This window comes from Mesorhizobium sp. C277A (assembly GCF_040324395.1).
GTDB lineage: Bacteria > Pseudomonadota > Alphaproteobacteria > Rhizobiales > Rhizobiaceae > Mesorhizobium.
Window position 1 is genome coordinate 5679436 of sequence record NZ_JAMYVW010000002.1, and the last position, 56944, is coordinate 5736379.

Annotated in this window: 51 protein-coding genes (1 of these 51 cut by a window edge); 21 read left to right on the forward strand and 30 right to left on the reverse strand. The window is 63.7% G+C overall.

All coding sequences use genetic code 11. The features are described 5' to 3' along the window. Positions 1–2 precede the first annotated feature (2 nt). The 7 genes from NKK52_RS27985 to NKK52_RS28015 form a co-directional block, all read right to left on the reverse strand. Complete coding sequence (locus NKK52_RS27985) at positions 3–1016, reverse strand: ABC transporter ATP-binding protein (protein ID WP_023684205.1); 1014 nt, start codon at positions 1014–1016, stop codon at positions 3–5. Next, complete coding sequence (locus NKK52_RS27990) at positions 1009–2121, reverse strand: ABC transporter ATP-binding protein (protein ID WP_023684204.1); 1113 nt, start codon at positions 2119–2121, stop codon at positions 1009–1011. The genes NKK52_RS27985 and NKK52_RS27990 overlap by 8 nt, the downstream gene beginning before the upstream one ends. A gap of 2 nt (positions 2122–2123) precedes the next feature. Continuing rightward, a complete protein-coding gene (locus NKK52_RS27995; RefSeq protein WP_023684203.1) occupies positions 2124–2327 on the reverse strand; it encodes a hypothetical protein in 204 nt (67 codons plus the stop codon). Positions 2328–2535: 208 nt separating this feature from the next. Next, entirely contained in the window at positions 2536–3486 is a 951-nt protein-coding gene (locus tag NKK52_RS28000) for a carbohydrate ABC transporter permease (protein ID WP_023684202.1), read from the reverse strand. Continuing rightward, a complete protein-coding gene (locus NKK52_RS28005; protein ID WP_031198535.1) occupies positions 3483–4430 on the reverse strand; it encodes a carbohydrate ABC transporter permease in 948 nt (315 codons plus the stop codon). The genes NKK52_RS28000 and NKK52_RS28005 overlap by 4 nt, the downstream gene beginning before the upstream one ends. Before the next feature lie 229 nt (positions 4431–4659). Continuing rightward, on the reverse strand, positions 4660–5991 hold the full coding sequence (locus NKK52_RS28010) for an ABC transporter substrate-binding protein (RefSeq protein ID WP_023684201.1): 1332 nt from the start codon (positions 5989–5991) through the stop codon (positions 4660–4662). Between the two features lie 254 nt (positions 5992–6245). After that, positions 6246–6944 carry a PIG-L deacetylase family protein gene (locus NKK52_RS28015; protein ID WP_023684200.1) on the reverse strand — a complete coding sequence of 233 codons (699 nt, stop codon included), beginning with the start codon at positions 6942–6944 and terminating at the stop codon, positions 6246–6248. 26 nt (positions 6945–6970) lie between these two features. Between NKK52_RS28015 and NKK52_RS28020 the strand changes: the two genes are divergently transcribed. The 5 genes from NKK52_RS28020 (at position 6971) to nhaA (ending at position 13901) form a co-directional block, all read left to right on the forward strand. Further along, positions 6971–7861, forward strand: a complete 891-nt coding sequence (locus NKK52_RS28020; protein WP_023684199.1) for a DMT family transporter — start codon at positions 6971–6973, stop codon at positions 7859–7861. Positions 7862–7902: 41 nt separating this feature from the next. Continuing rightward, a complete protein-coding gene (gene hrpB, locus NKK52_RS28025) occupies positions 7903–10365 on the forward strand; it encodes an ATP-dependent helicase HrpB (protein WP_023745214.1) in 2463 nt (820 codons plus the stop codon). Between the two features lie 32 nt (positions 10366–10397). Beyond that, positions 10398–11723, forward strand: a complete 1326-nt coding sequence (locus NKK52_RS28030; protein ID WP_023685147.1) for an ActS/PrrB/RegB family redox-sensitive histidine kinase — start codon at positions 10398–10400, stop codon at positions 11721–11723. An 86-nt stretch (positions 11724–11809) separates the two neighbouring features. Continuing rightward, a complete protein-coding gene (locus NKK52_RS28035; protein WP_023672848.1) occupies positions 11810–12373 on the forward strand; it encodes an ActR/PrrA/RegA family redox response regulator transcription factor in 564 nt (187 codons plus the stop codon). 340 nt (positions 12374–12713) lie between these two features. Next, positions 12714–13901 carry a Na+/H+ antiporter NhaA gene (nhaA, locus tag NKK52_RS28040; protein WP_023732524.1) on the forward strand — a complete coding sequence of 396 codons (1188 nt, stop codon included), beginning with the start codon at positions 12714–12716 and terminating at the stop codon, positions 13899–13901. A 53-nt stretch (positions 13902–13954) separates the two neighbouring features. Here nhaA and NKK52_RS28045 read toward each other — a convergent pair whose 3' ends face one another. Beyond that, a complete protein-coding gene (locus NKK52_RS28045; protein ID WP_352518566.1) occupies positions 13955–14455 on the reverse strand; it encodes an MmcB family DNA repair protein in 501 nt (166 codons plus the stop codon). A 565-nt stretch (positions 14456–15020) separates the two neighbouring features. After that, positions 15021–15191, reverse strand: a complete 171-nt coding sequence (locus NKK52_RS28050; protein ID WP_023685143.1) for a hypothetical protein — start codon at positions 15189–15191, stop codon at positions 15021–15023. Positions 15192–15356: 165 nt separating this feature from the next. On the opposite strand from NKK52_RS28050, the gene NKK52_RS28055 reads away from it, so the two are divergent. Continuing rightward, positions 15357–15677 carry a hypothetical protein gene (locus NKK52_RS28055; RefSeq protein WP_023736191.1) on the forward strand — a complete coding sequence of 107 codons (321 nt, stop codon included), beginning with the start codon at positions 15357–15359 and terminating at the stop codon, positions 15675–15677. A 381-nt stretch (positions 15678–16058) separates the two neighbouring features. On the opposite strand, the gene cueR is transcribed toward NKK52_RS28055, so the two are convergent. After that, positions 16059–16475 carry a Cu(I)-responsive transcriptional regulator gene (cueR, locus tag NKK52_RS28060; protein ID WP_023672853.1) on the reverse strand — a complete coding sequence of 139 codons (417 nt, stop codon included), beginning with the start codon at positions 16473–16475 and terminating at the stop codon, positions 16059–16061. A 238-nt stretch (positions 16476–16713) separates the two neighbouring features. Between cueR and NKK52_RS28065 the strand changes: the two genes are divergently transcribed. Beyond that, positions 16714–17331 carry a L,D-transpeptidase gene (locus NKK52_RS28065; protein ID WP_023692663.1) on the forward strand — a complete coding sequence of 206 codons (618 nt, stop codon included), beginning with the start codon at positions 16714–16716 and terminating at the stop codon, positions 17329–17331. Positions 17332–17513: 182 nt separating this feature from the next. Here the strand turns inward: NKK52_RS28065 and NKK52_RS28070 are convergent, their stop codons facing one another. From NKK52_RS28070 to NKK52_RS28095, 6 genes are all read right to left on the reverse strand, one after another. Beyond that, positions 17514–18083: a NifU family protein gene (locus NKK52_RS28070; RefSeq protein ID WP_023685140.1), complete on the reverse strand. Its 570-nt coding sequence runs from the start codon at positions 18081–18083 to the stop codon at positions 17514–17516. A gap of 201 nt (positions 18084–18284) precedes the next feature. Beyond that, complete coding sequence (locus NKK52_RS28075) at positions 18285–18776, reverse strand: universal stress protein (RefSeq protein WP_023672856.1); 492 nt, start codon at positions 18774–18776, stop codon at positions 18285–18287. Between the two features lie 101 nt (positions 18777–18877). Next, positions 18878–19945, reverse strand: coding sequence for a tryptophan--tRNA ligase (gene trpS / locus NKK52_RS28080; RefSeq protein ID WP_023725837.1), 1068 nt, complete (start codon positions 19943–19945; stop codon positions 18878–18880). 172 nt (positions 19946–20117) lie between these two features. Continuing rightward, positions 20118–21725: a murein biosynthesis integral membrane protein MurJ gene (gene murJ / locus NKK52_RS28085; protein ID WP_023685138.1), complete on the reverse strand. Its 1608-nt coding sequence runs from the start codon at positions 21723–21725 to the stop codon at positions 20118–20120. A 58-nt stretch (positions 21726–21783) separates the two neighbouring features. Further along, positions 21784–24579, reverse strand: coding sequence for a [protein-PII] uridylyltransferase (locus tag NKK52_RS28090; protein WP_023685137.1), 2796 nt, complete (start codon positions 24577–24579; stop codon positions 21784–21786). Between the two features lie 33 nt (positions 24580–24612). Continuing rightward, positions 24613–25455 carry a glycosyltransferase family 25 protein gene (locus tag NKK52_RS28095; protein ID WP_023685136.1) on the reverse strand — a complete coding sequence of 281 codons (843 nt, stop codon included), beginning with the start codon at positions 25453–25455 and terminating at the stop codon, positions 24613–24615. A gap of 176 nt (positions 25456–25631) precedes the next feature. Here NKK52_RS28095 and NKK52_RS28100 point away from each other — a divergent pair, with 176 nt between their 5' ends. The 4 genes from NKK52_RS28100 to NKK52_RS28115 all read left to right on the forward strand — a co-directional run bounded on the left by NKK52_RS28100 (position 25632) and on the right by NKK52_RS28115 (position 30315). Continuing rightward, positions 25632–28139: a heavy metal translocating P-type ATPase gene (locus tag NKK52_RS28100; RefSeq protein ID WP_023685135.1), complete on the forward strand. Its 2508-nt coding sequence runs from the start codon at positions 25632–25634 to the stop codon at positions 28137–28139. A gap of 43 nt (positions 28140–28182) precedes the next feature. Then, positions 28183–28566 (forward strand): CopM family metallochaperone, encoded by a 384-nt coding sequence (gene copM, locus NKK52_RS28105; protein WP_023685134.1) that lies wholly within the window; start codon positions 28183–28185, stop codon positions 28564–28566. Between the two features lie 92 nt (positions 28567–28658). Beyond that, positions 28659–29504: an aldo/keto reductase gene (locus NKK52_RS28110; RefSeq protein ID WP_023685133.1), complete on the forward strand. Its 846-nt coding sequence runs from the start codon at positions 28659–28661 to the stop codon at positions 29502–29504. Positions 29505–29556: 52 nt separating this feature from the next. Next, on the forward strand, positions 29557–30315 hold the full coding sequence (locus tag NKK52_RS28115) for an MBL fold metallo-hydrolase (RefSeq protein ID WP_023685132.1): 759 nt from the start codon (positions 29557–29559) through the stop codon (positions 30313–30315). Positions 30316–30319: 4 nt separating this feature from the next. On the opposite strand, the gene NKK52_RS28120 is transcribed toward NKK52_RS28115, so the two are convergent. The 3 genes from NKK52_RS28120 to mutS form a co-directional block, all read right to left on the reverse strand. Next, positions 30320–30874, reverse strand: coding sequence for a TetR/AcrR family transcriptional regulator (locus NKK52_RS28120; protein WP_023685131.1), 555 nt, complete (start codon positions 30872–30874; stop codon positions 30320–30322). Between the two features lie 66 nt (positions 30875–30940). After that, complete coding sequence (locus NKK52_RS28125) at positions 30941–31405, reverse strand: nuclear transport factor 2 family protein (protein ID WP_023685130.1); 465 nt, start codon at positions 31403–31405, stop codon at positions 30941–30943. Between the two features lie 73 nt (positions 31406–31478). Next, on the reverse strand, positions 31479–34208 hold the full coding sequence (gene mutS, locus NKK52_RS28130) for a DNA mismatch repair protein MutS (RefSeq protein WP_023685129.1): 2730 nt from the start codon (positions 34206–34208) through the stop codon (positions 31479–31481). 165 nt (positions 34209–34373) lie between these two features. Between mutS and NKK52_RS28135 the strand changes: the two genes are divergently transcribed. The 3 genes from NKK52_RS28135 to NKK52_RS28145 all read left to right on the forward strand — a co-directional run bounded on the left by NKK52_RS28135 (position 34374) and on the right by NKK52_RS28145 (position 39183). Next, a complete protein-coding gene (locus NKK52_RS28135) occupies positions 34374–35555 on the forward strand; it encodes a glycosyltransferase family protein (RefSeq protein ID WP_031204317.1) in 1182 nt (393 codons plus the stop codon). A 144-nt stretch (positions 35556–35699) separates the two neighbouring features. Continuing rightward, positions 35700–37979 carry an NADP-dependent malic enzyme gene (locus NKK52_RS28140; protein ID WP_023685127.1) on the forward strand — a complete coding sequence of 760 codons (2280 nt, stop codon included), beginning with the start codon at positions 35700–35702 and terminating at the stop codon, positions 37977–37979. Between the two features lie 124 nt (positions 37980–38103). Continuing rightward, a complete protein-coding gene (locus tag NKK52_RS28145; protein ID WP_023685126.1) occupies positions 38104–39183 on the forward strand; it encodes a GGDEF domain-containing protein in 1080 nt (359 codons plus the stop codon). Positions 39184–39254: 71 nt separating this feature from the next. Here NKK52_RS28145 and NKK52_RS28150 read toward each other — a convergent pair whose 3' ends face one another. Next, positions 39255–40247, reverse strand: coding sequence for an adenosine kinase (locus NKK52_RS28150; RefSeq protein ID WP_023738127.1), 993 nt, complete (start codon positions 40245–40247; stop codon positions 39255–39257). A gap of 216 nt (positions 40248–40463) precedes the next feature. On the opposite strand from NKK52_RS28150, the gene NKK52_RS28155 reads away from it, so the two are divergent. Together NKK52_RS28155 and NKK52_RS28160 are read left to right on the forward strand one after the other, a co-directional pair. After that, positions 40464–41366 (forward strand): DMT family transporter, encoded by a 903-nt coding sequence (locus NKK52_RS28155; RefSeq protein WP_023685124.1) that lies wholly within the window; start codon positions 40464–40466, stop codon positions 41364–41366. Between the two features lie 196 nt (positions 41367–41562). Continuing rightward, on the forward strand, positions 41563–42264 hold the full coding sequence (locus tag NKK52_RS28160) for a sulfate transporter family protein (RefSeq protein WP_023685123.1): 702 nt from the start codon (positions 41563–41565) through the stop codon (positions 42262–42264). Between the two features lie 5 nt (positions 42265–42269). Here the strand turns inward: NKK52_RS28160 and NKK52_RS28165 are convergent, their stop codons facing one another. The 7 genes from NKK52_RS28165 to NKK52_RS28195 all read right to left on the reverse strand — a co-directional run bounded on the left by NKK52_RS28165 (position 42270) and on the right by NKK52_RS28195 (position 46853). Then, positions 42270–43265: a proline racemase family protein gene (locus tag NKK52_RS28165; protein WP_023685122.1), complete on the reverse strand. Its 996-nt coding sequence runs from the start codon at positions 43263–43265 to the stop codon at positions 42270–42272. Positions 43266–43277: 12 nt separating this feature from the next. Next, positions 43278–44081, reverse strand: a complete 804-nt coding sequence (locus tag NKK52_RS28170) for an isocitrate lyase/PEP mutase family protein (protein ID WP_023715577.1) — start codon at positions 44079–44081, stop codon at positions 43278–43280. Positions 44082–44157: 76 nt separating this feature from the next. Next, positions 44158–44976: a hypothetical protein gene (locus NKK52_RS28175; protein WP_023685120.1), complete on the reverse strand. Its 819-nt coding sequence runs from the start codon at positions 44974–44976 to the stop codon at positions 44158–44160. 176 nt (positions 44977–45152) lie between these two features. Continuing rightward, on the reverse strand, positions 45153–45812 hold the full coding sequence (locus NKK52_RS28180; RefSeq protein ID WP_023685119.1) for an HAD family hydrolase: 660 nt from the start codon (positions 45810–45812) through the stop codon (positions 45153–45155). Position 45813: 1 nt separating this feature from the next. Next, positions 45814–46299, reverse strand: a complete 486-nt coding sequence (dut, locus tag NKK52_RS28185) for a dUTP diphosphatase (protein ID WP_023672879.1) — start codon at positions 46297–46299, stop codon at positions 45814–45816. An 85-nt stretch (positions 46300–46384) separates the two neighbouring features. Further along, positions 46385–46693 carry an Lrp/AsnC family transcriptional regulator gene (locus tag NKK52_RS28190; protein WP_352630332.1) on the reverse strand — a complete coding sequence of 103 codons (309 nt, stop codon included), beginning with the start codon at positions 46691–46693 and terminating at the stop codon, positions 46385–46387. Further along, positions 46620–46853 (reverse strand): AsnC family transcriptional regulator, encoded by a 234-nt coding sequence (locus NKK52_RS28195; RefSeq protein WP_352630335.1) that lies wholly within the window; start codon positions 46851–46853, stop codon positions 46620–46622. The genes NKK52_RS28190 and NKK52_RS28195 overlap by 74 nt, the downstream gene beginning before the upstream one ends. 113 nt (positions 46854–46966) lie before the next feature. On the opposite strand from NKK52_RS28195, the gene NKK52_RS28200 reads away from it, so the two are divergent. From NKK52_RS28200 to NKK52_RS28210, 3 genes are all read left to right on the forward strand, one after another. Next, positions 46967–47221, forward strand: coding sequence for a DUF6356 family protein (locus tag NKK52_RS28200; RefSeq protein ID WP_023685117.1), 255 nt, complete (start codon positions 46967–46969; stop codon positions 47219–47221). 15 nt (positions 47222–47236) lie between these two features. Then, entirely contained in the window at positions 47237–48031 is a 795-nt protein-coding gene (locus tag NKK52_RS28205) for a class II glutamine amidotransferase (RefSeq protein WP_023685116.1), read from the forward strand. A gap of 301 nt (positions 48032–48332) precedes the next feature. Beyond that, on the forward strand, positions 48333–49706 hold the full coding sequence (locus NKK52_RS28210; RefSeq protein WP_023685115.1) for an amidase: 1374 nt from the start codon (positions 48333–48335) through the stop codon (positions 49704–49706). Here NKK52_RS28210 and NKK52_RS28215 read toward each other — a convergent pair. After that, on the reverse strand, positions 49700–50773 hold the full coding sequence (locus NKK52_RS28215; RefSeq protein ID WP_023715579.1) for an NAD(P)/FAD-dependent oxidoreductase: 1074 nt from the start codon (positions 50771–50773) through the stop codon (positions 49700–49702). The two genes, NKK52_RS28210 and NKK52_RS28215, sit on opposite strands and share 7 nt — an antisense overlap. Before the next feature lie 140 nt (positions 50774–50913). On the opposite strand from NKK52_RS28215, the gene NKK52_RS28220 reads away from it, so the two are divergent. Next, positions 50914–52506 (forward strand): peptide chain release factor 3, encoded by a 1593-nt coding sequence (locus tag NKK52_RS28220; protein WP_023685113.1) that lies wholly within the window; start codon positions 50914–50916, stop codon positions 52504–52506. A 177-nt stretch (positions 52507–52683) separates the two neighbouring features. On the opposite strand, the gene NKK52_RS28225 is transcribed toward NKK52_RS28220, so the two are convergent. Then, on the reverse strand, positions 52684–53154 hold the full coding sequence (locus tag NKK52_RS28225) for a VOC family protein (RefSeq protein ID WP_023685112.1): 471 nt from the start codon (positions 53152–53154) through the stop codon (positions 52684–52686). Positions 53155–53424: 270 nt separating this feature from the next. Here NKK52_RS28225 and ilvD point away from each other — a divergent pair, with 270 nt between their 5' ends. Then, positions 53425–55269, forward strand: a complete 1845-nt coding sequence (ilvD, locus tag NKK52_RS28230; RefSeq protein WP_023715582.1) for a dihydroxy-acid dehydratase — start codon at positions 53425–53427, stop codon at positions 55267–55269. A 67-nt stretch (positions 55270–55336) separates the two neighbouring features. Here ilvD and NKK52_RS28235 read toward each other — a convergent pair whose 3' ends face one another. Then, positions 55337–56944, reverse strand: the 3' portion of a protein-coding gene (locus tag NKK52_RS28235) for an ABC transporter ATP-binding protein (protein WP_023685110.1). It continues 150 nt past the right edge of the window; the window shows 1608 of its 1758 coding nt (coding positions 151–1758); its start codon lies beyond the right edge, outside the window — the gene reads right to left on this strand; its stop codon occupies positions 55337–55339.

Consider the following 56944-nt stretch of genomic DNA (forward strand, 5'->3'; position numbering starts at 1 on the left):
CCTCACATCAGTCTTTGTCCGTCGGCGCCGAAATAAAGTGGCGAGCGGTAGCGGATCACCACTTTGTCGCCCTCGGCCAGATCCGTATCGGGGTCGGTGAGCGTCACCAGTTTCTTCGGGCCGACCGTAACATGCAGATGGTTCTGGTCCCCGAGATGTTCGACCCAGTCGACGACGCCGTCGGCATGGCCGTTTGCGGTCTTCTCGATCGACAGATGCTCGGTGCGCGCGCCGATGGTCTTGGTTCCGGTCGGCGCCCCACCATCAGGCAGCAGTCCCGCTGGCAGCAGATTGATCGCCGGCTGGCCGAGCCGTGCGGCGACATGAAGGTTTGCCGGCTCGGAATAGATGGTGCGCGGCGTGCCGATCTGCACCAGCACGCCATTGTTGAGGATGCCGATGCGGTCCGCCATGGTCATCGCCTCGATCTGGTCGTGCGTGACATAGAGCATGGTGGCGCCGAGCTCGGCTTGGATGCGCTTGAGTTCGAGCCTGAGATCGGCGCGCAATTTGGCGTCGAGCGACGACAGCGGCTCGTCCATCAAATAGATCGACGGCTTGCGCACCAGCGCGCGCCCAATGGCGACGCGCTGCATTTCGCCACCCGAAAGCTTGGTCGAGCGGTTGTTCAGCTTGTGGTGGATGCGCACCATCTTCGCCACCTCTTCGACGCGGCGGCGAATCTGGTCCTCCGGTACTTTCCGCGCTGGCGAACGCAGCGGGAAGGCGAGGTTGTCGTAGACCGACAGATGCGGGTAGAGCGAATATTGCTGGAAGACGAAAGCGGTGTCGCGCTCGGCCGGCGACAGCGTCGTCGCATCGTGGCCGCCAATATGGATCGTGCCGTCATCCGGCCGCTCCAGTCCGGCGATCAATCTCAGCGTCGTCGTCTTGCCGGCGCCGGTCGGGCCGAGCAGCACGACGAATTCGCCATCGGCGATGTTAAGGTCGAGGCCATCGACGGCGACATGGTCGCCGAAGCTTTTGGTCACGCCCTTGATGTGCACGTCAGCCATGCTGCGCTCTCCCTTGAGAGGCGGTATCGTGGATCGCGGTGCGCACCGCCCGACCCGAGCCCTTGTCGAACAGCGACAGCCGCGCGCTGTTCAACGTCAGCCCGACGTGATCGCCGGCAGCGAGCCGGATTTCGGCCGGCACCCGCGCCTTGATGATGCCGTCCGCCGTCTCCACCGCCACGATCTGCGTCGTGCCGAGATATTCGGTGCCGTAGATGGCGCCGCGCAGTTTCGACGCATCGTCGAAACGGATGTGCTCGGGACGGATGCCGAGCGCCATGTCGGCGGGCGCAATTTCCTCGCGCACTTCCGGCACCGCCACCTTGGCGCCCTGGACGACGATTTCCTTCGCCCCCTTCGCCAGCCCGCCACCGAAGCCCAGGAAATTCATCGGCGGCGAGCCGATGAAGTCGGCGACGAACATGGTTGCCGGGCGGTCGTAGATTTCGCGCGGGCTGCCGAACTGTTCGATGACGCCATGGTTCATGACGGCGATCTTGTCGGCCATCGACATCGCTTCCATCTGGTCGTGCGTGACATAGACGGTGGTGGCGTGGATGCGGTTGTGCAGCTCGCGCAGCTCATGCACCATCAGATCGCGGAATTCGGTGTCGAGCGTGCCGAGCGGCTCGTCCATCAGGAAGCATTTTGGCCGTCGCACGATGGCGCGACCGAGCGCCACGCGCTGGCGGTCGCCGCCGGCAAGGCCCGAGACCGATTTGTTGAGCAGATGGTCGATGCGCAGCAGCTTCGCCGTTTCCTCGACACGGCTTCGAATCTCGGCCGAGGGCATGCCTTGCGCGAGAAGCGGGAAGCCGATGTTCTTGCGCACATTCATATGCGGATAGAGCGCGAACAGCTGGAAGACGAAGGCAATGTCGCGCTCCCGCGCCCGGCGCATGGTGACATCCTCGCCGCCGAGCAGGATCTGGCCGCCGGTCGGCAGTTCGAGCCCGGCGATCATGCGCAGCGTCGTCGTCTTGCCGCAGCCTGACGGCCCAAGCATCACGAAGAACTCGCCATCCTCGACGACGAAGCTGGAATCCTGCACGGCGACGAAATCGCCGAAGGCCTTTCTCAAATGTTGGACGCGGATTTCGGCCATGATTATTCCGGGAATTTCGAGACGATGATGAACATCACCGTGCCGGCGAGCATGGTGATGAAGGAGTAGGTGTAGAGCGCCAGCGCGAAGGGCTGGAACAGCATCAGGAATCCAATGGCGATCAGCGTCGTGGCGATATTTTCCATGAGGCCGCGCCGGGCCCAGCGAGGCCAGGATGATTTTTTGGAGATAGTGGGGTGTGTCATGAGTTCCTCCCTTCCCCGTTGAAGGGGAGAGATGGTTGCCAGGTGGTTCCGCCACTCCGTCGCTGCTTCGCAGCGCCACCTCTCCCCCCTCCGGAGGGAGAGGAAGGGAGCCTGGCTGAATGAAGTTCGCGTCCTTCCTCTCCCCCGTCGATCGGGGGAGAGGTGTCGAGCGAAGCTCGAGGGAGTGGGGGTCGACCTGGCACATCAATCATTTGCGCACCGCCCCAAAAGTGATGCCGCGCAGCAATTGTTTGCGAAGCAGGACGGTGAAAACCAGGATCGGCACCAGGAAGATCGTCGTGCCGGCCGCCACCGCCGGCCAGTCCTGGCCGCCTTCGCCGATGATGGTCGGGATGAAGGGCGGCGCGGTCTGCGCGGTGCCGGACGTCAAGAGTGCGGCGAAGGCATATTCGTTCCAGGCGAAGATCAGGCAGAAGATGGCGGTCGCGGCGATGCCGGTGGCCGCCTGCGGCAGCACGGTGCGCCAGAAGGCCTGCAGCCTGGTATAGCCGTCGATCATCGCCGCTTCCTCATACTCGCGCGGGATCTCGTCGATGAAGCCTTTCAGCAGCCACACCGCGAGTGACACGTTGACCGCGGTGTAGAGCAGGATCATGCCCAGCGCGGTATCGGACAGGCCGAGCTCGCGGTACATCAGGTAGATCGGAATGGCGACCGCGATCGGCGGCATGAAGCGCGTCGACAAGATGAAGAAAAGAAGGTCGTCCGCCAGCGGCACCTTGAAGCGCGAGAAGCCATAGGCCGACAGCGTGCCGAGGAAGACCGCGCAGAAGGTCGAGCCGAAGGCGATGATCAGCGAATTGACGAAGCGCGGCAGGAAGTTGGACGGACCGGCAATCACCATGTTGCGCTTGCGCGAAGTCTCGTCGCAGAAGCTGGTCGCGGGTCCCAGCGAGTTGATGTACTCGGGCGTTTGCCTGGTACGCGTCGTGAACAGGTTGCAATAGCCCTCGATGCTCGGCTGGAACAGGATTTTGGGCGGATAGGCGATCGAATCCGGCGGCGTCTTGAAGCTGGTGGCAAAGATCCACAGCAGCGGCACGATCGAGATCAGCGCGTAGAGCACGATGATGGTGCCGGCGATCCGCTTCGAATTGGCCGAGGGGGCGACGACCGAATGGGCAGTGGTCAGGCTCATCTCTGCTTCACCTTGTTCAGCGCCTTGACGTAGATGTTGGCCAGCCCGAACACCGCGACGAACAGGATGATGGCGAAGGCCGAGGAATAGCCGGTGCGCCAACTCTCGAATGCCTGCCGCTTCAGCGTGATCGACGCGACCTCGGTGGTCGAGCCCGGCCCGCCGCCGGTCAGCAGGTTGACCATGTCGAACATCTTGAAGTTCTCGATGCCGCGAAACAGCACCGCCAGCATGATGAAGGGCAGCGCCATCGGCAGCGTGATCGACCAGAACTGCCGCCAGTTGGAGGCGCGGTCGACCTCGGCGGCCTCATAGATGTATTCGGGGATGGATCGCAGGCCGGCGAGACAGATCAGCATGACATAGGGCGTCCACATCCAGGTGTCGACGATGATGATCGACCACGGCGCCAGCGACACGTTGGACAGCATCTGGATGTCGGTCGGTGGTATCCGGGTGACGAACGAGATGGCGTAGGCGAACAGGCCGATCTGCGGCTCGTAGAGGAAACGCCAGAAATTGCCGACCACCGCCGGCGACAGCATCATCGGCACCAGGATGATGGTCGTCCAGAAGGCGTGGCCGCGAAACTTCCTGTCGATCAGCCAGGCCAGCGTGAAACCGATCAGCGTCTGCAGCAGGATCGTCCAGAACACGAAATGCGCCGTCGTCTGCATGGCGATCCAGATGTCCTGGTCGCCGAGGATGCGCTGGTAGTTGGCGAAGCCGAGGTTTTTCACCACCTCGTTCGGGCGGTTCGCGCGGAAGTTGGTGAAGGACAGGTAGATCGCCCAGAACAGCGGGAAGATGTTGATGGCCAAGAGCAACAGGATCGTCGGCGAGATGAACAGCCAGGCGAGGCCCTTGTCGCTGATCCCCCGGACCTTGCGGGCCAACGGCTCCGGGGTCGCCCGGGCAACGTTCTCCGCAGTCCGATTGAGCATGGTGAGTCCTGCTTCGGTCACGTGGGTCGTCTCTATCATGAATTTATCTGAACTGCGTCCCGTGCCAAGGGCGGCACGGGACCAAGAGCATGATGCCGAAAAGTGTGGAGCGGTTTTCGGACGACATCATGCTCTCTCTCTTTTTAGCCCGAGGCGGACGATTTCTGGTCGATTCGGCCTGAAAATCATCCGCCTCTGGGGTCAGGCTCGGGAGGAGCCGTTGGTCCGGTTACATCTTGCCGTCGTCCTGGAACACTTGCGTCCAGTCCTTGACCAGGCCGTCAAGCGCGTCCTTGGCCGAACCCTGGCCGGCAACGACATAGTCGTGGAAGCGCTTCTGCGACGCCTGCAGCAGCGGTGCGTAGCTCGGCTCGGCCCAGAAGTCCTTCACGATCGCCATCGAGTCGAGGAAGGTCTGCGCATAGGGCTGGCTGGACGGGAAGGCCGGGTCCTTGACCACCGCGTTCAGGCAGGAATAGCCACCGAGCGACCACCATTTGGCCTGCACATCCTTGTTGGCGAACCACTTGATGTATTTCAGCGCCGATTCCTGCTTGTCTGAATAGGACACGACCGAAATGCCCTGGCCGCCAAGCTGCGCAAACTGGGCGCCGCCGGGACCCTTCGGATTGACGAAGTAGCCGATCTTGTCACCGCCGACATTCTCGTCCTTCTGCAGGCCGGGCCAGGTGAAGGCGAAGTTCATGTGCATGGCCACCTGACCGGATTTGAAGGCGTCGACGCCTTCGCCCATATAGCTGTTCGAGGCACCCGGAGGCGTGCAGCAATCGTAGAGCGACTTGTAGAACTCCAGGCCTTTGACCGCGTCTGGCGAATTGACAAAGCCTTCCATCTCGTAGGGCTTCTTGGGGTTTTCATACTGGAAGCCGTAGCTGTAGAGCACGTCCATGGCGCCCATGGTGATGCCTTCCGAGCCACGCTCGGTGTAGATCGAAGCGCCATAGACGGTCTTGCCGTCGATCTCGCGCTTCTGGAAGAACTCGGCGACCTGCTTCAGCTGGTCGAAGGTGGTCGGTGGGCCGAGGTCCCAACCATATTTTTCCTTGAATTCCTTCTGCAGTTCCGGCTTGGAGAACCAGTCCTTGCGGTAGGTCCAGCCGACGACGTCGCCCATGGCCGGCAGCGCCCAGTAGTTCGGCGTGTTCTTCGGCCATTCGGAATAGCCGACGACTGTTGCCGGCACGAAGTCGTCCATGCTGATCTTCTCCTTGTCGAAGAAGTCGTTCAGCTTGACGTAGTGGCCGTTCTCGGCCGAGCCGCCGATCCACTGGCTGTCGCCGATGATCAGGTCGCAAAGTTTGCCGTGCGAGTTGAGCTCGTTGAGGAAGCGGTCGGCATAGTTGGTCCACGGCACGAATTCGAATTTCATGCCGATGCCGGTTTCCTTGGTAAAATCCTTGGACAGTTCGACCAGCGCGTTTGCCGGATCCCAGGCGGCCCAGCAAAGCGTCAGGTCTTCAGCGTGCGCCGCGTTCGAGACGGCTGTCGACGCGGTAATCGCCGAGGCCAGCCCCAACGCCAGTTTCAAGCTCGATTTCATGCCTTCCTCCCATTTGCGAAACGCGCCCGGATGGCCGTTTCAAGAACCCCTCAACCCTCGCTCCTCCGAGGGGCTAAACACGGCGCGCTATGCGTCGCCAGGGCGGCGCGGTGCGCCGCAGATGTTTAGTAATTTGTTTAGTGATGCAATTTTTACTAAACAAGGCAAGCGAATTCGTCGCTGCGCCGCAACATGGCGAAACGGCGATTGAAATCGTTGGGAAATGATTGCCGGACGGCTCGCCCGGAAGTTGCTTAGCCGGGGTCGCCTATAATTTTCGTCTGCGGCGTCACCGGCCGAACAGGGGGCGCGGGCGGCAGCAGCGCGCGGATGTCGGCGAAGGGAAATGTCGGCTCGAATCGGAAGGCCTCGGCCAGGGAGCCGGGAACGCTGTTGCATTGCCCGGCGCGAAACTCATTCTGGACGCGCGCTCTGTCGACATATTGCTCCGGCCACTGCGACTGGTGCGCTCGGATCGCCTGCGTCTTGATATCGCCGTAGGCGGAAATGTCGACGTAATGCGTCGGCGCAAAGCCGGTGCCGCCCATCGTGTCGGCATGCAGCACGGGGACGCCGAACGAGGCCGCGATGCGCACGCCGTCCGACAAAGCACGATGGTCGGCGTGATAGTCGTTGGGGGCATGCGCGATAACCAGATCCGCCGCGGTCTCGCGTATCAGCGCTTTCAGCGAAGCGATCAGTGCCGCATCAGCCACCAGTTCGCCGTCGGGAAAGTCGAGAAAGCGAAGGGTTGCGCCGAGCAGCGCCGCAGCGGCCGCCGCCTCGTCGCGGCGGACACGAGCCAAAACGCTCGGGTCGCCCATGCCGCCCCTGGCGCCATCCGTGGCCACGGCAAAAGTCAGTTCTGCGCCTTGCGTGGCATAGGCAGCCAGCGTACCGAACATGAATATCTCGATGTCGTCGGGATGCGCGCCGAGCGCCAATACCTTCACTGCACTCTCCCCGGAAATGGAAAAACGTGACGAACGGAATCCTGCTCGCCCTCATCGCCTATGCAAGCTATTCGTGCAGCGATGCCGTTATCAAGAGCCTTGGCGGACAGTTCACCGTCTTCGAGATCGGCTTCTTCATCACGCTGTTTGCCGGCTGCTTCCTGTTTTTCAGCCGCCCAGTCGATGAGCGCTGGCGCGACTTCTGGCGCACCGGGCGGCCATGGGCGGTGCAGGCCCGCGCCTGGGCCGGCATCGCCTCGGGCGTGCTCAGCGTCTACGCCTTCACCACCATTCCGCTGGCCGAGACCTATGCACTGATCTTCCTGGCGCCGCTTTGCGTTACCATTCTCTCGACCGTCATCCTGAAAGAAAAGGTCGGTCCATGGCGCTGGCTGGCGGTGGTTGCCGGCTTTGCAGGTGTCATGCTGGTGGTGCGGCCAGGTTTTCGCGAGTTGCATCTCGGACACCTTGCCGCCTTCACGGTGGCCTTCCTTGCCGCGGCGAGCGTCATCCTGATGCGGTCGCTCGCCCAGCAGGAAAAGCGCACCACCATGCTCGGCGTGCTCATCGGTTACGGGCTGCTGTTCAACGGGGCCGGCACCATCGCCACATCGTTCACCCTCCCCAACGCCATGCAGCTGCTGTGGCTGGTGCTGGGCGGCGCCTTTACCGCCGGCGGCCAATTGCTGCAGCTGCTGGCCGCCAAACACGCACCGGCCAACCGCATCGCGCCGACGCATTATTCGCAGATCGTCTGGGCGGTGATCCTCGGTGCGTTGTTCTTCCAGGAGTATCCGGACTGGATATCGCTGGTCGGCTTGGCCGTCGTTGGCGCGTCCGGCCTGCTCACCATGGTGCGCGAGGAGGTGCGGCTGGGCACGGTGCGCTGGAACCCGTTTGCGCGCACGAGGCTTTGATCCGGTTGCATGGCCATAGTGACCGCTGATATGCGGACGCAATGACGACGAGATCCTTGCCGGAGCTTCCGGTATCCGCCGTGCTGCCGGCCCTGAGCCAGGCGCTCGGCTCCGGCAACAGCGCCGTCCTGGTGGCGCCGCCCGGCGCCGGCAAGACGACGCTGGTGCCGCTGGCGCTGCTCGATGCGCCCTGGCTGGTCGCCGGCAAGATCGTCCTGCTCGAACCGCGCCGCCTCGCCGCCCGCGCCGCCGCCCGCCGCATGGCGGAATTGCTTGGCGAAGAGCCCGGCGCCACCGTCGGCTATGCCCTGCGCATGGAAAACCGCACGTCGGCACGGACCAGAATTCTCGTCGTTACCGAAGGCGTGCTGGCGCGCATGATCCTCGACGATCCGGAGTTGCCCGGCGTCTCGGCGGTGATTTTCGACGAATTCCACGAGCGCTCGCTCGACGGCGATTTCGGCCTGGCGCTGGCGCTCGACGTGCAGGGCGCGCTGCGGCCGGATTTGCGGCTGCTGGTGATGTCGGCAACGCTCGATGGCGCGCGCGTCGCGAAACTCCTGTCCGGCGCCCCGGTGATCGAAAGCCAAGGCCGTGCGTTCCCCGTCGATGTCAGATACGACGAACGGCCGGCCGGCGTTCCCGTCGAAGACGCCATGGCCAAGGCTATCCGCTCCACCCTTGCCGAGGAGAGCGGCAGCGTGCTCGCCTTCCTGCCCGGCCAGCGCGAGATCGAGCGCACCGCCGAGCGGCTGCAGGGCCGCCTCGGCGCCGACACCGACATCGTGCCGCTCTACGGCCAGCTCGACAACACGGCGCAGGACGCCGCGATCAAGCCGGCGCCGCCCGGTCGCCGCAAGGTGGTGCTGGCGACGTCGATCGCCGAGACCTCGATTACCATCGACGGCGTGCGCGTCGTCATCGATTCCGGCCTGTCGCGGCTGCCGCGCTACGAGCCGGCGAGCGGCCTGACCCGGCTGGAGACGGTGCGTGTTTCCAGGGCGTCGGCCGATCAACGCGCCGGTCGCGCCGGACGCACGCAGCCAGGTGTCGCCATTCGGCTGTGGCGGGCCGAGCAGACGGCGGCCCTTCCCGCGTTCACCCCGCCCGAGATTCTGGAAGCCGATCTGTCCGGGTTGCTGCTCGATTGCGCCGCCTTCGGCGTCGCCGATCCCGCAAGTCTCTCCTTCCTCGATCCGCCGCCCATTCCCGCGCTTAACGAGGCGCGGGCGCTGCTCACGGCGCTGCACGCCATCGACGCGGCCGGACGGCTGACGGAGGCAGGCGGCGCGATGCGCAAGCTGGCGCTGCCCGTGCGGCTCGCACACATGGTCGCTGAAGCCGCTGGCGGCGGCCACGCGCTCGAAGCTGCGATGCTAGCCGTCCTGCTCACCGAGCGTGGCCTTGGCGGCGACGGCGCCGACCTCGAACGGCGCCTGATGCGCTTCCGCACGGAAAAGTCACCGCGCGCCGTTGCGGCAAGGCAGCTTGCCGGGCGATTGGCGAAGCAGGCGGGCGGCGCCAAGAGCAGCGAAACCGCTTCTGCCGGTCTTCTCCTCATCCACGCCTGGCCGGACCGTGTCGCCAGAGCGCGCGGCGAGCGCGGGCGTTTCGTGCTCGCCAACGGCTCCGGCGCCATGCTCGACGCCGCCGATCCGCTGGCCGGTGAGACCTGGCTGGTCGTCGCCGATCTGCAAGGCAAGGCGCAAAATGCCCGCATCACGGCGGCGGCAGCCGTCGACGAGGCCGACATCCGCGCCGCACTCTCCGACAGGATCGAGACTCGCCGCGAGACAAGCTTCGACCGCGAGCGGCGCGCGGTGCGCGTGCGCGAGACCGCCAGGCTCGGCGCCATCACTTTGTCGGAGCGCATGCTGCCCGCACCAACTGGAACAGACGCCGACCGCGCCATCCTGGATGCCTTGCGCGAGCACGGCCTGTCGCTGCTGGAATGGGGCAAGGACGGCGAGACGCTGCGCCAACGGCTTGGCTGGCTGCATCGCGGCCTCGGCGCGCCTTGGCCCGATGTTTCGGAAGCCGCCCTGCTCGAACGCCTCGACGACTGGCTGCTGCCGTTCCTGTCGGGCAAGGCGTCCTTCGCCGCCATCGAACCCGGCGTGCTGTCGTCAGGCCTGATGGCGCTGGTGCCGCATGATTTGCAGCGCAAGATCGGCACACTGGCGCCGACCCATTTCGACGCGCCGTCCGGCAGCCATGTGCCGATCCGCTATGACGGCGAATGGCCGGTGCTGGCGATCCGCGTGCAGGAACTGTTCGGCCTTGACCGCCATCCGGCAATCGCCAACGGCACCGTGCCGCTAACGCTTGAGCTGTTGTCGCCGGCGCACCGGCCGATCCAGACGACGCGTGACTTGCCCGGCTTCTGGCGCGGCTCCTGGGCCGATGTGCGCACCGACATGCGCGGCCGCTATCCCCGCCATGTCTGGCCGGAAAATCCGCTGCTCGCTGCGGCCACCGCCCGCGCCAAACCGCGAGGGACCTAGCGCTCGTCCTTTCCCGGCTATAATCCTTGGCCATGATCAACATCCTGCACGCGCCAGACTTCCAGCAAAGCCAGCGGCTGCGCCTCAACACGCTGATCCGGCTGCGCTGGCTGGCCATTGTCGGCCAGAGCCTGACGGTGCTGGTCGTCGCCTATGGGCTCAAATTCCCGCTGCCGGTCAGCCTCTGCTTCGCGCTGGTCGCCTGCTCGGCCTGGCTCAACCTGGTGCTGACCTTCCGCTATCCGGCAGCGCACCGGCTGACCCCGTTCTCAGCCTTTTTCATCCTGACCTTCGACAGCCTGCAGCTTGCCGGCCTGCTCTATTTGACCGGCGGCCTCACCAACCCGTTCTCGGTGCTGATGACCGTGCCCGTCGTCATCTCGGCGGCGTCGCTGCCGCTCCGGCTGACTGCGGTGCTCGGCGCGCTGGTCATGGCGGCGGCCACGTTGCTGGTCTTCTTCCACCAGCCGCTGCCATGGTATGAGGGCGCGCCGCTGCCCATGCCGTTCATCTATGTCGCCGGGATATGGATGGCGGTGTTTTCCTCGATCGCCTTCACCGCCATCTATGCCTTCCGCGTCGCCGAGGAAGCTCGCCTGCTCGCCAATGCGCTTGCCGCCACCGAACTGGTGTTGCAGCGCGAGCAGCATCTGTCGGCGCTCGATGGCCTCGCCGCCGCCGCCGCGCACGAACTCGGCACGCCGCTCGCCACCATCGCCCTTGTCTCCAAGGAAATGGAGAAGGCGCTGGGTAACGATCCGAAATATGGTGAGGATGTGAAGCTGTTGCGGTCGCAGAGCGAGCGCTGCCGCGAGATCCTGAAGCGGCTGACCAGCCTGTCCTCCGAGGGCGAGGCGCATCTGTCGCGTCTGCCGCTGACCTCGCTGGTCGAGGAGGTGACGGCGCCGCACCGCGATTTCGGCATCTCGATCAAGCTTCGGCCGGGCGAGCGCGTCGGCCCCGAACCGGTGGGACGGCGCAACCCCGGCGTCATCTACGGCCTCGGCAATCTGGTCGAGAACGCCGTCGACTTCGCCCGCAAGACCGTCACCGTGCGCTGGAGCTGGGACGAGCTCGACGTCACCTTCTCGATCATCGACGACGGGCCGGGCTTTCCGCCCGAAATCATCGATCGCATCGGCGAGCCCTATATGTCGACACGCCAGGGCAACGAGGCCGGCGGTGGCCTGGGTCTCGGGCTGTTCATCGCCAAGACCTTGCTCGAACGCTCCGGCGCCACGCTCGATTTCCGCAATTCGAGCGGACTGGGCGAAGGCGCGATCGTGCAGATATCGTGGCCGCGCACGGTCTTCCTCAACCCGGAATCGGTGGGGATCTCGATGTTCGACACCGCGTAAAAGCCTTGGCGGAGGCGGCAAAATTGGACAATGGCGTTCAGGAACTATATCTGCGTAAAATTAAGGCAGCAGGATTTTTTGAGATAATGACTGGCGAAGAAGCAATTGGCGCAATGGTCGAAGGCGAGGACACCTCGCTGCTCATCGTCGACGACGACAAGCCGTTCCTGACGCGGCTGGCCCGCGCCATGGAAACCAGGGGTTTCGTGGTCGAGACGGCCGAGAGCGTCGAGGAGGCAGTGGCCAAGGCGCGCGCCCACCCGCCGGCCTATGCGGTGGTCGACATGCGGCTTGGCGACGGCAACGGCCTCGACGTCGTCGCCGCCATCCGCGAGAAGCGCGACGATGCCCGCACCGTCATCCTCACCGGCTACGGCAACATTGCCACCGCGGTGACCGCGGTGAAGCTCGGCGCCATCGACTATCTGTCGAAGCCGGCTGACGCCGACGACGTGTTTGCAGCGCTCACCCGCACCGCCGGCGAGCGCGCCGCCCCCCCGGAAAATCCGATGTCGGCCGACCGCGTGCGCTGGGAACACATCCAGCGCGTCTACGAAATGTGCGACCGCAACGTGTCGGAAACCGCGCGCCGGCTCAACATGCATCGCCGCACGCTGCAGCGCATACTCGCCAAGCGCGCACCACGCTGAGGTTCACGCGCCGGTGGCGCCGGCGGCCAATTGCCGAACCTCAGCGCTGCCCCTCACCTGCCTGCCGGCATCCTCTCCCCGTATAGAGTCGCCAATCGCCGGCGTTGCAGGAGACGACGGCGAGGCTGAAGCTGCCTCTTTCTCCCCGTCGCTATGTGGGGAGTTGAGGAATGGTCCGCGAAGCGGACGAAAAGCCAACTGCTTGGCTTTTCGAATGACGAACGTCCGGCAGGACAATGAGGGGCGGCGCCAACGCTGGAAACAGTTGCGCTTGCCGTGCCATCGACCTTTGCCCATCATCGGCAATAACGCCGCCGGAAAACCCGGCAACGGAGCACAGATGCGCGACAAGCAGCCGAAATCCATCCTTCGCGAATTCCTCGATGGCGAGGCGGCGGGCGGCATCATCCTGATGGTTGCGGCAGCCCTTGCGCTGATCGTCGCCAATTCACCATTGGCCGAAACCTATTTCGCCGCTCTCCACGCCTATCTCGGCCCGCTCAGCGTGTCGCACTGGATCAATGATGGGCTGATGGCGGTGTTCTTCCTGCTGGTCGGCCTCGAGATCAAGCGCGAGATGCTCGACGGTCAGCTCTCGACCTGGCCGCGCCGCGTGCTGCCGGGCGTCGCCGCCGCCGGCGGCATGCTGGTTCCCGCGCTGGTCTATGTCGCCATCAACCGCAACAACGCCGCCGCGCTCTCCGGCTGGGCGATCCCGACCGCCACCGATATCGCCTTTGCGCTCGGCGTACTGTCGCTGCTCGGCAACCGCGTGCCGGCGTCGCTCAAGATATTTCTCACCGCGCTCGCCATCATCGACGATCTCGGCGCCGTCATCATCATCGCCATCTTCTACACAAGCGGCCTGTCGCTGGCCTATCTCGGTGCGGCCTTCGCCGTCATCGCGGTGCTCATCGTGCTCAACCGCATGCGGGTGACGAGGCTGACGCCTTACCTCGTGCTCGGCGCCGTGCTGTGGGTGCTCGTGCTGAAATCGGGTGTGCATGCGACGCTGGCCGGCGTGGCGCTGGCGCTCACCATTCCGCTGAAAACTTCTCCCGGCAGCGGGCACGATCTCGACCATTCGCCGCTGCACCGGTTGGAGCACGGCCTGCACAAGATCGTGCCGTTCTTCGTCATCCCGATTTTCGGCTTTGCCAATGCCGGCGTGTCGCTGGCCGGCCTCAGCGCCTCTGCCCTGGTCGAGCCGCTGACGCTCGGCGTTGCCGCCGGCCTGGTGCTGGGCAAGCTGGCCGGCGTCTTCGGCTCCTCGGCGCTGGCGATCCGGCTCGGCTTCGCCGACCTGCCGGTCAATGCCGGCTGGCTGCACATGATCGGCATTTCGCTGCTCTGCGGCATCGGCTTCACCATGAGCCTGTTCATCGGCCTGCTCGCCTTCGCCAACGACATGGCGCTGCAGGACGCCGTCAAGGTCGGCATCCTGGCGGGGTCCTTCGTTGCAGCGCTGCTGGGTGCCGCCGTGCTCCTGATGGCGCCGGCGGCAGGAGTGGAGGAGGTGGTGGAGTAGGTGTTCTTGGGTTCCTCGCCCCCGCAAAGCGGGGCGAGGAACTTGAGCTTCGTCTACTCGCTCTCTCCCGCCAGCGCCGGCACCGCCACACCCGCCAGTTCCGCCGCCAGCAGCCGCGCCGCACCCGCCCGTGCGATGCGCAGCATCAGCGCCTTGCGCGTTGCCGCCGCCATCCGGTGCTCGGGCGCATCGCGCAGAATCTCGGCGCCGTAGCCGTCGGAGAGGATGAAGCCGCATTCCTCGGGGAAGATCTCCGATGGCACGCCCGGATGCGTGGCGAAGAAGAAGCGGTCGGAGTGCAGCCGGTAATCAGGCCATTTGCGGTCGACGCGAAAATCCTCGATCGAGGATTTGATCTCGATGATCCAGATGTCGCCCTGCCTGGTCAGCGCCACAAGGTCGGCGCGCCGCCCGGTGGCCAGCGACAGTTCGGGCAGCACATGCATGCCCATTTGCATCAACAGCCTCTGCACGCCGCGCCGCACCAGCATGGCGCGTTCGGACTGGCGGCCATCGATCAGGGGATTGAGGGGAATCGGCGAAATGATCGGCATGGCACCCACCATGCCAGATTTTGTTCACGGTTTGAACCTATGCTTGGGCAAAATCCCGATTGACAAATTCGGCCAGATAGGAATATAATCCTGCTACGATTGATGATCCGAGAGGCATGTCACGTCATGGGCCAGGCGCTACGGGAAGTACTGCGGACAATACTGCGTTGGATCGAATCTCTGATCGGTGTCATCTCCGCGTTTGTGAGAAGCGGGATGGCCGAAAAGGTCCTGAAGTCTCGGATGAGCGAGGTCCGGCCGCTTATGTCACTGCCCGAAGCGGCCTTGCCTTCGCCCGGCCTAAGCCCGCCATATCATCAAAAATCGAGGCAGTCAGGGCCTGTTATCGCCGCGGCAAGCGTGGGCCAGTTCTGCAGAGGGCCCATGTCCCGCAACAGCCGTTGCACGCCACGCCGCACCAGCATAGCGCGTTCCCGACTGGCGGCTATCAGGGCGGATGCATACGAAACCTTGTAAATGACCAAGCCGTATACGAAACGACGACTCGTAAGGTTAGGCGGAATTTGGTTCCGAAATTGGTAACTTCCCTACGGCTGGGTAGCTCCTAGAGCCATTTGATGGCTCCCAGGATCAGCACGACAATAACTGCCATCACTAATTCCAGACCAGGCCTGACCTGCGCACGAAGTTGCGGTGAAAACCGGCATGCCAGCAGGACGCCAAGCCCACCACCGAGCGGCGTTAGAACCTTGTCGATAAACTCAACGGCATTCATGTCTTGACCCCCAAACCCAAGCGCGAGACTAGCAGAGCCAAGGTCGTGAGCAAATGGGTTTGTCAACCATACAATCACCTTTCGCAGGGCGACTATATACTTTACAACGCGCCCTGCGGATTGATCCCCGCTATGCTTGAGATAAGCTACCGGGAGGCAAAGCATATGAAGCGTAGAACCGCACTCACCGCGCTGCTCGTATCGTTGGGCACGATAGGCCTAATCTTGCTGGGGATTGGCCTTCTTGCTAGCGCGGGAATCGTAGCTGAGAAGGGTACTTGGCCGCATATTGTAGGTGGCTTCACTGCGGTATTGATGATGCCGATAGCTTTTGTGGCGTTTCTGTCCTGTATGTTTTCAGTTCTGACCACCCTTCTTTTTGCGGCTCTGCGGCGAGAGAAGCTGATCCCCTATCTCAGAGCGTGGCCATTCAAGTTTTTGCTCTGGAAGGAAGTCAGAGAAGAGTTTGAACCTACCTCAAGCTAGGTCTGCTTCTTACTCGTTCGGTCTGAAGGTGGCGGTCGCTTTCGGATTTTGACCCCAGCATCCGCGCGCCTCATCAGACGATTATTCGGTTGCCAAACCTGGGTGACGGCTTGGTCCGAGCGTCTTCCGCGATCGCACCATATTCGTCTGGGTGCAGTCTGGTATTGATCCACAGCGGCCCTATGTCGTGCCGATCGACTTCCGTTCTTAGCTATAAATCGGCCGGACTAAAGTCTTACGTCGTGAGCGCGAAGGTCTGATGTAACCGCTTTGGTTCCGTTCTTGTCCATTGGACGTTCCGTAATTTTAGCCAAATGAGATATAGACCTTTGGAGGTTTTTCTTGCGCGTCCGGCGCCCAGTCTATCCCGGCGCCCGTGCTTCAAACCGTGGCCCGCCTGTCTGCGGCCTGCGCAGCCCCCGCAATGTCATCCAAAATCGGGCAATCCGGCCGGTCGTCACCATGGCAGGCCTGGATCAGCGTCTGCAAGGTCGTGCGCATCGACTGCAGCTCGCGCACTTTTTCCTCGATGGCGCTGACATGGGCGGCGGCGATCTCGCGCACATCGTGGCTGGCGCGGCTGCGGTCCCGGTAGAGCGCCATCAGCTGGCGGCAATCGTCGATTGAAAAGCCGAGGTTGCGGGCACGGCGCAGGAAGGCCAGCCGATGGATGTCGTCGCTGGAATAATCGCGATAGCCATTGCCGGCGCGCGCCGGCGCGATCAGGCCGATCTCTTCATAGTAGCGGATGGTCTTGGCCGGCAGGCCGGACCGCGCCGCGGCATCGCCTACATTCATTGTGATTCCTCGATGTGGTTCCCTGTTTCTAGGCTATCCGACAGGGCCGCCCATTGTTTTTCCTTCACAATCCCGTGAGTCCTGTTGCCGAAATGCCATAGTTGACGGCTTACCGGCACGTAAGCTCCTGCATATAGGCATCGCGCGCTTGGCAAGCAAAGCAAATGCCAGCATGAATGATTTCAGGAAAAGCGGCCGTAACGTGTCGCGACATCTTGGCGGGGCATCGGACCATTTCATGCGCATGAAGTCATTTGCAATCGTCGCCGCACTTGCGTTGTCGGCCGCGATCTCGGGTTGCAGCACGATCGGCTCGCAACTGTTCACCAACAACTACGGTTCGGTGAACGATGCAGGCTACCAACTGCCGCGCATCCCGATCGAGAGGGTGCCGCTGAAGTACCACCGGCAAGAGGTGAACTACGACACCTCGGAAAAGCCGGGCACCATCGTCGTCGATACCCAGAACAAGTTTCTCTACTTCGTCGAAGGCGACGGCCGGGCGATCCGCTACGGCATCGGCGTCGGCCGCGAAGGCTTTGAATGGCACGGCACCGCCCATATCGCGCTGAAGCGCGAATGGCCGACCTGGACGCCGCCGCGGCAGATGATCCAGCGCCAGCCGGAGCTAGCGAAGTTCGCGAGCGGCATGGAGCCGGGCTTGAAGAACCCGCTCGGCGCGCGCGCCATGTATCTGTTCAACAAGGGCGGCGACATGGGCTACCGCCTGCACGGCAGTCCGGAATGGAATTCGATCGGCAAAGCGATGTCGTCAGGCTGCATCCGGCTGATGAACCAGGACATCATCGACCTCTACGACCGCACTTCGGTCGGTGCCAAGGTCATCGTGATGTAGGACCTTGATCCGGAACCGAGGTCCACGAAAGCGAAAAGTGGAACCGGTTTTCGGGAAGATCAAGGTCAAGATAGGCGTTACCCTTCGTACGCGGACCGTCTAGGCAACAACGGACGTCCAAAACAGAAAACCGGGCAATCTGGCCCGGTTTTTTGTTGCTCGCTCGAATGCGTGAAGGGGTCTTAGGAGACCTGCTCGACCTGCTGTACTTCCGGCACGAAGTGGCGGAGCAGGTTCTGGATGCCGTGCTTCAGCGTCGCCGTCGAGGACGGGCAGCCGGCGCAGGCGCCCTTCATGTGCAGGAACACGGTGCCGTTCTCGAAGCCGCGGAAGGTGATGTCGCCGCCATCCTGGGCAACCGCCGGGCGCACCCTGGTGTCGAGCAATTCCTTGATGGTGATGACCAGTTGCTCATCGGCCTTGTCGTAGAATTCGCCGGTCTGGCTGGTCTCGGCAGCGGGGCCGGCGTTGACCATGACGGGCGCGCCCGACATGAAATGCTCCATGATGGCGCCGAGGATGGCCGGCTTCAGGTGCTGCCAGTCCGGGCCGTCCTTGGTCACGGTGATGAAGTCATAGCCGAAGAAGACGCCGGTCACGCCGGGGATCTCGAACAGGCGGCCGGCCAGCGGCGAGGCGCTGGCTGCACTGTCGGCGTCGCGGAAATCGGCGGTGCCTTCGACAAGCACTTCCTTGCCGGGCAGGAACTTCAGCGTTGCCGGGTTCGGCGTCGATTCGGTCTGGATGAACATGGCCGTCTCCGTGCCCCAGTCGGGCAGCTAGTTTGGAATAGTTCTAAATAGGCTCAATCTGCTGGACATTCAAGCGAAACGCATCGCTCAAAATGGCTGGCTGGCGGAATGTTTTTACTGGCTGGGGATGAATCCCGCGCGGGCTATAAATCCAGGATCGTGATGTTATCCGAACCGCTTCACACTTTCCGGCATCACTCTCTATGCGAGGCTGTCGATCTCCTCGTCGGAAAGGTTCTGCGGCACCACTGTGACGGGAATAGGGAAGGCGGCGCCCTTGCCGGCAACAGCCCCGACCAGCGGCCCGGGTCCTTCCTTGCCGGCACCTGCCGCCAGCACCAGGATGGCGATGTCCTGGTCTTCCTCGATCAGCTTGTGGATCTCCTCGGTCGGCTTGCCTTCGCGCACCACCATCTCGGGCTCGATGCCGAGCTTCTGGCGCACCTTGTTGGCGTAGCCGTCGAGTGCCGCGCGCGCCGTGGCGTTGGCTTCCTCGCGCATGATCTTCTCGACGCCCAGCCAGTGCTGAAAGTCGTCCGGTGTGATGATGTAGAGCAGCACCAGCGTGCCGCTGGTGCTCTGCGCCCGCTTGGAGGCGTACGCGACGGCGCGCTCGCACTCCGGCGTGTCGTCGATGATCGTCAGGAATTTCCTGCGATGGCCGGCTTCGCGACTGAGGCGTTTGGAGACCATGTCTATCTACTCGATGTTTTCGGCCGCAATCTGCCACCGCGACAGACCGGCGGCAAGCCGCCGGCCTTGGGCCAGAATGGTGCGGTGCACTGACGGTAGGATCAGCCCTGCAACAGGCCTATAATGTCGCGTACCGTCTTCATCGTGGTCTCAGCCAGCGCGCCGGCGCGTTCGCCGCCGTCTCTCAGCACCGCGTCGACATGGGCGCGGTCGCCTTCGATGCGGCGCATCTCGCCGGCGATCGGCGCCAGTTTTTCCACGGCAAGGTCGGCAAGCGCCGGCTTGAACACGGAAAACTGCTGGCCGCCGAACTCCTTCAGCACGTCCGCCTTCGACATCTCGGCCAGCCCGGCATAGATGCCGACCAGGTTTTCCGCTTCCGGGCGGCTTTCCAGGCCGTCGACTTCGCTTGGCAACGCTTCCGGGTCGGTCTTGGCCTTGCGGATCTTCTTCGAGATGGTGTCGGCATCGTCGGTCAAATTGATACGCGACAGGTCGGACGGGTCCGACTTCGACATTTTCTTCGAACCGTCGCGCAGGCTCATGATGCGCGCCGCCGGCCCGCCGATCACCGGTTCGGTTATCGGGAAGAACCCGTTTACCGTCTCCTCGCCGACCTGCATCTCGACGCCGACGCCAAGGCTGGCGATGCGGCTCGAAAAGTCATTGTTGAACTTTTGCGCGATGTCGCGGGTCAGCTCCAGATGTTGCTTTTGATCCTCGCCCACCGGCACATGGGTGGCGCGGTAGAGCAGGATGTCGGCCGCCATCAGTGAGGGATAGGCTAGCAGGCCCAGCGAGGCATTTTCGCGGTCCTTGCCGGCCTTGTCCTTGAACTGCGTCATCTTGTTCATCCAGCCGATGCGCGCCACGCAGTTGAAGATCCAGGCAAGCTCGGCATGCTGCATCACCCGCGACTGGTTGAAGACGATGTGCTTCTTCGGGTCGATGCCGGAGGCAAGGAAGGCCGCGGTGATCGAGCGGGTCTGGTCGGCGAGGTCGTCATGGACGAGCTGTGCCGTCAGCGAATGCAGGTCGACGACGCAATAGATGCAGTCTGACGTGTCCTGCAGGGCGACGAATTTCTTGATGGCGCCGAGATAGTTGCCGAGATGCAGATTGCCGGTCGGCTGTACCCCGGAAAAGACGAGCTGTTTGAAGGCGGTCATGATGTCCTCATGGCTTGTGGAGGGCCGTATAAGCGTGATTCCGAAAAGTTGCAGACTTTTCGGAGCCAATCACGCGGCTGGAAACCACGCGCGGCGAAAGTCTTGCGACGGCGCGCTTATGGACGAAGGGGCGGAGAGGATCAAGACCGGTGTTGCTGTTAGCTCGCCCGGACTATTCGTCCAGATCGGCGTTTGGCGCTGGCGCCGCTGCCTTGCCCGAGCCGCGTTTCACATTGCGCCGGATCATTCCGAAATCGGCGCCGCCGGTGGCGAAAGCCGTGACGAAGTAGAGCAGCGCCCCGCCGGCCACCAATGAGAGAAGCGTCACGGCCTTGATCACCAGTGGCGAGCCGGGGCCGAGCCTGACGGCCAGCCAATGCTCGGCGAAATAGAGCGCCACCGCCATCACCGCCGCCGACAGCACAAGACGCGGAATGCGCTTCAACAGCGGCACGTCGCGGCCCCAATGGCCACGTCGGATCAGCACCGCAAGCAGCATCACCGCGTTGACCCAGCCGGCGACGGCCGAGGCCACCGCAATGCCGGGCGCGCCCATTTTGGGGAACAGCGTCAGCGCGGTGATCACGTTCACGCCGACCGAGATGGCGGCGAACATCATCGGCGTGCGCGTGTCCTCGCGGGCGAAATAGCCGGGAGTGAAGGCCTTGATCAGCACGAAGGCCGGCAGGCCGAGGCCGAAAATCGCCAGGATCGCGGCCACGGTCGGCGTCGAGCCGTTGGCGGCGAAGGCGCCGCGCTCATAGACCAGCCGCACGATCGGCTCCGCCATTACCCAAAGGGCCGCCGCCGCCGGCAAGGTCATGAACAGGGTGAACTCGACCGAGCGGTTCTGCAGATTGGCCGCCTCGACCAGATTGCCCGATTTCAGCGCCCGCGACAGCTCCGGCAACAGCACGATGGCCACCGCGACGCCGACGACGCCGAGCGGCAGCTGGTAGATGCGGTCGGCGTAAGCAAGCGACGACACGGCGCTGTCCTGCGCCGACGCGATCGCCGTGCCGATCAGCTGGTTGATCTGGGTGATGCCGCCGGTGATCGCCGCCGGCAGCGCCAGGATCAGCAGGCGCTTGACGTTGGGCGTCATCTTCGGCCGGCGAAAACCGATGGCGATGCCGGCATTGCGCACAGCCACCCAGACAATGGCGAGCTGTACCAGCCCCGCCGCCAGCACGCCCCAGGACAGGCTGAAACCAACCTCACGGGCATCCATGCCGTGGTACCAGGCGTAGCCGAGCACGCTAATCAGGATGATGTTGAGGAATGCGGGCGCCACGGCAGCCGCGAAATAGCGGCGCAGCGAATTCAGCATGCCGGCCATCATGGCTGCGAGCGACATGCAGATGAGATACGGGAACATGATCGTCGCCAGCAGGACGGTCGTCTCGAATTTGCCCGGCGTGTCGGCAAAGCCCGGCGCCACGAGATAGCGCACGATCAGCGGCATCGCCAATTCCATGACGATGGTCAGCGCCAGAAGTGCGGTGAACAGGACGCCGAACACTTCCTCCGAAAAGCGCTTGGCGCCGTCGGTGCCGTGAGTCTCGATCTCCTTGGCAAACAGCGGCACGAAAGCGGCGTTGAAGGCGCCTTCGGCAAACAGCCGGCGAAACGTGTTGGGAAACTGAAAGGCGGCGTTGAAGGCGTCCGCCACCGGCCCGGTGCCGAGTGCGGCCGCCATCAGCATTTCGCGGCCAAAGCCAAGGGCGCGGCTCATCAGCGTGCCGGACGCAACCGTGGCGAATTTCTTGACGAGGCTCATGCGCGGGGAGATTGCCTGGATGATTGGGACAAAGGGGGTGATTGGGACAAAGTGATGGTCACTCGGCCGCCGCCTTGGCCTTGCCGCCGCGCTCTGGGACAACGCCTTCAAGCGCCGCGATCAGCCTGGCGTGGATGGTGGCGGTGCGTGCCGGGTTGTCGATCTTCTGCCCCGTAAGGTCGGTGACATAGAAAGTGTCGATCACCTTCTCGCCGAAGGTGGTGATGTGAGCCGAGGCGATGTCGAGCGAGAGATCGGACAACGCACTGGTGATTTCCGACAACAGCCCAGGCCGGTCCAGTCCCTCGACCTCGATCACCGAAAACCGGTTCGACAGCGTGTTGCGGATTTCGGCGCGCGGCGGAATCTTGAACACCTTGGCGCCGCGCCGCGGCCGGGTGCGCTTCTCGATCATCTCCGGCAGCCAGCTCTTGCCCGACAGCACGTCCTCGATCAGCCGGCCGACGCGCTCGGCGCGACGGCGCTCATCCTCATCGCGGTCGAATTCCCGTGAGATCAGGATGATGTCCAGCGCGCGGCCGTCGGACGTGGTGAAGATCTGCGCGTCGACGATGTTGCCGCCGGCGCCGGCACAGGCGCCGGCAATAACCGAAAGCAGGCGCGGATGGTCCTGCGCCAGCACGGTGATCTCGGTCACCGCCTCGAATTGGTGGGTCCTGACCACGGTGGCGAGCTTCTTGCCTGCCGCGTCGGCTTCGCGAATGAATTCGGCATGGCGCAGCTGATCGGGGAGGTCGACCGTCAGCAGATAGTTCTCGTAATGCAGGCCGACATAGCGCTTGCGGGCCTTGTCCGGCCAATCGGCCAGCGCCTCGGCCAGCCGCTCGCGCGCCGCCGCCGTCCGCTTGGCGCGCGACACTTCCGAGAAGCCGCCGGTCAAAAGCAGTTCGGTCTCGTAGTAGAGCGTGCGCAGGAGCTGGCCCTTCCAGCCGTTCCACACGCCCGGCCCGACACCCCTGATGTCGCAGACGGTCAGGATCAACAGCATTTTTAGCCGCTCAACCGATTGCACGATCGAGGCGAAATCCTCGATCGTCTTGCGGTCGTTGAGGTCGCGCGTCTGCGCCGTCATCGACATCACCAGATGGTTCTCGACCAGCCAGGCGACTGTCTCGGTGTCGGCCGCCGACAGCCCCATATGCGGGCAGATGCGGCGCGCGATCCGGGCGCCGGCCTCTGAGTGATCCTCCGGCCGGCCCTTGGCGATGTCGTGCAGCAGCACCGCGACATAGAGCGCCTCGCGGCTCTTCTCTAGCCCCGGCATCAGCGTGTGCGAGAGCGGATGCACCTTTTCGCCGTCGCCGCGCTCGATCTCGGCCAAGACGCCGATGCAGCGGATCAGGTGCTCGTCCACCGTATAGTGGTGGTACATCGAGAACTGCATCATGGCGACTATTCTGCCGAAATCGGGGATCAGCCTGCCGAGCAGGCCGGCCTCGTTCATGCGCCGCAAATTAAGCTCGGCATTGCGGTCCGAGGTCAGGATGTCGAGGAACAGCCGGTTGGCCTCCTCGTCGCGCCGCAGCGACTTGTTGACCAGACCGAGCGAGCGGGTGAGCAGCTTCAGCGCATCGGGATGGAACTCCAGCCCGTGCTTGTCGGCGAACCAGAACAGCCTGAGCAGATTGACCGGGTCGCGCTCGAACACGCTGTCGTCGGCGACGTTGATGCGGTGATTGTCGACAATGAAGTCCGACGTGCCTGCCAGCTTGCGCTTGCGGCGCTGGAAGGTGAGGAAGATGCGGTTGAAGCCGGGCACATGCTTGGCCTGCTCTTCCTCGAGCGCGGCGCAGAAGATGCGGGTGAGGTCGCCGACATCCTTGGCGACGAGGAAGTAGTGCTTCATGAAGCGCTCGACCGCCGACAGACCGGGATGGGTGGTGTAGCCGAGACGTTCGGCAATCTCGCGCTGGATATCGAAATGCAGCCGTTCCTCTGGCTTGCCGGTGAGGAAATGCATGTGGCAGCGCACCGCCCAGAGGAAATCCTCGGCCTTGAGGAATTCCCGGTATTCGGCCTCGGTGAACACAGCCTTGTCGACCAGTTCCTCGCCTGTGCGCACGCGATAGAAGTATTTGGCGATCCAGAACAGCGTCTGCAAATCGCGCAGGCCGCCCTTGCCGTCCTTGACGTTGGGCTCGACCAGATAGCGGCTTTCGCCGGCCTTGGCATGGCGATCGTCGCGTTCGGCGAGCTTGGCCTGCACATATTCCGGTCCGGTGGTGCGCACCACTTCATGGTCGAAGCGGGTGAGCAATTCGTCGAAGAGCTTCTGTTCGCCCCACAGGAACCGCGCTTCCAGGATCGTGGTGCGGATGGTGATATCGCTGCGCGACAGTCTGAGACACTCGTCGATGTTGCGGGTGGCGTGGCCAACCTTCAACCCGAGGTCCCACAGCATATAGAGCATATATTCGACGATCTGTTCGCCCCACGGCGTCTGCTTGTAGGGCAGCAGGAACAACAGGTCGATGTCGGAGCCCGGCGCCAGCGTGCCGCGGCCATAGCCGCCGACGGCAACGACCGCCATGCGCTCTGCGGTCGAGGGGCTTTTCACCCGGTAGACGTGGGTCGCGGCGAACTCGTAGAGGGCGCGGATGATCTCGTCCATCAGATGCGACAGCCGGGCGGCGCATGCCGTGCCGCTGCCATCGTCCATCAGCATGCGCTCGGCAACCTTGCGGCCCTCGGTCAGCCGATCCTTCAGCAGCCGGAGCGCACCGACGCGCGCGCCGGGCTCGGCGCCGCTGGCCGCCGAGATCAGCGCCGTCATGTCGCGGCGCAAAGCCTCGCTGTCGATCAGCGCGTCGAGCTTGAGGGAGATTTTTGCCATGGATTGCCGGTGGGCCTCGCCTTTGCGCGGCGTCTATAGCGCGTTTTCACGGCGCTGTGTATGGGGCGGACGGACGCGTCGGCCGCGATACCAGAAAGGGATGATCATCTCGCGCCGGAGCCGGAAGAGATCGGCGATCTGCCGCGTCAACCGCCTGGTCTCGATCCTTACCTTGGCGGTGATTGGCCTGGGGCGCCGTTTACCTATCCCGCTTGCCACCCATTCCTCTGTTCGCTCCTGCTTGAGCAGGCTTGGCAATCTCACCGGACTGTCGCCGAGGAATTGTGCCTGCAGGCACAATGCTGGGACGAGTTGGTAAATGACCTTGTCGGACGAGGTCGCAAAACGCGGATTGAAGATGAGGTGATCGACGGGAATGCTGATCTCATTCGTTGCCGCAAGAAGGTCCCGCGCGGCCTGTCTGGACAGGATGTATCCCGCCGTACCGATATGGAGCCCGTGCAGTCTGCTCGCAGAAAAACCGTGGCCGCAGGCAACTTGCTTGCGTGAAATTACGGTCCGGTTGAAGAACGTTTCCAACTTGACGATGTCCGCATCGGCGGGAATCCAGCCCGCATCGGCAAGCAAAGCGCCGGCTTTGTCCGGGAAAACGACATCGTCCTCGAAAATCGCCGCGTAAGCATCCTCACCTGCAGCGATCATCGACCAACACTGTTGGTGGCTGAGCAGGCATGCAATCTCGGCGTCGGCCAGACGCAAATGCTTCTTGCCCTGCGGCATTTCGGCCAGATCCGGCCGATCTCGCGCATCGATGGCGGCGACCCGCTCAAACGCGATGCCGATGCGGGCGAACTCCGCCGTTACATGGGCGAGGCGATCGCGGGACCGATCGAGATTGATAATCAGGCATTTCATTTGGGTGGGATCGATGCAGTGGGACGCGCGTCCATAGCATGGGAACAAAGTTGCGTAAGCGATTTTCCCTCGATGTGTGCGATGAGGGCCATGATCGAAAAGTGGAAATCGCCCCTTGACCTTCCAGTTACTGGAAGCACTACCCCCTCACCCAGACAGATATAAGGCATTTTTCGATGGCGCATTCCGAGCATCACCACCACGCGGCCGATGGCAGCTGCTGTGCGGCAAAGGCTGCTGAGCCGGCCGCCGAAGCCGTGGTGCGCGATCCGGTCTGCGGCATGAGCGTCGATCCGGCCGCGGGCAAGCCGACGGCCGAGCATGGCGGCCGTCTCTTTCACTTCTGCAGCGAGGGTTGCCGTACGAAATTCGTCGCCGGGCCCGAAAAATACCTGACCGCCACCGACCCCGTCTGTGGCATGAGTGTCGACCGCGCTACCGCCAGGCATTTTTTCCGCCACGAAGGCCAGGGTTTCTATTTCTGCTCGGCCGGCTGCCAGGCGAAGTTCGAGGCCGAGCCACAAAACTATCTCGGCGACAGGCCGGCGGCGTCGCCGGTGCCGAAAGGCACGCAATACACCTGCCCGATGCATCCCGAAGTGATAAGAGACAAGCCCGGCTCCTGCCCGATCTGCGGCATGGCGCTTGAGCCGATGGGCGTTCCCACTGGCGATGAGGGGCCGAACCCCGAACTGGTAGACTTCACCAGACGGTTCTGGGTCAGTGCGATGCTGTCCGTGCCGCTGCTGATCGTTGCCATGGCGCCGATGCTCGGCCTGACGTTCCAGGCGTTTGTCGACGAGCGCACGATGGTCTGGCTGGAATTCGCGCTGGCCAGCCCGGTGGTGCTGTGGGCGGCCTTCCCCTTCTTCCACCGCGGCTGGGATTCGCTGGTCAACCGCAGCCCCAACATGTGGACGCTGATTTCGCTGGGTGTGGGTGCGGCCTACCTCTACAGCGTCGTCGCCGCACTGTTTCCGGACATCTTTCCGCATCAGTTCCGTGGCCATGGCGGCACCGTCCCGGTCTATTTCGAGGCAGCTTCCGTCATCGTCGCGCTGGTATTCCTCGGTCAGGTGCTCGAATTGCGGGCGCGCGAAAAGACCGGCTCGGCCATCCGTGCGCTGCTCGACCTGGCGCCGAAGACGGCACGGCTGATCGGGGAGGACGGCTCCGACACCGACGTGCCGCTGGATGCGGTCAAGACCGGCGACCACCTGCGCCTCCGTCCGGGCGACGCCGTGCCGGTCGACGGCATCGTAACGGAAGGCCGTTCCTCCATCGACGAATCGATGATCTCGGGCGAGCCGCTGCCGGTCGAAAAAACGAAAGGCGATGCCTTGACCGGCGGCACGCTCAACAAGAACGGTTCGCTGATCATGCGCGCCGAAAAGGTCGGCTCCGAAACGACGCTTTCGCGCATCGTCGAGCTGGTCGCAAAGGCGCAGCGTTCGCGCGCGCCGATTCAAGGTTTAGCCGACCGCGTCTCCTTCTACTTCGTGCCGGCCGTCGTGCTGGTTGCGCTCGCGGCCTTTGCCGCCTGGGCGATCTTCGGTCCCGAACCCAGCTTGATCTTTGCCATCGTCTCGGCGGTCTCGGTGCTGATCATCGCCTGCCCCTGCGCGCTCGGCCTGGCGACGCCGATGTCGATCATGACCGCCACCGGGCGCGGGGCGCACGCGGGCGTGCTGATCAAGGACGCGGCCGCGCTTGAGCGCTTCGCTTCGGTCGACACGTTGATCGTCGACAAGACCGGCACCTTGACCGAAGGCAAGCCTCGCTTGACCGATGTCGTCGCTGCCGAAGGCCTGTCCGAGAATGAATTGCTGGCGCTCGCCGCCGGCCTGGAAAAAGGCTCGGAGCATCCGCTGGCCGAGGCCATTGTCGGCGGCGCCGGCGAACGCGGGCTGACGCTCGTCGAGGCCGGCGGCTTCGACGCCGTCACCGGCAAGGGCGTATCCGGCACGGTGTCTGGCAGGAAGGTTTCGCTCGGCAACGCCGCCATGATGGCCGACGTCGGCATCGACACCGCTTCCCTGTCGGCCAGGGCCGAGGCGCTGCAGGCAGAAGGCAAGACGGCGATGTTCGTTGTGGTGGACAAAAAACTGGCCGGCATTGTCGCGGTCGCCGATCCGGTCAAGGCAACGACAGCCGAGGCGATCAGGGCGCTGCACGACAGAGGCTTGCGGATCATCATGGCGACCGGCGACAATGAATGCACGGCGCGCGCCATCGCCAAAAGCCTTGGCATTGACGAGGTGCGCGCCGGCCTGCTGCCGGAACAAAAGGCAGCCCTTGTCGAGGAGTTGCGTGCGAAAGGTGCCGGCGTAGCCATGGCCGGCGACGGCGTCAACGATGCGCCGGCCCTGGCCAGCGCCGATGTCGGCATCGCCATGGGCACCGGCGCCGATGTCGCTGTCGAGAGCGCCGGCATTACGCTGGTCAAGGGCGATCTCAACGGCATCGTCAGGGCCCGAACGCTCGCCCAGGGGACGATCCGCAACATCCGCCAGAATCTGTTTTTCGCCTTCCTCTACAATGTGCTTGGCGTGCCGGTTGCCGCCGGCGTGCTCTATCCGCTCACCGGCACGCTTTTGTCGCCGATGCTGGCGGCGGCGGCCATGAGCCTGTCTTCGGTTTCGGTCATCGCCAACGCATTGCGGCTGCGGACGTTGAAACTCTGAGCAAAGCCCCCAGATACGAATATCAATCAACAGGAGATCATGGATGACCTTGGCTAAGAAGATCGTGCTTTTGATGATGGCGGCGGGAATGCTGCTTGCCGTTTTCCTCGAAAGCGTCCCGGCGCAATCCGAAGAGATGAAACACGACATGGGCGCGATGGGCGCGCAAGGTCCTTCGACCGACGGCTACAAGGCGGCGATGGACAAGATGCACACCGACATGATGATCGAATATTCCGGCAATGCCGATGTCGATTTCGTGCGCGGCATGATCCCGCATCATCGGGGCGCGATCGACATGGCCAAGGTGGAACTCGCCAATGGCAAGGATCCCGAAATCCGCAAGCTGGCCGAAGATGTCATCGCCGCGCAGGAAGCCGAGATCGCCAAGATGCAGGCCTGGCTCGCCGCCCATCCGGCGAAGTAAGGCAGCAACGGCCATGCCGGAGAGATTCATTCTGGATTTCTCTCCGTGCTTGTGATGCCATTCGCATCGATTACACGGCGCCAGGAGCCCACATGCCATCGACGATAAGAGCCACCACACTGCCTTCGGGCGAGGCCGTCCAGGTGCTGGGACAGGGCACATGGAAGATGGGCGAGGATTCCCGCCGCCGCGCCGGCGAGGTCAATGCCCTGAAGCTCGGGCTGGACCTCGGCATCACGTTGATCGACACCGCTGAAATGTATGCCAGCGGCGGCGCCGAGGAGGTGGTAGCGGAAGCCATTGCCGGGCGCCGCGACGAACTCTTTCTTGTCTCCAAGGTATTGCCGTCCAATGCCTCGCGCGCCGGCGTGGCGCGGGCCTGCGAAAACAGCTTGAAGCGCCTGCGCACCGACCGCATCGATCTCTATCTCCTGCACTGGCCGGGCAGTGTGCCTCTATCTGAAACCGTCGAGGCTTTCGAGGCGCTGAAGGAGGCCGGCAAGATACGCCACTGGGGTGTCAGCAATTTCGACACCGACGAAATGGAGGAGCTGACCGGCCTGTCGTCTGGCAATCATGTCCAGACCAACCAGGTGCTCTACAATCTGTCGCGGCGCGGCCCCGAATTCGATCTCGCACCGTGGAGCCGGCAGCGCGGCATCCCGCTGATGGCCTATTCGCCGGTCGAGCAGGGCGCGCTGGCGCGCAATTCCAGGCTGGAAACCATCGCCGCCCGCCACAACGCCACGGCAGCACAGATCGCGCTTGCCTGGGTGATGGCGCAGCCCGGTGTCATCGCCATCCCGAAGGCGAGCAGCCAGGAGCATGTCCGCCAGAATGTTGCCGCGCTCGACATCGAGCTGACGGCCGAAGACCTCGCCGAACTCGACCGCGCCTTTCCACCGCCGACGCGCAAGCGCGGGCTGGAGATGATCTAGATTGGAACGGGTTTCGACCGGGTATCATCATACGGCGTATAGAGTCGGAGCCATGACGGTCACGTCGCTGCGCGACGGTTACGTCGACATGCCAATCAGGCGGCTGCGCCAGCCCGGAGACCGGACATTCGGTGACAACCTGCCCTCGCATGTACCGCTCGTCGACGGTGCGCTCAGGCTGTCGGTCAACGCCTTCGCCATCGATGACGGCGACGACATCACGCTGATCGACACAGGGGCTTCGAACGCCTGGCACCCGACAATGGGGCACCTGCCCGAGGCGCTGCGCGAGGCGAAGATCGCCACCGACCGGATTCGGACTGTTGCTTTCACCCACACCCATCTCGACCATATACACGGGCTCATCCTTGCCGATGGTGGCGACGGCTTCCCGCAGCTCTCTCGCCTGCTTGTCCCGCGCGCTGAGCTCGGCATGTTTCGCGACGTGGCGAGGCTGGAATGCTTCCACGATCGCGCCCAGCCTCTCGATGCTGGACAGCGCGTCAGCGCTGACATCGATACGATCGGCTCCGCTGGCCATGAAGCCGGCCACACTTGCTTTCGCGTTGTGAGCGCAGGCGAAACACTGTTGATCTGGGGCGACATCGTACATGTGCCGTCGCTTCAATTCGCTCGACCCGAGATCACGTGGGAATTCGACGCAGACCAGCAGCAGGCGAGGGCAAGCCGGTTGCAAATGCTGGCGCTTGCGGCCAACAACGACTGCTACGTCGCCGGCGCGCATCTTGATTCGCCCGGCGTCGGCCGGGTTTTTCGAACCGAGACGGCTTTCCGCTTCGAGCCCTTGTAGCACTCTAGCCGAGCGCCGCCCGCGCCCGTCGCAACGCGCGCGAAAACACTGCGGTGTCGTCGAAGGCGCGCGCCAGCGTGAGCGCGCCCTGGATGGCGCCGACCGTTTCTTCGGCGAGTTCGTCCGCCCTGGCAGCGCTGTGCCCGCTTCGGGTCAGCGCTTCGGCAAGATGCGCCACCCAGCGGCCGAAATAGCTTTTGATCGCAATGGCGAAGAGGTCGCGGGATTCGTCCAGCGCGAAGGCGCCGATCAGGCACACCCGGCGTCCCGAGCGGAAATAGCTGTCGGTCGCTTCGAACATCCGATCGATACCCGTGCGAGGGTAGGCCCTGTCCTGCAACGGCACGAAGACATTCTCCTCGAACCAGCCATCTATATGGGCAATGACAGCCGCCGCCATCTCTTCCTTGCCGCCGGGGAAGAAGTGGTAAAGGCTGCCTTTGCCTAGGCCGGTCGCCGCACCGATCCGCGCCAGGCTCGCCCCTTCATAGCCGTGTTCGCGGAAAACCTCGCCGATGATGGAGAGCAAATCGGCGCGATCGGGCGCGATCCTGCGCATGCGCTAGTTTTTCCGCTTGAGCATGATCTTTGCCGAAAACCGCGACACAGCTCTAGGGATCATATTCTAAAATCCGAGTTCGGACAGGCCGGGATGGTCGTCCGGTCGGCGGCCGAGCGGCCAGTGATATTTGCGCTCACCCTCGGCGATCGGCAGGTCGTTGATGCTGGCGACGCGCCTACGCATCAGCCCGGCCGCGTCGAATTCCCAATTCTCATTGCCGTAGGAGCGGAACCAGTGGCCACTGTCGTCGCGCCATTCATAGGCAAAGCGCACCGCGATGCGGTTGTCGTTCCAGGTCCAGACCTCCTTGATCAGGCGGTAGTCGAGCTCGCGAGCCCATTTGCGCGTGAGGAAGGAGACGATCTCATTTCTGCCCGAGACGAACTCGGCGCGGTTGCGCCAGGTGCTGTCCTGCGTATAGGCGAGCGAAACCCGTTCGGGATCGCGGCTGTTCCAGGCGTCTTCGGCAAGCCGAGCCTTCTGCGCGGCGGTCTCGGCGGTGAAGGGCGGCAGCGGCGGACGGCTCATGTCATTCTCCCATCGGCAAAGGCGATGGCGAGCATTGTACCAAACGGTACAATTGGTCAAGGCCGAAATCGGGCTAGGTTTTCCCCGCCAGCCCCTTCAGCCGGTAGAGCGCTTCCAGCGCCTCGCGCGGCGTCATCTCGTCTGGATTGATCTCACCCAGCGCTGCGCCCAATGCGTCGCTCTCCGCAGGCTTTGCCGCTTCCCGCTTCATTGCCACCGAAAACAGCGGCAGATCGTCGACCAGTCGGTTGGCCTTGCCGGAGACATCGCCTTCCTCGAGCTGATGCAGCACCTCTTTGGCGCGGCCGACCACCGCTTCCGGCAGACCGGCAAGGCGAGCGACCTGAACGCCATAGGAGCGATCGGCGGCACCCTTGCCGACCTCGTGCAGGAAGACGACGTCGCCTTCCCACTCCTTGACCCGCATCGTGACATTGTGCAGTCGCGGCAGCTTGCCGGAGAGTGCCGTCATTTCGTGGAAATGAGTGGCGAAGATCGCCCGGCAGCGGTTCTTCTCGTGCAGATACTCGACCGCCGCCCAGGCGATCGACAGGCCATCGAAGGTGGCGGTGCCGCGGCCGATTTCGTCGAGGATCACCAGCGCCCGCTCACCGGCCTGGTTGAGGATCGCGGCCGTCTCTACCATCTCGACCATAAAGGTGGAGCGGCCACGCGCCAGATCGTCCGAGGCGCCGACGCGCGAGAACAGCCTGTCGACGACGCCGATATGGGCCGATGTCGCCGGCACGAAGGAGCCGGTCTGGGCAAGGATGGCGATCAGTGCGTTTTGCCGCAGGAAGGTCGACTTACCGCCCATATTCGGACCGGTGAGCAGCCAGATGGCGCCGGCCTTGGCACCGTCTTGCGGCGACAGATCGCAATCATTGGCGACGAACGGCCCTTCGCCCGAACGGCGAAGCGCCTGTTCGACCACCGGATGGCGTCCGCCCGAGATGTCGAAGGCGAGGCTGGAATCGACCAGCGGCCGGCACCAGGCTTCGCTCTCCGACAACAGCGCGATCGCCGCCGACACGTCGAGTACGGCGAGCGCATCGGCGCCGGCGCGGATCTTCTGCGCCTCGCCGACCGCCTCAGCCGTCAGCGTATCGAAAGCGGCAAGCTCGATGCTCAGCGCCCGGTCAGCGGCATTGGCGATTTTGGTCTCGAGTTCGGCAAGTTCCGTCGTGGTGAAACGCATGGCATTGGCCATGGTCTGGCGGTGGATGAAGCGTGCCTTGGCGCCATCGCTGCCGGTCATGATCGAATGATGGTTGGCGGTCACCTCGATGTAATAGCCCAGCACATTGTTGTGGCGGATCTTCAGCGAGCGGATGCCAGTCTCCTCGATCAGCGAGCGCTCCAGCCCGGCGATCACCTTGCGAGACTCATCGCGCAGCGCCCGCATCTCGTCGAGCTCGGCATGGTAGCCGCCGCGCACGAAGCCGCCGTCGCGCCTGAGCAGCGGCAGTTCCTCGCCAAGAGCCTGGGCCAGATGCTTGGCCAGCGCACGCGGCAGCGCCTTTATCGCGGCAAGTGCTTCCGTCAATTCATAGGGCAGCGCTGTTGCGGCGAAGATTTCGGCAATGGTGGCCGCCGCTTCAAAGCCGGCACGCAGCGCGCCGAGATCGCGCGGACCGCCGCGGTTGAGCGCCAACCGCGACAGCGCCCGCGGCATGTCGGCGACGCTCTTCAGGCTTGACCGCACAGCCTGGCAGAGCCGCGTCTCGGTGCGGAAGAACGATACCGAATCAAGCCGGGCAGCAATCGCCGCCGGATCGGTTAGCGGCGCCATCAGCCGGTCGGCGAGCAGCCTGGCGCCGCCGCCGGTGACCGTGCGGTCTATAGCCTTGAACAGCGAGCCGTCGCGGCTGCCCGACAGCGTGCGCAACAGTTCCAGATTGCCGCGTGTCGCAGGATCGATGAACAGCGTCGAGCCCTGCTCCTCGCGTTCGGGACGCGACAAAGGCGGCCGCTCGGCCTTCTGCGTCTTTTCGACATAGGCGATGGCGCCCGAGATCGCCGACAATTCGGCGCGCGAGAAGGCACCGAAACTGTCCGGCGTCGCCACTTCGAAGAAGCGCGCGATCCGCCCCGCTGCCGAAGCCGAATCGAAAAGCGACGGCGGCTGCGGGCTGGCGACGCGGCCGATGACGTCGAACACCGGCTTCAGCTCGGGATCGTAAAACACCGGTTCGGCGACGATCAGCTCGCGCGGGTCGACGCGGAAGACATCGGCCAGCAGGCGGTCGGCCGTGGTTTCGGCGACGCGGAAGACGCCGGTCGAGATCTCGATCCAGGCCAGGGCGAAGGCGTCACCGCTGTTGCCGCCCTTCACCCGCCCTAGCGCCATCAGGAAGCTCGATTCGGACGGCGCCAGCAATTTATCCTCGGTGATGGTGCCTGGCGTCACCAGGCGCACCACGTCACGGCGTACGACCGATTTGCCGCCGCGCTTCCTGGCTTCCGCCGGGTCCTCGATCTGCTCGCAGACGGCAACGCGAAAACCTTGGCCGATCAGCTTTTGCAGATAGTCGTCGGCCGCATGCACCGGCACGCCGCACATCGGAATGTCGTTACCCTGGTGCTTGCCGCGCTTGGTCAGGACGATGCCCAGCGCCTTGCTCGCCTTTTCGGCGTCGTCGAAGAACAGCTCGTAGAAATCGCCCATGCGGTAGAACAGCAGCGAATCCGGGTTCGCCGCCTTGATCTCGATAAACTGCTCCATCATCGGCGTGACGCTGCCGACGGGCGCAGGCGGTGTCACCTCTGGGGCGTCGGTTTCTGCTGAAGTGTGCATGTTCATGCCCGCACGCTAGCAGATGTGGGTGCGGGGTTTAATGCCGGCGGCTCGAAAAGCAGGGGACGACCGGCCTCGACGGCGGCTTGTGCTCCCTCTACGCCGGGTGAAGCCGTTGGTTGCTTCGGGCGACAACCAGACCCTATGATCGCCCTGGCGGGGATAGGCGGCATGGATCAGGACAAGCAGGAAGGGTTCGAGGAACTGGTCGGTCCGGCTGGATCGACCGCCACGCGCCTGTTGCTTTTGGCGGCGCGGCGCGTGCATCGGACCAAAAGCAAGCTGCGCGGGTCGGTGCGCAAACGCGTTCCCTTCCTCCTGCCGACACGGGGACCGCTGTCCGATCTCGATGGCGGCATCGAGATGTCGCTGCATGTACTCAGCCGCGACCCGCTGGTGCTCTATGTCCCGATCGGCGGAGCCCGTCCGCTCTATCCGCTGGCGGCCCTTGGCCGGCGCCTGGCGGGACGGCGCGTCACCTTCCTGACGATGCAGACCTGGACCATGGAGCGGCCGGCTGTCATCGCCCGGATGGGCCGCGATCTCGCCTGGTATGCCGGCCGGTTTCCGCTGCACGAAATCATCTTCCTGTGCAACACCGAGGAAGAGCGCCGTCTCGTCGCGGCTGCGGGCGGCAATGCCATCTTCTCCAACCACAATCTGATGGTGTCGGAGGATATATTCCGGCCGCTGCCGGACGTGCCGGTCGAATTCGACGCGGTCTACAATGGCCGCATCTCGCCGATCAAACGCCATCACCTGGCCTTCGACATAGAGCGGCTGGCCCACATCACCTATTCGATCGGCGAATTGCCGCCGGTTGCCGCCCGCGCCTTTGTTCGACGACTGCAGGCGCGTTCGCCGCTCCACCAGATCGCCAATCCGCTCGTCGACGGCTGGCCGGGCAAGCTGACGGCGCAACAGGTCAACCACGTCTACAACCAGGCCGCCGTCGGGCTGTGCCTGTCGGCCGTGGAAGGAGCGATGTACTCCTCGATGGAATATCTGATGGCCGGCCTGCCGATCGTCAGTACGCCGAGCCTTGGCGGTCGCGACGTCTATTTCGATCCGGATTATTGCATCGTCGCCGATCCGGAACCGGCTGCCATTCGCCGCGCCGTCGAGACGCTGCGAGATCGTGCCATACCGCGTCAGCACATCCGCCGCCGCACGCTGGAGAAGGTTCACGCCCAGCGCATCGAACTCATGGCGTTCCTGACTGCATTGCTGCGGCGCAAGGGAAGCCGTGCGCCACCCATCGAGACGTGGCCTTTCCCCGGCACAGACGGCATGATGCGACGGGGAACGGTGCGCGAAATCGCTGCCTTCGTCAGCGAGCCAGAGCCGACGTGACGCCATCCGACCCTCGGGAGATTTCGCTGCGGGCGTGAAGATCGCTTGGCGATTTACAGCGGTGGCGTGTAGCCTTGATTCAGACGTTTCAAAAACACGCACCCGTCTCAAGGGGGCGACACCGGCGAGGAAATCAAAAGCATCATGGCCAAGAAAACCGAAAACAGCGGCCCCTCCGTCAGCGCCGAGGAGGCGCTGGAATTCCACGCCATGGGCCGCCCCGGCAAGCTGGAGATCGTCGCCACCAAGCCGATGGCGACGCAGCGCGATCTGAGCCTCGCCTATTCGCCGGGTGTCGCGGTTCCTGTGCTGGCCATCGCCGAAGACCCCAGCCGCGCCTTCGACTACACGACGCGCGGCAACATGGTCGCCGTCATCTCCAACGGCACCGCCATTCTCGGCCTCGGCAATCTCGGCGCGTTGGCCTCCAAGCCGGTGATGGAAGGCAAGGCGGTGCTGTTCAAGCGCTTCGCCGATGTCGATTCCATCGATCTCGAGGTCGACACCGAGGATGCCGACGAATTCATCAATTGCGTGCGCTTTCTCGGCCCGTCCTTCGGCGGCATCAACCTGGAAGACATCAAGGCGCCGGAATGCTTCATCATCGAGCAGCGCCTGCGTGAATTGATGGACATCCCGGTCTTCCATGACGACCAGCACGGCACCGCCATCATCTCGGCCGCCGGGCTGATCAACGCGCTGGAGATCACCGGCCGCGACATGAAGACCACGAAAATGGTCTGCAACGGCGCCGGCGCCGCCGGCATCGCCTGCATCGAACTGATGAAGGCGATGGGCTTTGCCCCCGAGAACATAATCCTGTGCGACACCAAGGGCGTCGTCTACCAGGGCCGCACCGAAGGCATGAACCAGTGGAAGTCGGCGCATGCGGTCAAGACCGACACGCGCAGCCTGGCCGAGGCGCTGGACGGCGCCGACGTCTTCCTCGGCCTGTCGGCCAAGGGCGCATTGACCACCAAGATGGTGCAGTCGATGGCCAAGAACCCGATCATCTTCGCCATGGCCAATCCCGACCCGGAGATCACGCCGGAGGAAGTGGCCGAAATCCGCACCGACGCCATCATGGCCACCGGGCGTTCCGACTACCCCAACCAGGTCAACAATGTGCTGGGCTTCCCCTACATCTTCCGCGGTGCGCTGGATGTCAGGGCCACCACCATCAATGACGACATGAAGATCGCCGCAGCGAGAGCGCTGGCCGACCTGGCGCGCAAGGACGTGCCCGACGATGTCGCCGCCGCCTATCAGGGCAACCGGCCGAAATTCGGCCCGAACTACATCATCCCGGTGCCGTTCGATCCGCGCCTGATCTCGGCCATCCCGCTCGCTGTGGCCAAGGCGGCGATGGAGTCAGGCGTCGCCCGCAAGCCGATCCTCGACCTCGACCGCTACGCGCAGGAACTGTCGGCCCGCCGCGACCCGATCGCCTCGACCTTGCAGCGCATCTACGACCGCGTCCGCCGCCAGCCCAAGCGCATCGTCTTTGCCGAGGGCGAGGAAGAACAGGTGATGCGCGCCGCCGTCTCCTATGTGAACCAGAAGCTCGGCACCGCGATCCTGCTCGGCCGCGACGATGTCATCAAGGAAAACGCCAGGCACGCCGGCATCGACCTCAACAAGCAAGGCATCGAGATCATCAATGCCAGGCTGTCGCGCCGCAACGGCATCTATACCGATTATCTCTACGAGCGCATGCAGCGCAAAGGCTTCCTGTTCCGCGACTGCCAGCGGCTGATCAACAACGACCGCAACCATTTCGCCGCCTGCATGGTGGCGCTGGGCGATGCCGACGGCATCGTCACCGGCGTCACCCGCAACTATTCCACGGCGCTCGACGATATCCGCCGCGTCATCGACGCCAAGCCCGGACACCGCGTCATCGGCGTCTCCATCGTGCTCGCCAGGGGCAAGACCGTGCTCGTCGCCGATACCGCCGTGCACGACATGCCCAATGCCGAGCAGATCGCCGATATCGCCGAGGAGGCCGCGGGCTTCGCCCGCCGCATGGGCTACGAGCCGCGGCTCGCCATGCTTGCCTATTCGACCTTCGGCCACCCGCAGGGCGAACGTTCCGAGCGGGTGCAGGAAGCGGTGCGTATCCTGGACAAACGCCGGGTCGATTTCGAATATGACGGCGAAATGGCCGCCGACGTCGCGCTCAATGCCCGCGCCATGGCGCAATATCCGTTCATCCGGCTGACCGGCCCTGCCAATGTGCTGATCATGCCGGCGTTCCACTCGGCCTCGATCTCGACCAAGATGCTGCAGGAACTCGGCGGCTCCACCGTCATCGGCCCGCTGCTGGTCGGCTTGAACAAACCGGTCCAGATCGTCTCGCTCAACGCCAAGGATTCGGACATCGTCAACATGGCTGCGATCGCGGCCTATAGCGCGGGAGCCTGATTGGCGGCAAAATAGCCAACCCATAAGAGATTGATAATATTCGGCTGCTATAGGGAACGTTCTCGCCCCCTATGGCCTTATGGCATTGGCGGCGCGCTCAGACCGCCAAAACGGGGGTGCGGCCATGAAGCATGACGGGGTTTCTGCATCTGTGGTCGGCCAGGGGGTCTATCACGACGAGCGGCTGGATGCGCTGCTCAGCATCACCGGCCGCATGGACGGTTATCTCTACCGTTGCCGCAACGATGCGTCCTACACCATGCTCTACATCAGCGACGGCATTTTCACCGTCAGCGGTTATCGGCCGAGCGACTTCATTCAAAATGCCGTGCGCGACTATGTCTCGGCCATCCACCCGGATGATCTCGCTGCCGTCTATGCCGCCGTCGATACCGCGCTCGAGGCGCGCTGCAACTGGAACGTCGACTACCGCATCGTGCCGCAGGTCGGCGAGCCGCTCTGGGTCCGCGAGATCGGCGGCGGCGTCTGGGACGAGGCCGGCGAACTGGAATTCCTGGAAGGTTTCGTCGTCGACATCAGCGACCGCAAGGTCGTCGAGGATCTCAACGCCGAGCTGCTGCTCGAACTCAAGGCCGCCAATGAGGAACTCTCCGTACAAAAGCGCGAGATCGAGCTGGCCAAGCAGCACAGCGACCACTCGGCCAACCACGATGCATTGACCGGCCTGCCCAACCGGCGCGCCTTTCACAACGAGCTGAGGTCGGTGATCGACCGCTGCGACAGCACCGGCCAGGCGGCCGGCCTGCTGTTCATCGACCTCGATAGGTTCAAGAAGGTCAACGACACGCTCGGCCACGAGGCCGGCGACGCGCTGCTGCATGAGGTGGCGGGTCAGCTTCGCACCGTCCTGCGCAGCGCTGATTTCGTGGCGCGGCTCGGTGGAGACGAGTTCGCATTCCTGTTTTCAGGAGAGGCTAGCCGGGCCCGACAGAAGGCCGTGGGCGTCGCCGAACGTATCCTGGAAAAGCTGCGGATCAAGGTGCCGACGCCGAATGGTGCCATCCATGTTGGTTGCACCGTTGGCGTCGCCATCTACCCGGCGGAAGCGTCCGATTCGGAGGCGCTGATAACGCTCGCCGACCGACTGATGTACATCGGCAAAAAGAGCGGCCGCAACCGGCTGGTCACCGCCGGGGCTTTGGAACCCGGGCCTACGTCCGACGACCTTCGCCGCACCGCCTGAGCGGAGCGCCGGACAGCCTGAACCGGCGGGCACCCCTCATCTGGCTCGGCGCTGCGCGCCGAAAGACGGCCCTACAGCAACCCCGCCAATTGGGCCGCGCTGCGCAGGTTCTGCCGCGGCCGTGGCCCGAGCTGCTGGATGACCAGCCCGGCGGCCAGCGAGCCAAGATCGCCGCAATCCTGCAGGCTGCGCCCCGAGGTGTAGCCGTAGAGGAAACCGGCGGCGTAGAGGTCGCCGGCGCCGGTGGTGTCGACCAGCTCGCGGATCGTCGTCGCCTGGATGGTGACAGTCTCGTCGCCGCGCACGATCACCGAGCCTTTTTCGGAGCGGGTGACGGCGGCAATTCTGCAGTCCTTGCGGATCGCCGCCAGCGCCTCGTCGAAGGATTTGGTCTGGTAGAGCGACTTGATCTCGTGGCTGTTGGCAAAGACGATGTCGACAGTGCCCGAGCGCATCAGCTCAAGGAACTCGTCCCGGTAGCGGTCGACGCAGAACGAATCCGACAACGTCATCGACACTTCGCGCCCGGCCTCGTGTGCGAGCTTCGCCGTCTGCCGGATCGCCTCCTTGGCGCGCGGCGGATCCCACAGATAGCCCTCGAAATAGGTGACCTTGGCGCCGGACGCCTTGTCGGCCTCGACGTCTTCCGGCCCGAGTTCGACACAGGCGCCGAGATAGGTGTTCATCGAACGCTCGCCGTCGGGGGTGACGAAGATCATCGAGCGGGCCGTCGGCGGCTGTCCTTCGAGCGGCCTGGTGTCGAAGGCAACGCCCTGGGCATGGATGTCATGGGCGTAGATTTCGCCGAGCGGATCGTTCGACACCTTGCCGAAGAAGGCAGCGCGCCCGCCGAAGCTGGCGACGCCCGCCGCCGTATTGCCGGCGCTGCCGCCGGAGGCCTCGATCGCCGGCCCCATGCGGCTGTAGAGCAGCTCGGCGCGCTTGGTGTCGATGAGGTTCATCGCACCCTTGATGATGCCGTTGGTCTCGAGAAAAGCGTCGTCGCACTGGGCGATGATGTCGACAATGGCATTGCCGATGCAAAGCACGTCAAAATCCGGCATCAATGTCTCCGCCTGGGAACCTGCCGGCTTTCTGCCGCGCCCGGGCGGGTCTACAGCATCACCCCGAAAAATGGCAACCGATTTCCATCCTTTGCCGGCCCAAGCCGGCGCGCGCGCCTGGGACGAGGCTCCATCACAGTTCGACCGTGGCCGAAGCATCTGACCGCCGGGTCGCCTACAAGCTTGGCCTCAAATCAAGCCCTGGAAGCACCCTGCATGCAAGCAAAGACCGACATGACCACCGAACTGGCGCTGCTTGGCGTGCTGGCCGCCCTGTGGGGCGCGTCCTATACCTTCATCAAGATCGGTGTCGAGACGATCCCGCCGATAACCTTCATCGCCGCCCGCACCCTGATCGCCGGCGCCATCCTGCTCGCGCTGATCCGCTGGCGCGGCCTTTCCATGCCCAAGGACGGCGCGACCTGGTGGCGGTTCATGGTCCAGGCCTGTCTCAACAGCGTCGTGCCATTCACGCTGATCGCCGCCGCCGAGCGCTCCATCGACGCCGGCCTCGCCACCATTCTCAACGCGACCTCGCCGATCTTCACCTTCCTGCTGACCGCGCTCATCACCCGCCACGAATCCGTGACCGCACGCAAGCTGTTCGGTGTCGGTGCCGGCATTGCCGGCATTTGCCTGATCGTCGGCACCCAGGCGCTTGGCGGGCTCGGCCATCAATTGTGGGCGCAACTTGCCGTCATTGCCGCCACGGTCTGCTATGCCGGCGCCGCCATCTTTGGCCGCGGCTTTAGGGGACTCGACCCGATGCTGCCGGCCGCCGGCTCGATGCTGTGCGGCGCGGTCATCCTCGTCCCCTTGAGCCTGGCCTTCGACCGCCCGTGGACGCTGTCGCCTTCAATGGCGTCGATACTGGCCTTGTTGGCATTGTCGGTGTTCTCCACGGCGCTGGCCTTCTGCATCTTTTTCCGCCTCATCCACACGCTTGGTTCGGTCGGCACGACGTCGCAGGCCTATCTGCGCGTGCCGATCGGCGTCGGCATCGGCGTCGTGTTCCTCGGCGAAAGCCTCGGGCCGACGGCGCTCTGGGGCATGGGCTGCGTCGTCGCCGGCGTTGCGGCGATGACCATCCCAGCCCGCTCCCGGGCGCTGGCGCGCTAGATAATGATGAGATTTGGTTGAAATCTCATCATGATCTAACCCTTTGTTGGAGCATGATTTTTCCAAAAACCGGTGCCCACTTTTTGGGATCATGCTCTAGTTCCCGTCCGGAATTGCGCCCGCTCCAGCAGGCTTGCGGCTGACAGGGTCTCCACCTATGTCGGAGATATCCTTTGTTCCTGGGGGTGGAAACGCCGTGATCTCCAACGCTGCCCGCGCCGCCTTCAGCCGGCTGTTTTCTCCCGAATTCCGCGCGGTTTTCCTGAAGACGCTAGGCTTGACAGTGCTGGCGCTGGTCGCCTTGTGGTTCGCTTTGACCGGGCTTGTCGATTGGCTGGCGCTGCCATGGGTTCACTCCTTGTTGCCCGGCCTGCCGTCATGGGCCGGATGGCTGGGCGGCATCGTCGCCGCAATCGCGCTTGCCTTCGGGATGGCGCTGCTGATCGCGCCGGTGACGGCAATCGTGGCGGGCCTGTTTCTCGACGACATCGCCGAAGTGGTCGAGCGCACCGACTATCCCGCCGATCCGGTCGGACGCGCCATGCCGGCGCTGCGCTCGCTGGTGCTGTCGGTAAAATTCTTCGGCGTCGTCATCCTGGGCAACATCGTTGCCCTGCTGCTTCTGCTGGTGCCGGGCATCAACATCGCCGCCTTCTTCATCGTCAACGGCTATCTGCTGGGACGTGAATTCTTCGAATTCGCCGCCATGCGCTTCCGCCCGGAAGATGAGGCGAGGGCGTTGCGCCGGAAACATGCCGGCACCGTGTTTCTGGCCGGGCTGCTCATTGCCGCCTTACTCGCCGTGCCGCTGCTCAACCTGCTGACGCCGCTCTTCGCTGCCGCGATGATGGTGCATCTGCACAAGGCGGTCGGCGCGCGGGAGAGCGCCAGGCGATAGGCCTATCAACGCAGAAGAAAACCGCGTCCCAATTCGTCATCCGGCTCGACGGTGAATTCTGCCCGGCCCGAATAGTAGGCGCGGCCGCCGACGCGGGCGATGATCGCATCATGCGGGCCGGCCATGGTCGTGCGCGCCACCGCGCCGGAAAAGCGCGAGCCGGCGATGCTTTCGAAGGACCGCTCCTGACCAAGGTTGATCTCGCCCTTGGCATGCATTGCCGCCAGCCGCGCGGTGACGCCGGAGCCCGTCGGCGAGCGGTCGACCTCGGCATCGGCAAAGACGCAGATGTTTTTCGTTGCCTCGCCGGAGAATGCATGTCCATCGGTGAGGATGGTGCCGTAGAGGAAAGCGAGATCGGCATGGTCGGGATGCGATAGAGGGAACGCCGCCTTCAGCCGTTCGGTCAGCGCGGTTGCCGCGTCGACGAAGTCGCGCACCCGGCTGCGGCCGAACTCCAGGCCGAATTGATGGCAGTCGGCCAGCGCGTAGAAGGCGCCGCCATAGGCGATGTCGAACGCAATCTTGCCGTATCCCGCCAATTCGATTTGTTGGTCATGGGCAAACAGAAAGGCCGGCACGCTTTCGAACGACACCGCGCCGGCCTTGCCGTCCCTGACCTCGACCGAGGCGACGACCATGCCGCACGGCGCCTCGATGTTGACGGTGGTGGTTGGCTCCTGCTTGACCACTAGCCCTTCGTCGACGGCGTAGCGGCCGAGCGCGATGATGGCATGGCCGCACATCGTCGAATAGCCCTCATTGTGCATGAACAGCACGGCGAGGTCGGCGCCGGGCAGGTCGGGCTCCACCAGCAGCGCGCCATACATGTCGTAGTGGCCGCGCGGCTCGAAGATCAGCAGCTTGCGCAAATGGTCGAGGTGGTCGCGCACATAGGCGCGCTTTTCCAGGATCGTGCCTTTGGGAATGTCTGGATAGCCGCCGGTGACGATCCTGAGCGGCTCGCCGCCGGTGTGCATGTCGACGACGGTGAGCGTCATGCGCCGGGACCCCTAGCCTGAGGATTTGGAAAACAGCGCCTGCAATTTGCCGAACGGCATGGCGGCGCGGGTGAAGCCGAACGTGCCGTCCTGCTGGATCTCTCGCGCCGCAGTTTCCAGCATGCCGAAGGCGAAATTGGTCAGCCACGGCCCAAGCGAGATGCGCTTGACCCCGGCCATGGCGAGGTCGGCGATGGTGAAGGCCGACAGTGCCATGACGTTGACCGGCCTGCTCACCGCCGAGCAGACTTTCTGGATGGTCTCGACATCTTTGAGGCCGGGCGCATAGAGCACATCGGCGCCGGCCTTTTCGAAGGCCTGCAGCCGCTTGATCGTGTCGTCGAGATCCGGTTTGCCCCAAAGGAAATTCTCGGCCCGTGCGGTGAAGACGAAATCATGCTTGAGCGCCCGTGCGGCTTCAGCAGCAGCTGCAACGCGCTCGACGGCGTGTGAAAACTCATAGATGGGCTTGTCGGGATCGCCGGTATGGTCCTCGATCGAGCAGCCGGCGAGACCTGCCGCTTCGGCCGCAAAAACCGTCTCGGCGGCACTCGTCGCGCTGTCGCCCTTGCCTTTCTCGAGATCGGCCGACACCGGCAGGCTGGTTGCCGCCGTCAGCTCGCGGCAATGGTGGATCATCGCCTCGAAGGTCACTGCGCCATCGGGCAGGCCGCGCGAGAAGGCAAAACCGGCGCTGGTCGTCGCCAGCGCCTTGAAGCCGAAGGAGGCCAGGAGCTTGGTCGTGCCGACATCCCAGGGGTTGGGCATGACGAAGGTCGAGGCGTGCAGGTCGCGAAAGATCTTGCCCTTGTCCATGAGTGCTCCCTTCAGATGCGGAATATCGGCAGATTCTATCGTGAAGAAATGCACCGGGCAAACGAATGCGGTTGGCTCAGAAGCGTTTGGCGTTCTCTCCTGCCAATCTATCCAGCGCGTCGGAATCCTTGACGTAGTGCAACGTCTTCTTGTCCCAATGATAGGCAACGGAAATTGCGTGGGCTTCAGGCTTGGGCGGCTGGCCGTCGCAGCTCTCGCCGTTGAGCACCGTGGCGTCGGTCACCGTCACTTTGACTGCGGCATAAGGCTGCCCGTCAGCGATCGTCTGGAAAGCAACGTCCTGCTTGCGGCTGTAGGCGCACAGGTTCTCATCGAAGGTCAAGATCATGTCGATCAATTGGAATTTGTCGTCGCGCACCATGATCAGCGGCGTGATCGCGTAGTTTTGGCTTGAATTGAAATGCGCGCTCATGGTGATCACGATGTCGTCGTTCGGCCCAACGGAAAGCTTGCCCGGTTCACGGAAATAGGTGCCGCGGTCGAGCGCGACATTGACGGCGTCGAGCAGCTTCGGCTTGTCTGTGATGTCGTAGAGCGCCAGCACGGCATAGCCTTCGGCGCTGTCGGGAGAGTCGCCGAGGTCGTAGAGCATCGCCAGCCGGTCCTTGCCCCCGGCCTTGATGGCGAGCACGCCGGCGTTGGAGAGGCCCGATGTCTCAGGCGGCGAACCGCCGCCATCCGGTCCCTCGATGTGGCGCATCTCGATCGGCAATCCACCCCGGTAGAAACCGTTGCTGTCACCTGCGAGGCCGGGAATGACCATCCTTGCGAGGTCCAGATAGGTCACATCCATGTGGCCGGGGATGGCGCTGCCGAATTCCGGGAAGCTGACGGCTTGCGCGCCGGCTGCGGTCCAAAGCCACGGCAGCAGCACAAGCGCTAGAGCAATTTCGGGAAAAGTGTGTGCGGTTTTCCGGCCGGAAATTGCAACAAAACAAAAAGATAGAGCGGTTCGCCGTTTCCATGAAACGGTGAAACGCTTTAGGATGGAGCGAAGCAGGTTCGTTGGCATGGGCGCCTCAGGCTGGCCGCGCGGAACCTAACACAGCTTCAGTGGATCGGCACCAGCCCGGCAAGTTCGCGCATGTCGTCGAACAGGACGCCGCCGGCGCTGGCCAGGCCATCGCGGTCGGAATAGGGATCGCCATGATAGGCATAGACACGCATGCCCGCGGCAATGCCGGCCTGCGTGCCGGCAACGCTGTCCTCGATGACGATGCAGTCGGCCGGCGCAAAACCCATGGTCTTTGCCGCATGCAGGAACAGGTCCGGGAACGGCTTGCCGCGGCTGACCATGGTCGAAGAGAACATGGCATGCTCGAACAGCGGCAGCAGCCCGGTCTGGCCGAGCGTGATGTGCATCTTCGAGATACGCGCGGAAGTGGCGACGCAATAGGGAATGCCGGCCGCGCGAACCGCCTCGATGAAGTCGCGCACGTAGGGGATCGCCTCGACGCCATGCGCAAACAGATCGGGCAGGCCGGCATTCCAGCGATCTACGAAATCGGCGCCGAGCCGCACCGTGGTCGTCTCTTCGATTTCCTTCTGCACCGAAGCCATGCTGCGGCCGGAAAAATATTTGCGGCAATATTCGAATGTGGTGGGATAACCGGCGGCAACAAACCACTCGGCAAGCCGCCGGTTGGCAAGGTTCTCGGTGTCGACCAGGATGCCGTCGCAGTCGAAGATGACCAGTTTCGGTATGCTCATTTCAGGCGGTGCCGGTCGATCCGAACCCGCCCGCGCCGCGCGTCGTGGCGCCGGCCAGCGAGCGCTCCTCAACCGTCACCTGCGTCACCGCGGCAAAGACGATCTGGGCAATGCGCATGCCGCGCGTCACCGCGAAATCCTCGTCGCCAAGGTTGATCAGCAGCACCTTGACCTCGCCGCGATAGTCGCTGTCGACCGTGCCCGGTGAATTGAGGACGGTCAGCCCATGCTTGAAGGCAAGGCCGGAGCGCGGCCGCACCTGGCCTTCCATTCCTTCGGGAATTTCCAGGATCAGACCGGTCGGCACCAAGGCGCGCTTGCCAGGCAGGATCAGCAGCGGCCGGTCTTCCGGCACCGCGGCGCGCAGATCCATGCCGGCGGCGCCGGTGCTTTCATAGGCGGGAAGGGGAAGTCCATCTCCATGCGGCAACCTGACGAAGCCGACAGTGGGACCAATGACGGAGGAATTTTGGAAGGCTGCGCGCATAAAATCGATCCTATCGGCGCGAACGGCGATTCGGTCAACTCGTCCGCAGGCCAATCAACGGCTTTCTTTCAGGCGTCAGTGTGACCTAGCGCAATTCCATCGGAACGACGGTCGTCTCCTTGATCTCCTCCATGACGAAGGAGGCCGAAACGTCCGACAGCGCCACCTTGGCGATCAGCCGCTGATAGAGCCGGTCATAGGCCTTCATGTCAGCGACGCGGGCGCGCAGCACGTAGTCGAGATCGCCGGACATGCGATAGACCCCGGTGATCTCGGGAAAACCGGTCACCGCCGCACGGAACTTCTGCAGCCAGTCCGGGTCATGATTGGAGGTGCGGATCAGGATGAACACCGAAAGTCCGAGCCCGAGCTTGTCGGCATCGACCAGCGCCACCCGTCCGGTGATGACGCCGTCCTCTTCCAGCCGCTTGACCCGGCGCCAGCAGGCGTTGCGCGACAGCGACACTTTCGGAGAGCTGATCGACCGATAGTGTGCCGTCGCGTTGCAGCTCGGCCAGCAATCTTCGGTCGATTTCATCAAATTCAAGCGCCATGTGGGATGAATGTCCCGAACCACGGCGTTAGACAAGGACAAATTGAGACCGATGAACCTTTACCCCGTGGCAGGATACCCACATCGGGGCTTATCCCGGCAGGAGGGATCACCATGACGACGCTGTTTTCGAAGCTGTTCACCTCTCACCCGGCCAAGGTGGGCGAGACCTATTTCAGCCATATGGCCTTTGCCGCCTGGTTCTGCTCGCGCCTCCTGATGGCCGCTGGTGCGGCACTCGTTCACGCTTTCTTGCCGTTTCTCTTCGAAACTACGGCAAGCCGAATCGTTCGCGAACTCTACGAGCGGACGCACAACAGAGGCTCGCACGCGGTCAAGGAGCCCCAGGCTCTCTTGGATCGCGCCTAGGATTGGTTAGAAGCCATGTGCCGATGGGCGGCCTATCTGGGTGAAGCGGTCTTCCTCGAAGACGTCGTCACCGCACCTTGCCACTCGCTGATCGCCCAGAGCCATTGCGCCCAGGAAGCCAAGTCGCCGACCAATGGCGACGGTTTCGGCCTTGCCTGGTATGGCGACCGGCCCGAGCCCGGCCTCTACCGCGACATCCTGCCGGCCTGGTCGGATCCCAATCTGAAAAGCCTATGCCGGCAGATCAAATCCGGCCTGTTCCTCGCCCATGTCAGGGCGTCGACCGGCGGCGCCACCAGCCGCATGAACTGCCATCCCTTCATCTCCGGCAACTGGTCGTTCATGCACAACGGCCAGATCGGCGGCTTCGAAAAGATCCGCCGCGCGCTGGAGAACTCGCTCTCTGACGCCGTCTTCGACCAGCGCGAGGGCACCACCGATTCCGAATTGTTTTTCCTGCTGATGATCGACGAGGGTCTTGCTGGCGACCCGCAAGGGGCAGTATCGCGCGCCACCGCTCGGGTTCTGGAGGCGTCACGCCACGCCGGTCTCGAACCGGCCTTGAAACTCACTGCAGCCCTTTCCGATGGGCGCGCGCTCTATGCCGTGCGCTACGCAAGCGATGCCCACGCACCGACGCTGTACACGTCGCTCCGCAACGGCGGTCGTTGCATCGTGTCCGAACCCTTCGACCGCGAAGGCGGCGACTGGCAGGCGATCCCGCCGGCGAGTTTTGTCACGATCACTGGCGATGGGATGAGCATTCGGCCGTTCGTGCCGGCTGTGGCAAGGCTGGCACTGGTCGTCTAGGCCCTAGTCTAAGCCGCATTCCTTCGCGCCCCCCTCTGTCCTGCCGGACATCTCCCCCACGAGGGGGGAGATTGGAGGTCACGGCGGCCTTCGCCAATTTTCAACGCAGGAAAAGGGGCGCCGAAGCCAAAGCTGCCAATCTCCCCCCAAAGTGGGGGAGATGTCCGGCAGGACAGAGGGGGGCGCCGGAGAGCGCCAACCTCAACCGACCGGCAAGCGCAATTTTGATCAAGCGCCGATGATCTCCGAATGCTGAACTTGGTTTTAAACCGCGATACGTTTGGCAGCAGCCGGAGCAATCATGGACCTCGCCTTTTCCTCTACCATCGATCTCGCCGCCGCAATCGCGGCGCGAAAGATCTCCGCCGTCGAAGCTCTGGACGCCCATCTGGTCCAAATCGACCGACACAACGAGGCCGTCAACGCCATCGTCAATCTCGACCGCGAAGGCGCCCGTGAGCGCGCTGAAAACGCCGACGTGGCATTGGCGCATGGCGATGCGCTCGGCTCGCTGCATGGCGTGCCCTTCACCCTGAAGGATACGCACGAAACGGCCGACATGAAGACCACGGTTGGTTTCGCACCATTCGCCGACTATGTGGCAAAGGCAGACAGCCCGGTCGTCGCCCGATTGAAAGCCGCAGGCGGCATCCTGATTGGAAAGACCAATGTCGCGACGATGCTGGGCGACTGGCAATCGGACAATCCGCTGTTCGGTCGCACCAGCAATCCGTGGAACCGATCGCGCACGTCAGGCGGGTCCAGCGGTGGCGCAGCGGCAGCGGTGGCGACCGGCATGACGCCGTTCGATGTCGGCACCGACATGCAGGATTCGATCCGCCTGCCGTCGGCTTTTTGCGGCGTCTACGGGTTGAAACCGACCGAGCACCGCGTGTCCCTGGCCGGCGCCCTCCCCGATCCGAACGGCGCGGCGCGTAGCGTGCGGCTGATGTCCTGCCTCGGCCCGCTGGCGCGCAGCGTGGAGGATCTTGCGCTGATCTACAAAATCATCGCCGGCCCGGACGGAGCAGACACCGACCTCGCGCCGGTGCCCGTAGAGGCCATGCCCAGGCTCGACCTCAAGACATTGCGCATCGCCGTCGCGCCGTCCTTCCCCGGCTTTCCGGTGGCTGGTAAAATCGCTGCCGCGGTCGAAAGCCTGGCCAAGCGGTTGCAATCAGCAGGGGTGATTGTGGAAGAAGCGAACTTGCCTGAGATCGATCTGCATGACGATCTGGAGCAGGGCGGCGATCTGATCGGCATGATGCTGGAGGCAGCGCAGCCCGAACCGCCGGAGCAGCCAACGCCGATCACCAATTGGTTCGAGGCGCTCGCTCGCCGCGACCGCTCGATCCTGGCCTGGGACAGGTTCTTCGAAACCTGCGATGCCTTGCTGTGCCCGGTCGCCATGACCACGGCCTTCGCGCATTGTGAGCCCGGCACGCCGATCGAAGTCGACGGCAAGGAGCTAAGCTATTGGATGCTACCGGCCTATGGCGCGGTCTTCAATTATTCCGGCCATCCGGCACTCTCGCTGCCCTGCGGGCAAGACCGCGACGGCCTGCCCATCGGCCTGCAACTGGTCGGCAAGCGCTGGTCGGAATCGCGCCTGCTTGGCATCGGGAAGGCAATCGAAGCGCTGACCGGCGGCTTCAAGCGTCCGCCGGGCTACTGAGCAAACCGACCCAACCCATAAGGCCTCAGCAGCGGATCACGCTCACCGTCGAGAATTTCGCGCGTGGCGAACAGCCCGACCGCCGGCGCAAGCGTTATGCCGGAATGCATGACGGCGACATAGAGGCCGCCGACGCCCTCGGCGCGGCCGATGATCGGAAAGCCGTCGATCGGCGTCGGCCGGTAGCCAACCGTGTGAAATTCGAATTCCAGCCCGTCGGCGCCGCGCAAGGCCGCCTTCATTGCTGCGAACAAATCGCGCGCCGTGGCGTCGGGGTTCTCACCTGGATCGCCGCCGGCGAAATCCGAGCCGGCAATGATGCGGCCCTCCGCCGTCTGGCGCATATGCAGCTTTTCGGCATGCACCAGCCCGTTGAGCAGCTTCTTGTATGGCCGCGAGTGGACGATCAGGCCGGGCGGGGTCTCGATAGGTAGCTTGATGCCGGCGGTAGCGGCAATATCGGGCGCCCCGACGCCGGCTGCGATCACCACCTCTTCGGCTGCCATCAGCCCATGCGATGTATCGACACCGGTAATCCTGCCATAGGTCTGGACAAGTGCGGTTACAGAACTGGAGAGAACGCGCGCACCTTGCCGTTCTGCGTCGGCCAGCAGCGCCTTGGCCGCTGCGACCGGTTCGGCCACGCCTTCTTCAGCGACATAGACAGCCAATTCCGGTGGCTCGACGAGACTGGGCTCGATTTGCGCTGCCCGCCCGGCGTCGACGCGTTCGATGCCGTAACCCCAGGAAGCGTGCTCAGCCGCGTAGGCTTCGAGCCTGCCTGCCGGCAGATCCCAGCACAGCCCGCCGCACCAGGCGAGCGGCAGGCCGGGCAGCTCGTTTGCCAGCCGCTTCCATTCGGCCATCGCACGGATGCGCAGCCGGAAATAGATTTCGGGATTGCCCCAGCTGGCGTTGATCCAGGCAAAGGAGTTTGGCGTGGCGACGCCGCCGGCACCACTATCGGAAATCACAGTCACCCGCGCCCCGGCCTTGGTCAGGTGCCAGGCGATGGACGCCCCGATAATGCCGGCGCCGATGACGATGACTTCTTTAGCGCTGCTCATACCGGACCTCTCAAATTGGGCTCCTCTGATGCCACCGCAGCGGGTTAAGCTCAAGGGCGGTCGAGGCCTGCCGGCCCGAAACGGTCGACAGGCTGGCAATGCGCTGCTAGAAGCCCGCGCCACAGACAGGATTCCAGAAATTGGCTGAAGACATCGAACAGGCGGTATCGCGCCGCCGCACTTTCGCGATCATCGCCCACCCCGACGCCGGCAAGACGACGCTCACCGAAAAGCTGCTGCTGTTCGGCGGCGCCATCCAGCTTGCCGGCGAGGTCAAGGCCAAGAAGGACCGCATCCAGACCCGGTCCGACTGGATGAAGATCGAGCGCGAGCGCGGCATTTCGGTCGTCACTTCGGTGATGACCTTCGAATACGAGGACAATGTCTTCAACCTGCTCGACACGCCAGGTCACGAAGATTTCGCCGACGACACCTATCGTACGCTCTCGGCGGTCGACTCGGCCGTCATGGTCATCGACGCCGCCAAGGGCATCGAGCCGCGCACGCTGAAACTGTTCGAAGTCTGCCGGCTGCGCGACATCCCGATCATCACCTTCATCAACAAGATGGACCGCGAAAGCCGCGACCCGTTCGAAATTCTCGACGAGATCGAGCAGAAGTTGGCGCTGGACACCGCCCCCATCACCTGGCCGATCGGCCGCGGCAAGACTTTTGCCGGCACCTACCACCTGGCGCTCAACGCTGTGCGCAGGGGCGATGCCGAGAAAGACCGCACGCCGGTCAACGGCCCCGACTCCAACCGCGTCGCCGGCCTGCTGCCGGAAAACGAGCGCGAAGCCTTCATCGAGGAGCTGGAACTCGCGCGCGAGGCCTGCCGACCTCTTGATATTGACGCGTTCCGTGAGGGCCATCTGACGCCGGTCTATTTCGGCTCGGCGCTGCGCAATTACGGCGTGCGCGACCTGATCGAGGCGCTCGGCGCCTTCGGCCCGCCGCCGCGTGCGCAGGACGCAGACACCCGCAAGGTCGAGGCGACGGAGGAGAAGATGACGTCCTTCGTGTTCAAGATCCAGGCCAATATGGACCCCAACCATCGCGACCGCATCGCCTTCGTGCGCGTCTGTTCGGGCAAGCTCGAGCGCGGCATGAAGGCCAAGCTGGTGCGCACCGGCAAGCCGATGAGCCTGTCGGCGCCGCAGTTCTTCTTTGCCCGCACCCGCGTCACCGCCGACGAAGCGTTTGCCGGCGATGTCGTCGGCATTCCCAACCACGGCACGCTGCGTATCGGCGATACGCTGACCGAAGGCGAGGAGATACTGTTCCGCGGCGTACCCAACTTCGCGCCGGAAATCCTGCGCCGTGTGCGCCTCGGCGACGCGATGAAGGCGAAAAAACTCAAGGAAGCGCTGCACCAGATGGCCGAGGAAGGCGTCGTGCAGCTGTTTTCGCCGGAAGACGGCTCGCCGGCCATCGTCGGCGTTGTCGGCGCGCTGCAGCTCGACGTCTTGAAGGAAAGGCTGAATTTCGAATACACGCTGCCGGTCGAATTCGAAATGTCGCGCTTCTCGGTCTGCCGCTGGATCTCTGCCGACGACAAGGCCGAAACGCTTCGCTTCATTGAGGCGCATCGCGGCGACATCGCCCGCGATCTCGACAACGACCCGGTGTTTCTGGCCCAGAACGCCTTCTCGCTGAACTACGAAGCCGAACGCTGGAGGGCGATCCGCTTCGCCACCATCAAGGACTACCAGGTCCGCGACAAGGCGGCGTAAGGCGCCCCTTTTCCTTCTGCCCGCTTACGCGGAGAAGGTGCCCGAGGGCGGATGAGGGGCAGCGCCGACCTTGAAGGGTCAATTGGCTCCAAGGCGCGCCGGCCGTTCGCGTGGCTCAGGGCGTTCGAAGCTCGAAAAGCAAAGCAATTGGCTTTTCGTCCGCTACGCGGCCGCTTCTCACCCCTTCGCAGCTTCCTCGATCTTGGCAATATCGATCTTGCTCATCTGCATCATCGCCGACATCACCCGCCCGGCCTTGGCCCGGTCCGGATCCAGAAGCAGGCGCGGCAGTTGCTCCGGCACGACTTGCCAGGAGACGCCGAACTTGTCCTTCAGCCAGCTGCATTGCGACGGTTCGCCGCCGCCTTCGATGAGCTTGTCCCAGAAATAGTCGACCTCTTCCTGCGTCTTGCAGTCGATCGACTGTGACATCGCCTCGTTGAACTTGAATTGCGGTCCGCCGTTCAGCGCCTGGAACTGCACGCCGTCGAGTTCGAACGTGGTTACCAGCGCCTTGCCGGCATCGGTATGGCCTTCGGGCCAACGCAGCACGCTCAGTACCTTCGAGTTCTTGAAGATGGAAACGTAGAAATTCATCGCCTCTTCGGCCTGGCCATCGAACCACAGGCAGGTGGTGATCTTTTGCATGTCATGCTCCTCGGGTGTTTGGTTGCGGTTACAGGTGAAGCGGCTGACTTATAGAAATGGTGCCATTCCCTTGCCGTCGTCCCAAGGACGGATGCCGGGCTAGCGATCCGACACTGGCCGGCAATCTTTTTCGAAACCCTGATTTCAGCGAGACTCTGGCGCATTGCAAAAATGTGGCCAGACCATACTTGCCGGTCTATAAACCCCGCGGTCCAAATTAAGCGCCGCCACGCTCCGCGTTGAGCGCAGCCAACCAGCCAAGGAACATTCATGCCTGCCTATCGCTCCCGCACTACCACCCACGGCCGCAACATGGCCGGCGCCCGCGGCCTGTGGCGCGCCACCGGCATGAAGGACTCGGATTTCGGCAAGCCGATCATCGCGGTGGTCAATTCCTTCACCCAGTTCGTGCCGGGTCATGTCCATCTCAAGGACCTTGGCCAGCTGGTGGCGCGCGAGATCGAGAAGGCCGGCGGTGTCGCCAAGGAATTCAACACCATCGCCGTCGATGACGGCATCGCCATGGGCCATGACGGCATGCTCTATTCGCTGCCGTCGCGCGAGCTGATCGCGGACTCGGTCGAATATATGGTCAACGCGCATTGCGCCGATGCCATGGTCTGCATCTCCAATTGCGACAAGATCACGCCCGGCATGCTGATGGCCTCCTTGCGCCTCAATATCCCAAGCGTCTTCGTCTCCGGGGGGCCGATGGAAGCCGGCAAGGTGGTGCTCGCCGGCAAGACACAAGCGCTCGACCTGGTCGACGCCATGGTTGCCGCCGCCGACGACAAGATCTCCGACGAGGACGTCAAGGTCATCGAACGCTCGGCCTGCCCGACCTGCGGCTCGTGCTCCGGCATGTTCACCGCCAATTCGATGAATTGCCTGACCGAGGCGCTCGGCCTGTCGCTACCCGGCAATGGCTCGACCCTCGCAACCCACGCCGACCGCAAGCGGCTGTTCGTCGAGGCCGGCCATCTCATCGTCGATCTCGCCCAGCGCTACTACGAGCAGGATGATGAGTCGGCACTGCCGCGCAGCATCGCCTCCAAAGGCGCCTTCGAGAACGCCATGACGCTCGATATCGCCATGGGCGGCTCGACCAACACCGTGCTGCATATCCTGGCCGCCGCCCATGAGGGCGAGGTCGATTTCACCATGGAAGACATCGACCGGCTGTCACGCCGCGTTCCGGTGCTGTGCAAGGTCGCACCAGCCAAGTCCGACGTGCATATGGAAGACGTCCACCGCGCCGGCGGCATCATGGCGATCCTCGGCCAGCTCGACAATGCCGGGCTGCTCAACCGCAACCTGCCCACGGTGCATACGGCAAGCCTCGGCGAAGCGCTTGACCATTGGGACATCTCCCGCACCTCGAGCCAGAGCGTCCGCGACTTCTTTCTCGCCGCTCCGGGTGGCGTGCCGACACAGGTCGCCTTCAGCCAGGACCGCCGCTGGGACGAGCTCGACCTCGACCGCGAGAAGGGCGTCATCCGTTCGGCCGAAACGCCGTTCTCCAGAGACGGCGGGCTTGCGGTTCTGAAAGGCAATCTCGCGCTCGACGGCTGCATCGTGAAGACCGCCGGGGTCGACGAGTCGATCCTGAAGTTCACCGGCCCGGCCCGCGTGTTCGAAAGCCAGGACGCTTCCGTCAAAGCGATCCTGTCCAACGAGATCAAGGCCGGCGATGTCGTCGTCATCCGCTATGAAGGGCCGCGTGGCGGCCCCGGCATGCAGGAAATGCTCTACCCCACCAGCTATCTGAAGTCGAAAGGCCTCGGCAAAGCCTGCGCGCTGGTCACCGACGGCCGCTTCTCGGGCGGCACATCAGGCCTGTCGATCGGCCATGCCTCACCGGAGGCGGCCGAAGGCGGATTGATCGGGCTGGTGCAAGAGGGCGACACGATCGAGATCGACATCCCCAACCGCACCATACGTCTGGCGGTCAGTGACGCCGAGCTAGATGCGCGCCGCGCGGCCATGGAGGCAAAGGGCGCCATGGCCTGGAAGCCCGAGGAAAAGCGCAAGCGCAAGGTGACGACCGCGCTGCGCGCTTACGCAGCCTTCGCCACCAGCGCAGACAAGGGCGCGGTGAGGCACGTGCCGCAGTGAGGGGTGCGGCGCCGACCCCCACCCCGCTGCTGCGCAGCGACCCTCCCCACAAGGGGGAGGGTAAAGCTCACGGCATCAGCTGATATTCGTAAAGCTTCTGATACAGCCCGCCCTGGTTGAGCAGCGTGCGATGCGCGCCGCTTTCCACCACCTTGCCGGCCTCCAGCACCACGATCGTGTCGGCCTGGTGCACGGTCGACAGGCGGTGGGCAATGACGATGGTGGTGCGCCCGACCGTCAGCTGCTGCAGCGCGTCGCGGAACAGCGCCTCGGATTCGGCGTCGAGTGCGCTGGTCGCCTCGTCCAGAAGCAGGATTTCGGCATTGCGCAGCATGGCGCGTGCGATCGAGATGCGCTGGCGCTGGCCGCCTGACAGCAGCGCGCCATTCTCGCCGACATCCGTGTCGTAGCCTTTCGCCTGGGCGCTGATGAAGTCATGTGCATTGGCGGCCCTTGCGGCGGCCATTACTTCCTCGTCCGTGGCGCCCTCGCGCCCGAGCCTGATGTTGTGCATGATCGTGCCGGCAAACAGGAACGTGTCCTGGCTGACATAGGCGATCTTTTCCCTGACCGAGGTGAGCGTGGCACAAGAAATGTCCTGCCCGTCGAACATCACCCTGCCGCTCTGCGGGTCGTACATGCGCATGATCAGGTTGAGGATGGTCGACTTGCCACTGCCCGAGGGTCCGACGAGCGCCGTCATTTTGCCTGCGGCAAGCGTCAGGTCCAGTCCCTCGAACACCGGCGCGCTTTCGGGGTAGGCGAAGCTGACATTGTCGAAATGGATCTCGCCCGGCCCGGCCCGCAGCGGCTTTGCATCCGGCTTTTCGGCCAGCGTCAGCGGCCGGTCGGCGAGCTGGAACATCATGCGCACGCCGACAATGCCGGTTTCAAGCGAGATGCGTACGCGGGCCAGGCGCTTGGCCGGCTCATAGGCCAACAGCAGCGCCGCGATGAAGGCCATGATGTTGCCCGGCATCTGACCGCCGCCGCCCAGAACCAGGAAGCCGCTGACAAAAACGGCGCCAGCGATGGCCAGCCCCGCAAGCGTTTCCATAACCGGGCTGGTGGCGGCCTCCAGCGTGGCGATGTTGTTGGCGCGGCTCTCCACGTCCGACACGGCCTTGTACATGCGCTTGCGCATGGCGCCTTCGAGACCGAAGGATTTGACGACGCGCACGCCGATCGCCGTTTCCTGCATCACCTGCACGATCTGGCCGAGCGAACGGAATTCTTGCGAGGCAATTTTTCGGACGCGCTTCAGGATACGATTGACGCCGTAAATGGCGATCGGCCCGATCACCAGACAGATCAGGGACAGCGCCGGCTGCTGCCAGACCATCACACCCACCAGCGCAGCCAGCGTCACCAGGTCGCGAACATAGGACGTGACGATTTGGTCGAGCACGCTGCGCGCGGCCTGGGCATTGTTCGTCATGCGCGAAATCAGTTCGGACGAAGAGGTCGAATGATAGAATTCGATGCCTTGCGCAAGAATGCTGTCATAGATCTTGCGCTGCCGGTCGGCGATGATGGCATTGCCGACCCTGCTCATGAAGTAGGCCTGGATGAAGTTTGCGAAGCCCTTGAGAATGAAAATCGCTCCGGTCGCCGCCGCGATCAGATTGACCTGCCCAATCCTCTTGTAAACCACGAATTCATTGGTGATTTCGCG

Bases quoted from the DNA above. Each gene is read 5' to 3' on its own strand.
- NKK52_RS27985 (WP_023684205.1), bottom strand. From the start codon at position 1,016: ATGGCTGACGTGCACATCAAGGGCGTGACCAAAAGCTTCGGCGACCAT.
- NKK52_RS27990 (WP_023684204.1), bottom strand. From the start codon at position 2,121: ATGGCCGAAATCCGCGTCCAACATTTGAGAAAGGCCTTCGGCGATTTC.
- NKK52_RS27995 (WP_023684203.1), bottom strand. From the start codon at position 2,327: ATGACACACCCCACTATCTCCAAAAAATCATCCTGGCCTCGCTGGGCC.
- NKK52_RS28000 (WP_023684202.1), bottom strand. From the start codon at position 3,486: ATGAGCCTGACCACTGCCCATTCGGTCGTCGCCCCCTCGGCCAATTCG.
- NKK52_RS28005 (WP_031198535.1), bottom strand. From the start codon at position 4,430: ATGCTCAATCGGACTGCGGAGAACGTTGCCCGGGCGACCCCGGAGCCG.
- NKK52_RS28010 (WP_023684201.1), bottom strand. From the start codon at position 5,991: ATGAAATCGAGCTTGAAACTGGCGTTGGGGCTGGCCTCGGCGATTACC.
- hrpB (WP_023745214.1), top strand. From the start codon at position 7,903: ATGACGACGAGATCCTTGCCGGAGCTTCCGGTATCCGCCGTGCTGCCG.
- NKK52_RS28030 (WP_023685147.1), top strand. From the start codon at position 10,398: ATGATCAACATCCTGCACGCGCCAGACTTCCAGCAAAGCCAGCGGCTG.
- NKK52_RS28035 (WP_023672848.1), top strand. From the start codon at position 11,810: ATGACTGGCGAAGAAGCAATTGGCGCAATGGTCGAAGGCGAGGACACC.
- nhaA (WP_023732524.1), top strand. From the start codon at position 12,714: ATGCGCGACAAGCAGCCGAAATCCATCCTTCGCGAATTCCTCGATGGC.
- NKK52_RS28045 (WP_352518566.1), bottom strand. From the start codon at position 14,455: ATGCCGATCATTTCGCCGATTCCCCTCAATCCCCTGATCGATGGCCGC.
- NKK52_RS28050 (WP_023685143.1), bottom strand. From the start codon at position 15,191: ATGAATGCCGTTGAGTTTATCGACAAGGTTCTAACGCCGCTCGGTGGT.
- NKK52_RS28055 (WP_023736191.1), top strand. From the start codon at position 15,357: ATGAAGCGTAGAACCGCACTCACCGCGCTGCTCGTATCGTTGGGCACG.
- cueR (WP_023672853.1), bottom strand. From the start codon at position 16,475: ATGAATGTAGGCGATGCCGCGGCGCGGTCCGGCCTGCCGGCCAAGACC.
- NKK52_RS28065 (WP_023692663.1), top strand. From the start codon at position 16,714: ATGCGCATGAAGTCATTTGCAATCGTCGCCGCACTTGCGTTGTCGGCC.
- NKK52_RS28070 (WP_023685140.1), bottom strand. From the start codon at position 18,083: ATGTTCATCCAGACCGAATCGACGCCGAACCCGGCAACGCTGAAGTTC.
- NKK52_RS28075 (WP_023672856.1), bottom strand. From the start codon at position 18,776: ATGGTCTCCAAACGCCTCAGTCGCGAAGCCGGCCATCGCAGGAAATTC.
- trpS (WP_023725837.1), bottom strand. From the start codon at position 19,945: ATGACCGCCTTCAAACAGCTCGTCTTTTCCGGGGTACAGCCGACCGGC.
- murJ (WP_023685138.1), bottom strand. From the start codon at position 21,725: ATGAGCCTCGTCAAGAAATTCGCCACGGTTGCGTCCGGCACGCTGATG.
- NKK52_RS28090 (WP_023685137.1), bottom strand. From the start codon at position 24,579: ATGGCAAAAATCTCCCTCAAGCTCGACGCGCTGATCGACAGCGAGGCT.
- NKK52_RS28095 (WP_023685136.1), bottom strand. From the start codon at position 25,455: ATGAAATGCCTGATTATCAATCTCGATCGGTCCCGCGATCGCCTCGCC.
- NKK52_RS28100 (WP_023685135.1), top strand. From the start codon at position 25,632: ATGGCGCATTCCGAGCATCACCACCACGCGGCCGATGGCAGCTGCTGT.
- copM (WP_023685134.1), top strand. From the start codon at position 28,183: ATGACCTTGGCTAAGAAGATCGTGCTTTTGATGATGGCGGCGGGAATG.
- NKK52_RS28110 (WP_023685133.1), top strand. From the start codon at position 28,659: ATGCCATCGACGATAAGAGCCACCACACTGCCTTCGGGCGAGGCCGTC.
- NKK52_RS28115 (WP_023685132.1), top strand. From the start codon at position 29,557: ATGACGGTCACGTCGCTGCGCGACGGTTACGTCGACATGCCAATCAGG.
- NKK52_RS28120 (WP_023685131.1), bottom strand. From the start codon at position 30,874: ATGCGCAGGATCGCGCCCGATCGCGCCGATTTGCTCTCCATCATCGGC.
- NKK52_RS28125 (WP_023685130.1), bottom strand. From the start codon at position 31,405: ATGAGCCGTCCGCCGCTGCCGCCCTTCACCGCCGAGACCGCCGCGCAG.
- mutS (WP_023685129.1), bottom strand. From the start codon at position 34,208: ATGAACATGCACACTTCAGCAGAAACCGACGCCCCAGAGGTGACACCG.
- NKK52_RS28135 (WP_031204317.1), top strand. From the start codon at position 34,374: ATGGATCAGGACAAGCAGGAAGGGTTCGAGGAACTGGTCGGTCCGGCT.
- NKK52_RS28140 (WP_023685127.1), top strand. From the start codon at position 35,700: ATGGCCAAGAAAACCGAAAACAGCGGCCCCTCCGTCAGCGCCGAGGAG.
- NKK52_RS28145 (WP_023685126.1), top strand. From the start codon at position 38,104: ATGAAGCATGACGGGGTTTCTGCATCTGTGGTCGGCCAGGGGGTCTAT.
- NKK52_RS28150 (WP_023738127.1), bottom strand. From the start codon at position 40,247: ATGCCGGATTTTGACGTGCTTTGCATCGGCAATGCCATTGTCGACATC.
- NKK52_RS28155 (WP_023685124.1), top strand. From the start codon at position 40,464: ATGCAAGCAAAGACCGACATGACCACCGAACTGGCGCTGCTTGGCGTG.
- NKK52_RS28165 (WP_023685122.1), bottom strand. From the start codon at position 43,265: ATGACGCTCACCGTCGTCGACATGCACACCGGCGGCGAGCCGCTCAGG.
- NKK52_RS28170 (WP_023715577.1), bottom strand. From the start codon at position 44,081: ATGGACAAGGGCAAGATCTTTCGCGACCTGCACGCCTCGACCTTCGTC.
- NKK52_RS28180 (WP_023685119.1), bottom strand. From the start codon at position 45,812: ATGAGCATACCGAAACTGGTCATCTTCGACTGCGACGGCATCCTGGTC.
- dut (WP_023672879.1), bottom strand. From the start codon at position 46,299: ATGCGCGCAGCCTTCCAAAATTCCTCCGTCATTGGTCCCACTGTCGGC.
- NKK52_RS28195 (WP_352630335.1), bottom strand. From the start codon at position 46,853: ATGGCGCTTGAATTTGATGAAATCGACCGAAGATTGCTGGCCGAGCTG.
- NKK52_RS28200 (WP_023685117.1), top strand. From the start codon at position 46,967: ATGACGACGCTGTTTTCGAAGCTGTTCACCTCTCACCCGGCCAAGGTG.
- NKK52_RS28205 (WP_023685116.1), top strand. From the start codon at position 47,237: ATGTGCCGATGGGCGGCCTATCTGGGTGAAGCGGTCTTCCTCGAAGAC.
- NKK52_RS28210 (WP_023685115.1), top strand. From the start codon at position 48,333: ATGGACCTCGCCTTTTCCTCTACCATCGATCTCGCCGCCGCAATCGCG.
- NKK52_RS28215 (WP_023715579.1), bottom strand. From the start codon at position 50,773: ATGAGCAGCGCTAAAGAAGTCATCGTCATCGGCGCCGGCATTATCGGG.
- NKK52_RS28225 (WP_023685112.1), bottom strand. From the start codon at position 53,154: ATGCAAAAGATCACCACCTGCCTGTGGTTCGATGGCCAGGCCGAAGAG.
- ilvD (WP_023715582.1), top strand. From the start codon at position 53,425: ATGCCTGCCTATCGCTCCCGCACTACCACCCACGGCCGCAACATGGCC.